Raw genomic sequence first — 45,962 nt, forward strand, 5'->3', positions numbered from 1 at the left:
CCACCGCACTCAAGGCCTACGCCGCCTTCGCAACAAGCGCCGACAAGGGAGCAGTCCGCAAACTCCCCGAATGAAAACAGCACACGGCATCGGGCGGAAACGGGGCTTCCAATAGACAAACGCAGTCGTGCGCAGTTGCGGGATTGTCGGCGGTTCACGCTCCGGCTGTGATCCGGCATCTTGCCACAACTGAGTGATGGTGTAGGAATCACGCTCGGGCAGGGATCATCCGAGGATCTTCACATGTTTCTCAGAACGACAGCCGTCATCGTCTTTGGCCTCCTGCTTTCCGGCTGCATGACGGCCGAGCAACAGCGCACCGCCGACGAGGAGAAATGCCGCTCCTACGGCTTCACACGCAAGAACGACGCCTTTGCCGAATGCCTGCAGCGCCTGGAACTCGACCGCCGCGCCGCCGCCCGCGAAAACCGCTATGTCGATCCGTTTCCGCCGGTGATCTATCGGCCCGTCTATGTACCGGTAAGAGCGAGATAGCCGCAGCGACACTGCCCCAATCGAATTTGCTCGCAAAATATCCGTGGCGCGGATAACAGCGCATTATCGGCCGGAACGGCCCTTTTCAGGGAATGCGCCATGTCTCGCCTGTCCGGACTCGTGAACCGCAACATGATTGTGGCCGGCATCCTCCTGATGCTGGCCGGCGACTTCATGTTCGCCCTCAACGACGCCATGGGCAAATGGCTGGTGGCAAGCTTCTCGGTCGGACAGGTGGTGCTCGTCCGCTCTGTCGGCGCGTTCATCATCCTCGGCCCGATGATCATGCGTCAGGGAGCGGCCAGGCTGTTCCATCTGGACCGCATCGGACTGCAGACAGCGCGCGTGATCGCCACCGCGCTCGACACGCTGCTGTTCTACGCCGCCGTCGTCCATCTGCCGCTGGCCGACGTGATGAGCTTCTACATGGCCGGTCCGATCTATGTTGCGGCGCTGTCGCACATGTTCCTCGGCGAGAAGGTGGGCTGGCGGCGGTGGCTCGCCATCGCCACCGGTTTCTGCGGCGTTCTGGTGATGTTGAAACCGTCATCGGCGGCGCTGTCGATCGAGTCGCTCTATGCGTTGATCGGCTCCATCTCCTTTGCGGCGGCCATCGTGCTCAGCCGCCTCCTGCGCGGCACCAGCGACACCGCGCTGGTGACCTGGCAGACGATCGGGCTGGGCCTGTGCGCCGCCATCATGACGATCGGCGACTGGCGTCATGCCCCCGCCATCGACTACGGAGCCATGCTCCTGCTGGGCGTCGTCTCCGCCCTCGCCCATCTGATGATCACCCGCGCCCTGAAGATGGCGCCCGCCTCGACGCTGGCGCCTCTGCATTACACGCTGCTTCTGTGGGCGGTGGTGTTCGGCGTCATCTTCTTCAACGACATCCCCGGCCCCCGCATTCTGATCGGCGGCGGCATCGTGGTGCTGGCCGGCCTGTTCATCTTCCATCGCCAGAGCGTCAAGGATACGGTGCCGCCTGAAAACGTGCCCAAAGGGGTCAACTGAATGTTTGAAGCAAACCGCATCGACAGCACCGACAAGCCCGCCTTCTACCGCGAACTGGCCACGCAGATGGAGGCGCTGCTTTCGGGCGAAAGCGATGTGATAGCCAACGCCGCCAATGCCTCGGCGCTGATCTTCCAGACCGTGCCGGACCTCAACTGGGCCGGCTTCTATTTCCTGCGTTCGCCGCAGGAGCTGGTCGTCGGTCCCTTCCAGGGCAAGCCGGCCTGCGTGCGCATTGCGGTCGGGCGCGGCGTGTGCGGCGCCTCCGTGGCCGAACGCCGCTCCATCCTCGTCGAGGACGTGACGAAGGTTGAAAACCACATCTTCTGCGACCCCGACTCGCGCTCGGAACTGGTGGCCCCGCTGATCCGCGGCGACGAGATTCTCGGCGTCATCGACCTCGACAGTCCTGTACCCGGCCGTTTCGACGAAGACGACCGCGTAGGCGTCGAACGCCTCGCCGCCATCTATGTCGCCGCCAGCGCGCCGGAAGGGTCCTGATGATAAAACTCAACGCGCCCGATCTGCGCCAGAGCTACCGGCTTCGCCTCAACACGCTGATCCGCCTGCGCTGGCTTGCCATATTCGGCCAGAGCATCGCGGTGCTGGTCGTCGCCTACTGGCTTGAATTCCCGCTTCCTGTCGGCCTGTGCTTCGCGCTGATCGCCGCCTCCGCGTGGATGAACCTGTGGCTCGCCTTCCGCTATCCGGCCGCGCACCGGCTGACGCCGCTGGCAGCCATGAGCCTGCTCACCTTCGACACGCTCCAGCTTGCGGGCCTGCTCTATTTCACCGGCGGACTGACCAATCCGTTCTCGCTGCTGCTCATCGTGCCGGTGGTCATTTCGGCCACCTCCCTGCCGATCAGGCTGACCGTTCTACAGGCGGTTCTGGTGATCGCCGCCGCTTCGCTGCTGGCCTTCTTCCACCGCCCCCTGCCGTGGATCGAAGGCACCACGCTGGTCATGCCCTTCATCTATGTCGCCGGCATGTGGATGGCGGTGCTGTCGGCCACCGCCTTCGCCGCCATCTACGCCTTTCGCGTCGCGGAAGAAGCCCGGCTCCTGTCGGACGCGCTGGCCGCCACCGAGCTTGTGCTGCAACGCGAGCAGCATCTTTCGGCGCTGGACGGGCTGGCGGCGGCGGCGGCGCATGAGCTCGGCACGCCGCTCGCCACCATCTCGCTGGTGGCGAGGGAAATGGAGAAGGCGCTCGGCAAGGATCCGAAATACAGCGACGACGTCACCCTGCTGCGCAGCCAGAGCGAGCGCTGTCGCGAGATCCTCAAGCGTCTGACCAGCCTGTCCTCCGAAGGGGAGCCGCAAATGGCCCGCCTGCCGCTGACATCGCTGGTGGAGGAAGTGACCGCGCCGCATCGCGATTTCGGCATCGTCATCCGCCTTCAGCCCGGCGAATGCATCGGACCGGAGCCGGTCGGACGGCGCAATCCGGGCGTGCTCTACGGCCTCGGCAATCTGGTCGAGAATGCGGTGGATTTCGCCCATACCCGCGTCAGCGTGCGCTGGAACTGGGACGACAATTCCGTGTCGCTGTCGATCGTCGACGACGGCTCGGGCTTTCCCGTGGAGGTGCTCGACCGCATCGGCGAGCCCTACATGTCCACCCGGCAGGGCGCGGAACCCGGCGGCGGGCTCGGGCTCGGCCTGTTCATCGCCAAGACCCTGCTGGAGCGGTCCGGCGCGACCATCACCTTCGGCAACGCCAGCGGCCCCGGCGAGGGCGCTGTGGTGAAGGTGCGGTGGCCGCGCAGCGATTTCGTCTATGCAGAGGAGAGCGCGGCCCTGCCGCTTCGCAACGCCTGAAGTGGAAGCTCAGGACCGGCCGCATTTGCATGGAGCGGGGCAAAAGATGGTGGAACATGCGCCGGAGCGGGAAAGACGGCCGGAATGGCTTTCAAAAATTGGACAGCGGCGCTCAACACCTATATTTCCGTACAAGGACGTTTTGTCGCGGTAAACTGAAGTGGGATTGAAGATCATGACTGGCGAAGACGGCAATGGCGGCGTGGTGACTGGCGACGACACCTCGCTGCTGATCGTGGACGACGACAAGCCCTTCCTCACCCGTCTGGCGCGGGCCATGGAGACACGTGGCTTCACGGTCGACACCGCCGAAAGCGTCGAGGAAGCCGTCGGCAAAGCACGCGCCAATCCGCCGGCCTATGCGGTGGTCGACATGCGGCTGGGCGACGGCAACGGCCTCGACGTGGTCGCCGTCATCCGCGAGAAGCGCGAGGACGCGCGCACCATCATTCTCACCGGTTACGGCAACATCGCCACGGCGGTGACGGCGGTGAAGCTTGGCGCGGTCGACTATCTTTCCAAGCCGGCCGACGCCGACGACGTGTTCGCCGCCTTGACGCGCCTGTCGGGCGAGCGCGCCGCGCCGCCGGAAAACCCGATGTCGGCCGACCGCGTGCGCTGGGAGCACATCCAGCGCGTCTACGAAATGTGCGAGCGCAATGTTTCCGAGACGGCCCGCCGTCTCAATATGCACCGACGCACCCTGCAGCGTATCCTCGCCAAGCGCGCGCCGCGCTGAGCAATTCGCGCAAAAACACGTCGCGGTTTTGCATCCGCCGTCAAGGCAACGGGCTGAGCGGCTTCGGGGTTCGGAGAAAACGAAATGCTCCGGGCCGCGGCCCGGACTACTCGCTTTCTCCATCCAGCGCCGGCACCGCCACGCCCGCGAGTTCGGCCGCCAGCAGCCGCGCTGCGCCGGCGCGGGCGATGCGCAGCATCAGGGCCTTGCGCGTGGCGGCGGCCAGCCGGTGTTCGGGCGCCTCGCGCATGATTTCCGCGCCGTAGCCGTCGGAGAGGATGAAGCCGCAATCCTGCGGGAAAATTCCGGCCGGGACTCCCGGATGCGTGGCGAAGAACAGCCGGTCCGAATGCAACCGGTAATCCGGCCATTTGCGGTCCACCCGAAAATCCTCGACTGAGGACTTGATCTCGATGATCCAGATATCGCCCTGTCTGGTCAGGGCCACGAGGTCGGCGCGGCGGCCGGTGGCAAGCGACAGCTCAGGCAGCACATGCGCGCCCATTTCCATCAGCAGGCGCTGCACGCCGCGCCGCACCAGCATGGCGCGCTCCGACTGGCGTCCGTCGGCGAGCGGGTTACGAAGAATCGGCGAAACGATGGGCATCCGCCATTATCACCGATTTTGTTCACGGTTTGAACCGGTTTTTTGCTGAACGCAGCTCAGCCGGCGGCAGGGCCCGCCATCTCTTCCAGAATGGGGCATTCGGGGCGGTCGTCGCCATGGCAGGCATGGATGAGCTTCTGCAACGTGGCGCGCATCGATTCCAGCTCGCCGATCTTGTCCTCGATCGCCGCGACGTGGCTGGAGGCGATGCGGCGCACATCGGCGCTGGCGCGCGAGCGGTCGCGATAGAGCGCCATCAACTGACGGCATTCGTCAATGGAAAAGCCAAGGTTGCGGGCGCGCTTCAGGAAGGCGAGCCGATGCACATCGTCGCCCGTATAATCGCGATAGCCATTGGCCGACCGCTGCGGCGCGATCAGGCCGATCTCCTCATAGTAGCGGATGGTCTTGGCGGGAAGTCCGGTGCGGCGGGCCGCATCTCCGACATTCATGGTGCTGACCTTTCGGAGCGTTGATTTTCTTCACGTTCCTGTGAGCGACTGTTGCACAATTGCAATAGTATGCAACTTACGCGCGGGTCGCGACTGTCATATAGGCAGCGTCTGCTTGGCAAGCAAAGAAAAGCCGTCATCAATACAGCGCGAAGCCAAATCGGCTTCCACCAGGGTTTTCAGCGGGGGCAGTCTTTTCGATGCGGATCAGAACGGTACTTGCCGCCCTCGCACTCAGTGCATCTCTTGCCGGTTGCAGCACCATTGGCACCACGCCGATGTTCTCCAACAGCTATGGCGCGACGACCGACTCGGGCTACAACCTGCCGCGGATTCCGATCGACAAGGTGGACAAGAAATACCACCGCCAGATTGTCCGCTACGACACCGGGGAAAAGCCGGGCACCATTGTCGTCGATACTTCCGGCAAGTTCCTCTATCTGGTCATGGAAGATGGCAAGGCCATGCGCTACGGCATCGGCGTCGGCCGCGAGGGCTTCGAATGGCGCGGCACCGCGCGTGTCGCCATGAAGCGCGAATGGCCGACCTGGACGCCGCCGGCCGCAATGATCAAGCGCCAGCCGGAACTGGCCAAACACGCCGGCGGAATGAAGCCGGGCCTCGGCAACCCGCTTGGCGCGCGGGCGCTCTATCTCTTCAACAAGGGCGGCGACACAGGCTATCGCCTGCACGGCACGCCGGAATGGAACTCTATCGGCAAGGCGATGTCGTCGGGCTGCATCCGTCTCATGAACCAGGATATCATCGACCTCTACAATCGCACGGAAAACGGCGCCAAGGTGGTGGTGCTTTAAATCGACTTGCGTCCCGCCGGACGCACAAGGGATGCTCTGACGCTGCAATTGAGCAGCGGAACAATGCAAAGACCGCCTGCAGTTTTCGGTCCGATGCTCAAAGCCGTGCAGGGCTCATGAGTGGCCCGCCAACAGTTGATGCGAACCGTCTCGGCAACACGGACGTCGCAACGAAAAACCGGGCCCTGGAGCCCGGTTTTTTGTTTTCACGGTTCATGGACTTGTGCGGTCAGGCGATCTGTTCGACCTGCTGCACTTCTGGCACGAAATGGCGCAGCAGGTTCTGGATGCCGTGCTTGAGCGTCGCCGTGGACGAGGGACAGCCGGCGCAGGCGCCCTTCATGTGCAGGAACACGACGCCATTCTCATAGCCGCGGAAGGTGATGTCGCCGCCATCCTGGGCCACCGCCGGACGCACGCGTGTGTCGAGCAGTTCCTTGATGGTGAGAACGATCTCCTCGTCCTCCTTGTCGTAGAACTCCTCCGCCTCATCGATTTCGAGCGAAGAAGGGCCCGCGCCCGCCATAACCGGCTGGCCCGACATGAAATGCTCCATGATCGTGCCGAGGATCGCGGGCTTCAGATGCTGCCAGTCAGCGCCGTCCTTGGATACGGTGATGAAATCATAGCCGAAGAACACACCGGTGACGCCGGGAATGTCGAAGAGGCGGCCGGCCAGCGGGGAGGAGGCGCGCGCCGTTTCAGCGTCGCGAAAATCAGCCGTGCCGTCGAGCAGCACCTCTTTGCCGGGCAGGAATTTCAGCGTGGCGGGATTGGGGGTCGCCTCGGTCTGGATGAACATGGCCGTCTCCGTGGCCGTACCGGCCTCTGGATTTATCTCACCCTCAAAGTAAGCCTGCGGCCCCTGTCATTCAAGTCACAGTCCGAAGGGGAGACGATTGGCCTCAGCCGAGATTCTCGATGTCCTCGTCCGACAGCGTCTGCGGAATGATGGTCACCGGAATGGGGAAGGCCGCGCCCTTGCCGACCACGGAAGCGACCAGCGGTCCCGGCCCTTCCTTGCCGGAGCCGGCGGCCAGGACCAGAATGGCGATATCCTGATCTTCCTCGATCAGCTTGTGGATCTCCTCGATCCGGCTGCCCTCGCGCGCCACAAGCTCCGGCTCGATGCCGAATTTCTGCCGCACGCGGGTGGCCTGCGCATCAAGCGCCGCATGGGCGGCGGCCGTCGCCTCCTCGCGCATGATTTTCTCGACGCCGAGGAAATGCTGGAAATCCTCCGTGTCGATCACATAGAGCAGCACCAGCACGCCGTTGGTGCTTTGCATGCGCTGCGAGGCATAGCTGACGGCACGCTCGGATTCGGGTGTTTCATCGACAATGGCGAGGAACTTGCGGCGGTGGCCGGCTTCGCGGCTGAGACGTTTGGATACCATATGCGTGATCCGCCTCGCTGGCTTCGAACCGGCGCAATCTGCCACCGGCGGACGCCGGCGGCAAGATGCGTCGGAACTGACGTGGCGTCAGTCCTGGAGAAGCCCGATGATGTCGCGCACCGAACGCATGGTCTGTTCGGCGATAGCGCTGGCGCGTTCGCCGCCATCCTTCAGAACCGCGTCGATGTGGCCGGGATCGGCTATCAGGCGGCGCATTTCGCCGGCGATGGGGGCGAGCTTGTGGACCGCCAGATCAGCCAGCGCCGGCTTGAACACCGAAAACTGCTGGCCGCCGAATTCGTTCAGAACGGCTTCGCGGGTTGTGTCGGCAAGCCCGGCATAGATGCCGACGAGATTGTCGGCTTCGGGCCGCCCTTCGAGTCCCTCGACCTCGCCCGGCAGAGCCTCGGGATCGGTCTTGGCCTTCTTGATCTTCTTCGAAATGGTGTCGGCATCGTCGGTCAGGTTGATGCGCGAGAGATCGGACGGATCCGACTTCGACATCTTCTTCGAACCGTCGCGCAGGCTCATGACGCGCGTGGCCGGCCCGCCGATCAGCGGCTCGGTGAGCGGGAAGAAGCCGTTGACGGTCTCGTCGCCCATCTGCATCTCGACGCCGAGCCCGAGTTCCGCGATACGCGCGGAGAAGTCGTTGTTGAATTTCTGGGCGATGTCGCGGGTCAGCTCCAGATGCTGCTTCTGGTCTTCGCCCACCGGCACATGGGTGGCGCGGTAGACCAGAATGTCGGCCGCCATCAGGCTCGGATAGGCAAGCAGGCCGAGCGATGCGTTCTCGCGGTCCTTGCCGGCCTTGTCCTTGAACTGCGTCATGCGGTTCATCCAGCCGATGCGCGCCACGCAATTGAAGATCCAGGCGAGTTCGGCGTGCTGAAGCACCCGCGCCTGATTGAAAACGATGTGCTTCTTCGGGTCGATTCCGGCTGCAAGGAAGGCGGCCGTGATCGAGCGCGTCTGCGAAGCGAGGTCGTCATGGACGAGTTGCGCGGTGATCGAGTGCAGGTCGACCACGCAATAGATGCAATCATTGCTGTCCTGCAGGGCGACGAATTTGCGGATGGCCCCGAGATAGTTTCCGAGATGCAGGTTGCCGGTTGGCTGGACCCCGGAAAAGACGAGCTGCTTGAAAGTGGTCATGATGTCTCCCTGGCTTGTGGAGGGCCGTTCGGGCATGACCCGGAAGCGCCCGGCTTCTGGCGGAATCATGCGGCTGCAAACCCCGCCCGACGAGGTTTACGAGGCGGGCTTATGAACGATGCCCCCTTTACAATCAAGGGGGTGAGGAGGAGCGTGTTCACTCTTCCGTGCCGATGGGGGCGGCGCTGCCGCGCCTGACATTGCGGCGGACCATGCCGAGATCGGCCCCACCGGTTGCGAAGGCGAGAGCGAAATAGACGAACGCCCCCGCGCCGCACAGCAGCGCCAAGGCTCCCGTCTGCGCAAGAAACGAAGCGGACGGGGCCAGCCATGGCGCCAGCCACACCGCTCCGCCATAAAGCGCCGCGCCCATCAGCGCCGAGGACAGGACGAGGCGGGGGATGCGCTTCATCAGCGGCGCGTCATGCCCCCAATGGCCACGCCGGATGAGCACGACAAGCAGCATCAGCGCATTGGTCCAGCCGGCGACGACCGAGGCCACGGCGATGCCCGGCGCGCCCATGCGCGGGAACAGGGTCAGAGCGATGGTGATGTTGATCGCCACGGAGATTGCGGCGAACACCATCGGCGTCTTCGTATCCTCGCGGGCGAAATAGCCGGGCGTGAACGCCTTGATGAGCACGAAAGCGGGCAGGCCGAGGCCGAACACGGCGAGGATCGAGGACACGAGCAGGGTGTCGTCGGAGGTGAATGCGCCGCGCTCGTAGAGAACCCTCACGATCGGCTCGGAGATGACCAGCAGCGCGGCGGTCGCCGGCAGGGTCAGGAACAGCACGAATTCGACGGAGCGGTTCTGGAGGCTGGCCGCTTCGACATGATTGTCGGCCTTGAGCGCCCGCGCCAGTTCGGGCAGCAGCACGATGGCGACGGCTATCCCCACAACCCCCAGCGGAAGCTGATAGAAGCGGTCCGCCTGTGCAAGCGCGGGCACGGCCTTGTCCTGCCCCGACGCGATGGCGGTGCCGATCAGCGTGTTGATCTGGGTGATGCCGCCGGTGATCGCCGCAGGCAGCGCCAGCCACAGCAGGCGCTTCACATTGGACGTCATGCGCGGCCATCTGAAGCCGATGGAGATGCCGGCGCGCCGCGCCGCGATCCAGACGATGGCGAGCTGCACGACGCCTGCCGCCATCACGCCCCAGGCCATGGCGTAGCCGACATCAAGACTGTCAGCGCCCGTGTACCAGGCACGACCCAGCACCGCGATGAGAATGATGTTGAGGAACACAGGAGCGATCGCCGCCGCGAAATAGCGGCGCAGCGAGTTCAGCATGCCCGCCATCATCGCCGCCAGAGACATGCACATCAGATAGGGGAACATGATGGTGGCGAGCGCGACGGTCAGCTCGTATTTCTGCGGATCGCTGGCGAAGCCCGGCGCGATGATGGTGCGCACCAGGAGCGGCATGGCCAGTTCCATGAGGATGGTCAGCGCCGTAAGCGCCGAGAACAGCACACCGAACACTTCCTCGGAGAAGCGGCGCGCGCCATCGACGCCATTGGCCTCGATTTCCTTGGCGAACAGCGGCACGAAGGCGCTGTTGAAGGCGCCTTCGGCGAACAGCCGCCGGAAGGTGTTGGGGAACTGGAAAGCGGCATAGAAGGCGCCGGCCACCGGGCCGGTGCCCAGTGCGGCGGCCATCAGCATTTCGCGGGCAAAGCCCAGAATGCGGCTCATCAACGTGCCGGAAGCGACCGTCGCGAATTTCCTGACGAGGCTCAACTGATGTTCGCTTCCCTGTAACGCATATCGATAGATCCCCCGCTCCGGCCAGAGAGGGGTGGATAACACGGTCGGACGCGTTGCGCCTTCGGCAAAGGAATCTTCAACGCACCGCCTCGCCTATTCCGCCGCAGAGCGGGACTTGTAAAGCTGTTCCAGTCCCACCCCTTCCAGAACCTCCACCAGCCGCCTGGAGATGGCGGCGATGCGCGCCGGATTCTCCACCTTCTGCCCTGTCAGGTCGGTGACATAGAAGGTGTCGATCACCTTTTCGCCGAAGGTGGTGATATGGGCCGAGGCGATGTCGAGCGACAGGTCGGACAGCGCCCCGGTGATTTCCGACAGCAGGCCGGGACGATCCAGACCCTTCACTTCGATCACCGAAAACCGGTGGGACAGCGTGTTGCGTATTTCGGCCCGGGGTGTGATGGTGAACGCCTTCGAGCCGCGCCTTGCCTTGCTGCGCCTTGCGATCACCTCCGGCAGCCAGCTCCGTCCCGACAGCACGTCCTCAATCAGCCGGCCGACGCGCTCGGCGCGCCGCCGCTCGTCCTCGTCGAGGTCGAATTCGCGGCTGATCAATATGGTGTCGAGCGCGCGCCCGTCGGCGGTCGTGAAGATCTGCGCATCGACGATGTTCGCGCCGGCCGCCGCGCAAGCGCCCGCGATCACCGACAACAGCCGGGGATGGTCCTGCGCCAGCACCGTGATCTCGGTCACCGCCTCGAATTCGTGGGTGCGCACCATAGTGTCAAGCTTGCGGCCGGAAGCGTCCGCTTCCCGCACGAATTGCGCATGGCGAAGCTGGTCGCCAAGATCGACGGTAAGCAGATAGTTTGGATAGAGCAGGGCGACATAAGCGGCGCGGGCCTTTTCCGGCCAATCGGCCAGCGCCGTCATCAGGTCCGCGCGCGCTTCGGCCGTACGCTGCGAGCGCGACATTTCCGAGAAGCCGCCGGTCAGGAGCAACTCGGTCTCGTAGTAAAGCGTGCGCAGGAGCTGCCCCTTCCAGCCGTTCCAGACACCGGGGCCGACGCCGCGAATGTCGCAGACGGTGAGGATGAGCAGCAGCTTCAGCCGCTCCGCCGACTGCACCGCCGCGGCGAAATCCTCGATGGTCTTGCGGTCGTTGAGGTCCCGCGTCTGCGCCGTCATCGACATCAGGAGATGGTTCTCGATCAGCCAGGCGACGGTCTCGGTTTCGGCCGCCGACAGGCCCAGTTGCGGGCAGATGCGCCGTGCGATGCGCGCGCCGGCCGTGGAATGATCCTCCGGGCGGCCCTTGGCGACGTCATGCAGCAGCACCGCCACATAGAGCGCGTCACGGCTCTTTTTCAGACCCGGCATCAGCGAATGCGACAAGGGGTGGGCTCTTTCCCCATCTCCCCCCTCGATCTCCGCCAGCACGCCGACGCAGCGGATCAGATGCTCGTCCACCGTATAGTGGTGATACATGTTGAACTGCATCATGGCGACGATCTTGCCGAAATCGGGGATCAGCTTGCCCAGCAGCCCGGCCTCGTTCATGCGCCTGAGGTTGAGTGCGGCGTAGCGGTCCGAAGTCAGGATATCGAGGAACAGCCGGTTGACCTCGACATTGCGTCGCAGCGCCTTGTCGACGAGCCGCAGCGAACGCGTCACCAGTTTCAGCGCATCCGGGTGGAACTCCAGCCCGTGCCGGTCGGCGAACCAGAACAGGCGCAGGAGGTTGACCGGATCGCGCTCGAACACCTTGTCGTCGGCCACGTTGAGGCGATGGTTGTCGACGACGAACTCGCTGGTTCCGGCAAGCTTGCGACGCCGGCGGGTGAAGCCGGCGAGCATGCCGGCCCTGCCTGGAACCTGCTTGGCCTGCTCCTCCTCAAGCCCCGCGCAGAAGATACGGGTGAGATCGCCTACATCCTTGGCGATGAGGAAATAGTGCTTCATGAAACGTTCCACCGCCGACAGGCCGGGATGGCTCGTATAACCGAGGCGCTCAGCGATATCGCGCTGGATGTCGAAGTACAGCCGCTCCTCCGCCTTGCCGGTGAGGAAATGCATGTGGCAGCGCACCGCCCACAGGAAATCCTCGGATTTCAGGAACAGCTTGTATTCGCCCTGCGTGAACACGCCCTTGTCGACCAGATCCGCGCCGCTGCGCACGCGATAAAAATATTTACCGATCCAGAACAGCGTGTGTAGGTCGCGCAGGCCGCCCTTGCCGTCCTTGACGTTGGGCTCGACCAGATAGCGGCTTTCGCCGGCCTTCGCATGGCGCACGTCGCGTTCTGCAAGCTTGGCCTGCGCGAATTCGGCGCCGGTGGCCGCAACAACCTCTCGGTCGAACCGATCCATCAGTTCGCGGCTGAGCGCCTCGTCGCCACAAAGGAACCGGCTTTCCAGAAGCGTCGTGCGGATCGTCATGTCGGCGAATGACAGGCGGATGCATTCGTCGATGTTGCGGGTGGCGTGACCGACTTTCAGCCCCATGTCCCACAGCATGTAGAGCATGTATTCGGCGATCTGCTCGCTCCACGGCGTCTGCTTGTAGGGCAGCAGGAACAAGAGGTCGATGTCGGAGCCGGGCGCCAGCGTGCCGCGGCCATAGCCGCCCACCGCCACCACCGCCACGCGCTCCGCGGTGGAAGGATTGTCGGCCGGATAGACGCGGGTCGCCGTAAATTCGTGGAGCGCCCGCACGATCTCGTCCATGACATGCGACAGCCGCCGCGCGCAGGCTGCTCCGCCGCCGTCCTGGCGCAGCATCTCCTCGGCGATGCGCAGGCCTTCCCTGCGCTGGCGCTTGAGAAGAGCGAGCACCGCGCCGCGGGTTTCGGAAGCGCCGGCGGAACATTGGCCGGCCAGGGCCGACAACTCGCCGCGCAGCGCCGCACCGTCTATGAGTTCGTCCAGCCTGAGCGCGATCCTGGCCATGCGTGCCGGCTATCCTTCAGCTTAGGGAGAAGCGTCCTATATCCTGTTTTGCGCTGCAACGGTATGGTTTTGGCGGCGCCGGCCCGGCAACGGCATATATGGCCTTGACCTTCCAGTGACTGGAAGCCCTATCTCGGGTCAAAGCAGTTGAAAGGGGCTGTCATGGCAGATTCCGACCACACGCATGATCACGGCAGGCATCATCACGGAGACGGCGGCTCCTGCTGTTCGTCACCGTCTCTGGCGAAAGCCGAAACCTTCGTGCGCGATCCCGTCTGCGGCATGTCGGTGGACCAGCAGGCGGGCAAGCCGAACCTCGTCCATGAGGGTCACACCTATCATTTCTGCTGCGAAGGCTGCCGCACAAAGTTCGCCGCCGACCCGCAAAGCTATATCACCGCCAGGGACCCGGTGTGCGGCATGAATGTGGATCGCGCCAGCGCCCGCCATTTTCTCCGCCATCAGGGCGAAAAATTCTATTTCTGCTCGGCCCGCTGTCTCGAAAAATTCGAGGCCGAGCCCGGGAAATATCTCGGCGACCGCCCGGCTCCGGAGCCGATGCCGGAAGGCACCAGATACACCTGCCCGATGGACCCCGAAATCATTCAGGACGGCCCCGGCGACTGCCCCATCTGCGGCATGGCGCTGGAGCCCATGGGAGTGCCGACCGGCAATGAGGGCCCCAACCCCGAACTGGTCGACTTCACCCGCCGGCTCCGGGTAAGCCTGTCGCTGGCGCTGCCGCTGATGGTCATTTCCATGGGGCCGATGGTCGGCCTGCCGGTGCGCGACTGGCTGGGCGAACAGGTCGCCATATGGGCGGAATTCCTGCTCGCCACGCCGGTGGTGTTGTGGGCGGCGTATCCCTTCTTCAAGCGCGGCTGGGCTTCGATCCGCAACCGCAGCCCGAACATGTGGACGCTGATCTCGCTCGGCGTGTCGGCCGCCTATCTCTACAGCGTGGTGGCCATGCTGTTTCCCGACCTGTTCCCGCATGAAGTGCGCGGCCATGGCGATTCGGCGCCGGTCTATTTCGAGGCGTCCGCCGTCATCATCGCGCTGGTCTTCCTCGGTCAGGTGCTGGAGCTGAAGGCGCGCGAGAAGACCGGCTCCGCCATTCGCGCCCTGCTCGACCTCGCTCCCAAGACCGCGCGGCTGATCGGCGCGGACGGCTCCGAGCGCGACGTGCCCCTGGCAGATGTCAGGGCGGGGGAACGCCTGCGCATCCGTCCCGGCGAATCGGTGCCGGTCGACGGCGCGGTCGAACACGGCCGCTCGACCATCGACGAATCGATGATCACCGGCGAACCCATCCCTGTCGAGAAGGGCGAAGGCGACAGCCTGATCGGCGGCACGCTGAACCGCAACGGCACGCTGGTCATGCGCGCCGAGAAAGTGGGCTCCGAGACCACCCTGTCGCGCATCGTGGAGCTTGTCGCCAAGGCGCAGCGCAGCCGCGCGCCGATCCAGAGCCTCGCCGACCGCGTGTCCGGCTGGTTCGTCCCCACGGTGGTTGTGATCGCCATCCTCGCCTTCATCGGGTGGATGACGTTCGGGCCTGAGCCTCGGCTCGTCTACGCCATCGTTTCGGCCGTCTCGGTGCTCATCATCGCCTGTCCCTGCGCGCTTGGGCTGGCGACGCCGATGTCGATCATGACCGCCACCGGACGCGGCGCGCAGGCCGGCGTGCTGATCCGCGAGGCAGCCGCACTCGAGCGGCTGGCCGCCGTCGATACGCTGATCGTCGACAAGACAGGCACGCTGACCGAAGGCCGTCCCGAATTGACCGATGTCCGCGCCGAGGACGGCTTCGGCGAGAACGAGGTGCTGGCGCTCGCCGCCGCCATCGAGCAGGGCTCCGAGCATCCGCTGGCCGAGGCCATCGTCGCCGGCGCGAAGGCGCGCGGGCTCTCCCTCCCGGCCGCCGGCGATTTCGAGGCGGTCAACGGCAAGGGCGTTTTTGGCATGGCCGAAGGCCGCAAGGTAGTGCTCGGCAATGCGCTGTTCATGCAGGAGCATGGCGTCGACGCAACGCTCATCTCGCAGCATGCCGACGCGCTGCGCGAGGATGGCCGTTCGGCCATTCTCGTGGCCGTAGACGGCAAGCCTGCCGGCGTGGTGGCGGTTTCCGATCCGATCAAGCCGACAGCGGAAGAGGCGCTGCGCGAACTGATGCGCTCGGGCATGCGCGTCGTCATGGCGACCGGCGACAATGAGCGCACGGCCAGGGCCATTGCCGCCAGTCTCGGCATTGCCGACATACGCGCCGGCATGCTGCCCGAAGCCAAGGCCGATCTTGTCGCGGAACTGAAAAGCGGGGGCGCGGTGGTGGCCATGGCCGGCGACGGCGTCAACGATGCTCCTGCTCTCGCTGCAGCCGATGTCGGCATCGCCATGGGAACGGGCGCCGACGTGGCGCTGGAAAGCGCCGGCATCACGCTGGTCAAGGGCGACCTCACCGGCATCGTGCGGGCGCGCCATCTGGCGGAGAAGACGCTGTCCAACATAAGGCAGAACCTGTTCTTCGCCTTCCTCTACAACGCGCTCGGCGTGCCCGTGGCCGCCGGCGTGCTCTATCCCTTCACCGGCACGCTGCTGTCGCCGATGCTGGCGGCGGCCGCCATGAGCCTGTCGTCGGTGTCGGTGATCGTTAACGCGCTCAGGTTGCGGACGGTGAAACTCTGACAACGGGCAGGAAACAAGGGGCAAGGGGCGAAGGAGAACCACGATGACATGCAGGAAAATGAAGATCGCCGCCGTGACTGCCGCTCTGGCGGTCGGCCTCGGCTTCTGTCAGATCGCGTCGGCGCAGGATCACAGCGGCCATGGCGCTCCGGCTGCCGACGCCGAAAGCGCGTCCGGCGCCGGCTACAAGGCCGCCATGGACAAGATGCACGCCGACATGACGGCGATGGACTACAGCGGCGATGCCGATGTCGATTTCGCGCGCGGCATGATCCCTCACCATCAGGCGGCGATCGACATGGCCAGGGTTCTGCTGGAGCACGGCAAGGATCCGGAAATGCGCAAGCTGGCCGAGGAGGTGATTTCTGCGCAGGAGGCCGAGATCGGACAGATGCAGGAGTGGCTGAAAGCGCATCCGGCAGAATGACCGGCACGAATTGCCTCCTTTCCTGATCCGCGTCATCATGGCGCGACATCCATAAGCCGGAGAGCGCCGATGCCGATCCGAACTACCTCCCTGCCAGGCGGCGAAGCCGTGCCGGTCCTCGGGCTGGGCACCTGGATGATGGGAGAGCGCAAGGACCACTTTGCCGACGAGGTGACGGCGCTGCGGCTGGGCCTCGATCTCGGCGTGACGCTGATCGACACGGCCGAGATGTACGCCGATGCCGAACTGGTGGTCGGCGAGGCGGTGAGGCGACGCCGCGATGGGCTGTTCATCGTGTCCAAGGTGCTGCCGTCCAACGCCTCGCGCGACGGCACGGTCGCGGCGTGCGAGCGCAGCCTGAAACGGCTCGGCACCGACCGCATCGACCTTTATCTGCTGCATTGGCGCGGCGGCTCTAGGCTCGACGAGACAGTCGAAGCCTTCGAGGCGCTGAAGGCGGCCGGCAAGATTCGCCATTGGGGCGTTTCCAATTTCGACACCGGCGACATGGAAGAACTGACCGCGCTGCCCGCTGGCGGGAACTGCCAGAGCAATCAGGTGCTCTACAATCTTTCGCGGCGCGGCGTCGAGTTTGACCTGTTGCCATGGAGCCGCGAACGTTCCATGCCGGTCATGGCCTATTCGCCGATCGAGCAGGGCGCGCTGGCGAACAACCGCGCCATCGAGGCGGTCGCCGTCCGCCACGGCGCGTCAGCCGCGCAGATCGCCCTGGCCTGGGTAATGCGCAACGATGGCGTCATCGCCATTCCCAAGGCGGTGCGGCCGGAACATGTGCGCCAGAACATCGCCGCTGCGGATATATCGCTGACGCAGGATGATCTCGCCGCCCTCGATCGCGCCTTCGCGCCGCCGTCACGCAAGCGGCCTCTGGAGATGATCTGACGGTTGCGTTTCAGCCCTGCATCGCCTCAGCCGGTGGTGCCGGACGCACCTTGGGGGCCGCTTCGAGGACAAGGACGTCGAAGCCGGCATGGCCCGCCTCGATCATCTCGAAGAACTGCCGGCGCATGCGCGGCTCCCAGAATTTGTTGATATGCTCGGCCACACCGGCCACGCCCTCGTCGTGCGGCTTGGAGTGGAAGAACCTGGCGATCTGGTTGGCCTGGTAGACGAGCTTGTCAGGCGACATGCCTGGCACCTCCGGGTACGACGCGATCGGGATGGGTGAAGATGTCGAAATCATCGCCGCGCACCAGCGCCACCAGCGTCATTCCGGCGGCGTCGGCGGTACGAATGGCGAGCGCCGTCGGAGCGGATACGGCGATGATGACAGACGCGCCGATGGCGGCGGTTTTCTGCACCATCTCCACCGAAACGCGCGAGGTGACGACCACGGCGCCGTCAGTTCCGGAAACCTGCCGCTGCGACAGGGCCCCGGCCAGCTTGTCCAGCGCATTGTGGCGACCGACATCCTCGCGGGCGGCGACGACGCCCTTGCCCGGCACATAGAAACCGGCCGCATGCACCGCGCCGGTCTGCCGGTGCAGGGGCTGAAGCCCGGACAGAAGCCGCACCGAGCTGGTGACGTCGTCGGGCGTCAGGATCAGCTTCGATGCGCCCACGGCGTCGACGCTGCGCATCGCTTCCTCGATCGATTCGATGCCGCACAGACCACATCCCACCGGCCCGGCCAGCCTGCGCCGCCGCGCCTCGAAGCGGGTGTTGGCGACATCGCGCAGACGAATTTGGATGTCGACGCCGGCGCCGAGGTCCTGCACCTCGACCGAATCGATCTCCCCCGCCGAGGCGACGATGCCTTCGGTGATGGAGAAGCCGAGGGCGAAATCCTCGAAATCGGCGGGTGAGGCCATCATCACCGCATGGGTGGTGCCGCCATAGGAGAGCGCGATGGGCGTTTCCTCCGGCACCATGCGGTCGGCCGCGGCAATCGCCCCGGCACGATGCGTGATGCGTGGTGTCGCCGTCACCACGGGGGGCGGCGCATCCCCGGCAGATTCGCGGGAAAAGGCCGCTGAGGGCGTGGCGTCAGAACGGATCATGGCGTCCATCATAGCATCGGCCGCCGCCATGCGCACTCACTCGGCCGCCGCCAGCGGCGCGATGCGCCGGCTGCGCCGCGCCTGCTCCTCATATTCGATCTGCCAGTCGCTCGGTCCGTTGGAGGGCGCGACCTGCACGGCGGTGACCTTGTATTCGGGGCAGTTGGTCGCCCAGTCCGAATAGTCGGTGGTCACCACATTCGCCTGCGTCAGCGGGTGGTGGAATGTGGTGTAGACCACGCCCGGCGACACGCGATCGGTGATCAGCGCCCGCAGCGTCGTCTCACCGGCGCGGCTGGCCACGCGCACCCAGTCGCCATTGCGGATGCCACGCTGCTCGGCGTCATGCGGATGGACTTCCAGCCTGTCCTCGTCGTGCCACACCACATTGTCGGTGCGCCTTGTCTGTGCGCCGACATTGTATTGGGAGAGGATGCGGCCGGTGGTGAGCAGAAGCGGGAAGCGCGGGCCGGTCTTCTCGTCCGTCGCCACATATTCGGTGCGGATGAACCTGCCCTTGCCGCGCACGAAGCCGTCCATATGCATGATGGGCGTGCCCTGCGGGGCCGTGTCGTTGCAGGGCCACTGCACCGAGCCCATCTCGTCAAGCAGGTCGAAGGTCACCCCCGCGAAGCTCGGCGTCGTCGCCGCGATCTCGTCCATGATCTCGGATGGATGATTGTAGCTCCAGTCGAGGTCAAGCGCGCGGGCCAGTTCCTGCGTGGCCTCCCAGTCGGCGTAGCGGGCCTTCGGCTCCATGAGCTTGCGCACGCGGTTGATCCGCCGCTCCGCGTTGGTGAACGTGCCGTCCTTCTCCATGAAGGTCGAGCCCGGCAGGAAGACATGGGCGTAATTGGCCGTTTCGTTCAGGAACAGGTCCTGCACCACCACGCATTCCATGGCGGCGAGGCCGGCGGCGACGTGATGGGTGTCGGGGTCGGACTGGAGAATGTCCTCGCCCTGCACATAGAGCCCCTTGAAGGTGCCGTCGACGGCGGCGTCCAGCATGTTGGGGATGCGCAGGCCCGGCTCGCTGTCGAGCTTCACGCCCCACAGCTCCTCGAATATGGCGCGGGTGGCGTCGCCGGAAATGTGGCGGTAGCCCGGCAATTCGTGGGGGAAGGAGCCCATGTCGCAGGAGCCCTGCACGTTGTTCTGCCCGCGCAACGGGTTCACCCCGACGCCGCGGCGGCCGATATTGCCGGTGGCCATGGCCAGATTGGCGATGGCCATGACGGCGGTCGAGCCCTGGCTGTGCTCGGTGACGCCGAGGCCGTAGTAGATCGCGCCATTGCCGCCGGTGGCGTAGAGGCGCGCGGCCCCGCGGATGTCCTCGGCCGGCACGCCGATATAGGCGGAGACGGCCTCTGGGCTGTTGGCCTCATCGGCGACGAAGCCGGCCCAGTCCTGGAAGGCGTCCCATTCGCAACGCTCGCGCACGAACTGCTCGTTCACCAGCCCTTCGGTGACGATGACATGAGCGAGCGCGGTGAGCATGGCGACATTGGTGCCGGGCCTGAGCGGCAGGTGATAATCCGCCTTCACATGCGGGCTGCGCACCAGATCGGTGCGGCGCGGATCGATGACGATCAGCCGCGCGCCCTCGCGGATGCGCTTCTTCATACGCGAGCCGAACACCGGATGCGCGTCGGTCGGATTGGCGCCGATGACGACGATGACGTCGCTTTCCTCGATGGAATCGAAGTCCTGCGTGCCGGCGGAAGTGCCGTAGGCCTGACCGAGGCCGTAGCCGGTAGGCGAATGGCAGACGCGGGCGCAGGTGTCGACATTGTTGTTGCCGAAGCCCTGTCGCACCAGCTTCTGCACGAGGTAGGTCTCCTCATTGGTGCAGCGCGACGAGGTGATGCCGCCGACGGCCCCGCGCCCGTACTGATGCTGGATGCGGCGGAACTCGCTTGCGGTATGGGCCAGCGCCTCTTCCCAGCTCACTTCCCGCCACGGATCGGAAACCTTCTCGCGGATCATGGGCTTCAGGATGCGGTCCCTGTGCGTCGCGTAGCCATAGGCGAAGCGGCCCTTGACGCAGCTGTGGCCGTGGTTCGCGTCGCCGCCCTTGTAGGGCATCATGCGCAGGACCTCGTCGCCCTTCATCTCCGCCTTGAACGAACAGCCGACGCCGCAATAGGCGCAGGTGGTGACCACCGAGCGCTCCGGCATGCCGTGCTCCAGCACCGACTTCTCGCGCAGCGCATCGGTCGGGCAGGCCTGCACGCAGGCGCCGCAGGACACACATTCGGACTCGACGAAATTTTCGCTCATGCCGGCCACGATACGGGATTCGAAGCCCCTGCCCTCGACGGTCAGCGCAAAGGTGCCCTGCACGTCCTCGCAGGCGCGCACACAGCGCGAGCAGACGATGCATTGCGAAGGATCGTAGGTGAAATAGGGGTTCGACTGGTCGCGGACCAGATAGTCGATATTGAGCGAGCCGTTGCCCGGCGCGACGTGGTTGCGCCCGTCATGGCCGTAGCGGTTCTCTTCCAGCCCGACCTCGGCGGCGACCTTGTCGAATTCGCTCCGGCCGGTGCCGCGTTCTTCGTTCCAGCCGCTTGGGTGATCGGAAACGTAAAGCTCCATCACCCCCTTGCGAATGGCGTCGAGCCGCTCGGAGCGGGTATGCACGACCATGCCTTCGCCGACCGGCGTGGTGCAGGAAGCCGGTGTCCCGTTGCGGCCTTCGATCTCCACCAGACAGATGCGGCATGAGCCGAAGGATTCTAGCATGTCCGTGGCGCAAAGCTTCGGTATCTCCACGCCCGCCTCCATTGAGGCGCGCATGATCGAGGTGCCTTCGGGAACCGTGACCGGCTTGCCGTCGACGACCAGCGTGATCTGCTTTTGCGCCTGCGATTCAGGCGTTCCGTAGTCGATTTCGTGAACGAGACCCATGGCTCAGGCTCCCAAGCAGACAATATAGCACCTAAAGGCGGCGCGATCATGGAAACGCATATGCATGCTATTCGGCCGCCTCCCGCATCGGCGCCGGCCTGAAGTCCTCCGGAAAGTGCGTCAGCGCGCTCATCACCGGATAGGGCGTGAAGCCGCCCAGCGCACAGAGCGAGCCGAATTTCATGGTGTTGCACAGGTCGGTGACCAGCTCGACCTGCCGGTCCGGCGCGATGCCGGCGGCCAGCCTGTCCAGCACCTCGACGCCGCGCGTCGAGCCGATGCGACACGGTGTGCACTTGCCGCAACTCTCGATGGCGCAGAACTCCATGGCGAAGCGGGCCTGCTTGAGCATGTCGGCGCTGTCGTCGAAGACGACGATGCCGGCATGGCCGATCAGCCCGTCCCTTGCGGCGAAAGCCTCGTAGTCGAAGGGCGTATCGAACAGGGCGCGCGGAAAATAGGCGCCCAGCGGGCCGCCCACCTGCACCGCCTTGACCGGACGGCCCGTCGCCGTGCCGCCGCCGATATCGTCGACGATCTCGCCGAGCGTGAGGCCGAAGGCGATCTCGAAGAGGCCGCCATGGCGGACATTGCCGGCGATCTGGATGGGGATGGTGCCACGCGAGCGGCCCATGCCGAAATCCTTGTAGAAGACGGCGCCCTTGTCGAGAATGACCGGCACGGAGGCGAGGCTGATGACGTTGTTGATCACCGTCGGCCTGCCGAACAGGCCCTTGTGCGCCGGCAGCGGAGGCTTGGCGCGCACCATGCCGCGCTTGCCCTCCAGGCTGTCGAGCAGCGCCGTTTCCTCGCCGCAGACATAGGCGCCCGCGCCTTCGCGCACCTCCATGTCGAAGGCGCGACCGGAACCCAGCACGTCCGGCCCCAGAATCCTCGCACGGCGCGCGATCTCCACCGCCCGGCGCATCGCGGCGATGGCGTGCGGATATTCGGAACGGGTGTAGATGAAGCCCTTTGTAGCCCCGGTGGCGAGACCGGCGATCGCCATGCCCTCGACCAGGACGAAGGGGTCGCCTTCCATGATCATGCGGTCGGCGAAAGTGCCCGAGTCACCCTCGTCGGCGTTGCAGACGATGTATTTCTGCACATCGCCCGTATCGAGAACGGTCTTCCACTTGATCCCGGTCGGGAAACCGGCGCCGCCACGCCCGCGCAGGCCGGATTCGGTGACTTCGGCGACAATCTCCGCCGGCGCCATGCCCGCCGCCCTGCGCAGCCCGGCAAGGCCGCCATGGCGCTCGTAGTCCTCCAGCGAGAACGGATCGGTAACGCCGCAGCGGGCGAAGGTCAGCCGCGTCTGACGGGAAATGAAGGGGATTTTTTCCGGATCGCCCAGAAAAAGCTCATGCGCGCCGCCGGAAAGGAAGCCGGCGTCGAACAGGCCCTTGACCTGCGAGGCCCGCACCGGACCATAGGCGACGCGCCCTTCAGCGGTCTCGATTTCGACCATCGGCTCCAGAAAATAAGCCCCGCGCGAGCCGTTCCGAACGATCTTCGCCTCTCCGCCGCGCGCCTTCAATTCCTCGGCGACGGCCTGCGCCACCTTGTCCGCGCCGAGCGCCAGCGCGCCGGAATCGCCGGGTATGTAGATCACGGGGGTCATGCGCGCACCTGCGTGACGATCTCGTCGATGCGGTCGGCGTCGATGCGGCCGATGACCTCGCCGTCGAGCATGGCGGCGGGCGAGCAGGCGCACAGCCCAAGGCAATAGACCGGCTCCAGCGTCACCCGCCCGTCCGGCGTGGTCTGATGGAAATCGATGCCCAGAACCCGCCTGAGCTTGGCTGCGACTGCGTCGGAACCCATCGACTGGCAGGATTCGGCCTGACAGACCTTCAGCACGTGCCGGCCCGCCGGCTCTTTGCGGAAGTCGTGATAGAAGGAGACGACGCCGTAGACCTCGGCGCGCGACAGGTTGAGGCCGTGGGCGATGACCGGCAAGGCCTCCTGCGGCACATAGCCGAACTCCTCCTGCACCTCGTGCAGGATGGGCAGAAGCGGCCCTTCCATGTCTTTCATGCCATCAACGATCGACGCAATCTGCGCCTCGATCCCGGTACCTGCGCCCTGCATGACCATGCAGCGCCCTCCCTGAGTAAACGCGATCTCTCGCCAGACCGTTATGCAACCAGAGAATAACGCTTTGATCAATAAAGCGTTTCCGTGGATCGATAGAAAACCTCTATCGATCTGGCGAGGCTCTATTGTTACCGCTGTTTCATGTCCTGAAAGCTCTCGCCAGCGTCATCGCCTCGTCCACAAGCGCCGCGACCAGCGGCGTGTGGGGCATGTGGGGGCCGGCGACCAGCCCCACCGCGTGGCTGGCGTCGGGCTCGACGATGGGAATGGCCCGGATCGGCTCGGCGAAGCCGAAGGTCTCGGTCAGGGTCAGCGGCATGATCGACGACCATTTGCCGGTGCGGATATGCGAGAACAGCACGATCATGGAGTTGCTCTCCAGCGTCGGCCGCATCTGCACGCCCGCCTCGGTCAGATGCTGGTCGATGATGCGCCGGTTCTGCATGTCGGGCGTCAGCAGGCACAATGGCAGCCGGCTCACTTCCTCCCACGTCACCTTGTCGCGGTCGGCAAGCGGATTGCCGCTGGAGGTGATGAGCTGGTAGCGTTCGTGATAGAGCGGCACGCTGGTCACCCGCCCGAGCGGTTCGTTGTCGAGATAGGTGATGCCGGCGTCGATCTCGAAATTGCCGAGCAGCGACAGGATTTCGATCGAGGTCCGGGACAGGATCGAGAAGGTCACGCCGGGGTGCTTTTCACGAAACGGCGTGGTCAGCCGCGGCATCATCGCCAGAGCGGTGGGGATGGCGGCGATGCGGATGCGGCCGGAGAGGCCGTGGCGGGCGGCGCGCATCTCCTCGCGCATCGCATGGGCGTCGCCGACGATGCGCCGCGCCCAGCCCAGCACCTGCTCCCCCTCGGGCGTCAACCCCTGAAAGCGCGAGCCGCGCTTGACCAGCATCACGCCGAGCTGGTCCTCCAGCTGCTTGATCGCGGCCGAAAGCGTCGGCTGCGTGACGCCGCACACCTCGGCCGCGCGGCCGAAGTGCTCCTCGCGGGCAAGGGCGATGAAGAATTCCAGCTTGTCGATCATCCGGTCCGAAACCTGTGAGGGCAATTCCTCCCTAAGGTCGGGGAAATCGCCGCAGCGCGCAAGCCGGGCCGCCAAACAGCCAAAAATGCCGCCGCTTCCACATTTTTCAGCCGACTACAGGTTTGCAGCGGCCGAATCCGACGCTAAGGGAGGCGATCAACAACCACGAAAGATCAGACATGCTTGGCTGGTTCAGGAAGATGCTGCCGCGCGAAGACAAGTTCTTCGATCTCTTCGAGAAGCATTCCCGCGCCGTGGTGAGCGCGGCCGAGGCGCTGCAACACCTGCTGGCCGGACAGGATGTCGAAAAGAATGGCGACGAGATCGTGCGGCTGGAGAAGGAGGCCGACCTCATCACCGCCGAGGTGATGCTGGCGGTGCGCCGCTCCTTTATCACACCCTTCGACCGCAGCGACATTCAGGATCTGATCCAGTCGATGGACGACGCCATCGACATGATGCACAAGACCGTCAAGACGGTGCGCCGCTTCGAGCAGACGCAATTCGACCCGCTGATGCAGGAAATGGGCGTCGCCATCGTCGAGGCGGCCAGGCTTGTCGCCGAGGCTGTCCCGCTGCTCAACAAGGTCGGGCAGAACGTGCACCGGCTCACCACCATCGCCGAGGACGTGGTGCGGGTGGAGGAGCGCTCCGACGATCTGTACGAGCGCGGTCTCAGGGACCTCTACCACCGCCACGCCAAGGGTGACGCGCTGGCCTATTTCGTCGGGTCGGAACTCTACAACCAGCTCGAAAAGGTCGTGGATCGCTTCGAGGACGTGGCGAGCGAGATTTCCGGCATCGTCGTCGAAAACGTCTGATCAGAGATGGACGCCACAATCGCTCTTCCGCTGCTGATCGCCCTGATCGGCGTCGCGCTGTTCTTCGACTTCCTCAACGGGTTGCACGATGCAGCGAACTCCATCGCCACCATCGTCTCCACCCGGGTGCTGCGCCCGCAATATGCCGTGTTCTGGGCGGCGTTCTTCAACTTCATCGCCTTTCTGTTCTTCGGCCTGCATGTGGCCGAGACGCTGGGCACCGGCATTGTGGACGCCAACATCGTCACGCCGGGCGTCATCTTCGCGGCCCTTGCCGGCGCGATCGCCTGGAACATCATCACCTGGCTGGCCGGCATCCCGTCGAGCAGCTCGCACGCGCTGATCGGCGGCCTGCTCGGCGCCGGCATCGCCAAGGCCGGGACCGACGCCATCGTCTGGACCGGCGTTCTCAAGACCACCTCGGCCATCGTGCTGTCGCCGCTGACCGGCTTCGTGCTCGCCCTCATTCTGGTGTTGATGGTGTCATGGCTGTTCGTGCGCCAGACCCCGTTCGCCGTCGACCGGTCGTTCCGCGTGCTGCAATTCATTTCGGCCTCGCTCTATTCGCTTGGCCATGGCGGCAACGACGCCCAGAAGACCATGGGCATAATCGCCGTTCTGCTCTATTCGCAGGGCATGCTGGGCGACACCTTCTATGTGCCGCTGTGGGTGGTTCTGACCTGTCAGGCCGTGCTGGCGCTGGGCACCCTGTTCGGAGGCTGGCGCATCGTCCACACCATGGGTTCGAAGATCACGCGGCTTAACCCGATGCAGGGCTTTTGCGCGGAAACCGGCGGCGCGCTCACCCTTTTCGGCGCGACATGGCTGGGTATCCCGGTTTCCACCACCCACACCATCACCGGCGCGATCATCGGCGTGGGCGCCGCCCGCCGCGTCTCGGCGGTGCGCTGGGGCATTGCCGGCAACATCGTCATCGCCTGGGTCGTCACGCTGCCGGCGACCGCCGTCATTTCCGCCATCACCTATTATCTGACTCAACTGGCCACCTGACCCCACCGGCACGATGACGCAGTCTCCGGCGCTTGGAGCAGGCAGGCTTATGCAGTATCTCAGGGGAACGCCACCGGCAGCAGACCCAGGTATGAGGTACAAGCAATGTCCGTCACCAAGGAAGTTGTCACCGAGCGACTGAGAAGCGTTAGCGGGCCGGATTTCTCCGGCAACATCGTCGATCTCGGCATGCTCTCCGAAATTTTCATCGCCGATGGCAAAGTGTTCTTTTCCATCACCGTGCCGGCCGATCGCGCCGACCACATGGAGCCGCTGCGGTCCGCCGCCGAACGGGTGGTGAAAGCCATTCCCGGCGTCACCGGCGCGGTGGTGACGCTGACTGCGGAAAAGAAAGGCGGCGGTATGGAAGCGGCCGCGCCCCCCCGCCCGGCCCCCGCCCGACCCGCGCCCGCCCGCCCGGCGGCCCCTCCCCCGCGCCAGGCGCAACCCGCGCCGCCGTCGCAAAGCGCGGGCAAACGCGGCGTTCCGGGCATCGACGCCATCGTCGCCGTCGCTTCCGGCAAGGGCGGCGTCGGCAAATCGACGACAGCCGTAAACCTCGCGCTGGGTCTGGCCGCCAACGGGCTGAAGGTCGGCGTGCTCGACGCCGATATCTACGGCCCCTCCATGCCGAGACTGCTCGGCCTTCACGCCCGGCCGGAAAGCACGGACGGCAAGACGCTGAGGCCCTTGGAGAACTACGGCCTGAAGGTCATGTCGATGGGCTTCCTCGTCGACGAGGAGACGCCGATGATCTGGCGCGGGCCGATGGTCGTTTCGGCCCTCACCCAGATGCTGCGCGAGGTGGACTGGGGTCACCTCGACGTGCTGGTGGTGGACATGCCCCCCGGCACCGGCGACGCCCAGCTCACCATGGCCCAGCAGGTGCCGCTGGCCGGGGCCGTCATCGTCTCGACGCCGCAGGACCTCGCCCTCATCGACGCCCGAAAGGGGCTCAACATGTTCAAGAAGGTCGATGTGCCGCTGCTCGGCATCGTCGAGAACATGAGCTATTTCATCGCGCCCGACACCGGCAAGCGCTACGATATCTTCGGCCATGGCGGCGCAAGGCGCGAGGCGGAGCGGCTGGGCGTTCCCTTCCTCGGCGAGGTGCCGCTGGAAATGGGCATCCGCGAAAGCTCCGACGGCGGGCGGCCGGTCACCGTCAGCCAGCCGGAAGGGCCGGAAGCACGTATCTACCGCGACATCGCCGCAAAAGTCTGGCAGCGCCTGCAGGAGGAAAAGGGCGGCAGCGGCCCATCCATCGTATTCGAGTAACGGCCCAAGGCGTTAGCCGCCGCTTACATTCCCGCCTAGTAGAAGCCGATCGGGAAATAACGCAGGTAAAGCTCGGCGAAGACGCCCTTCGCCGATATTTCCTGCAAGGCGTAGTCGAAGGCGGCGGGCAGCAGCGCATCGTCGGCGCGGGTGGCGATGGACAATCCCGCGCCCAGATATTCGGGCGCGATATAGGGACCGCCGGCCAAGCGGCAGCATTTGTCCGACGCCGTATCCGCCAGCCAGAACGAAAGACGCATGCCGTCGCCGAAGGCCGCATCGATCCTGCCGGCCTTCAGTTCGGCATGCAGCGCATCCTCGTCCGGCACGGGAACGATCTTCGCCGCGCCAAAATAATCCTGCAACATGCGCTCATGCGCCGACCCGGCGACGACGCCCACCGGCCTGCCCTGCAACCTGACATAAAGCGGCTCGGACAACGGGTGCGCCTTCTGCACGGCGAACCGCGCCGGGAATTGCAGATAGGGGCGTGAAAAAGCGTATGCGGCGCGCGTTTCGGCGGTCGCGGCCAGCCCCGCGATGATCGCCTCGCCCTCTCCCTTTTCCAGCGCTTCCTGCAACTCGCCCCATGGCAAGGCCTGAATCTGGCATTTTTCAGCGAGATCGAGCCGGTCGCAGATGGCGCGGGCCAGATCCACGTGAAAGCCGGACAAGCGGCCCTGATCGTCAAGGAAATTGAAGGGCGGAAAATCGGTGGTGGTGAGAAAGCGCAACCGGGGCAACGCGGAAAGGTCGGGCTTGGCCAGGCGTTCCTTCGCATCCCACAGCAGCGGAATGACGGGCTCTTCGGCAAAAGCATCCTGCCCGGGCGGCGGCAGCCCGGCAAGGACGAAGCTCAAAGCGGCAACAATTCGTAAACGCACGATTCGCATTCCGACCGATCAGGACCTGCGTGCTTTTCCTATGAAACCGGATCGACCACAAGTTTTGCTATGATATTTCCGGCATTTGCCGCGCCAGATGCGCAGTGATGCCACAATTTGCCTTTAGATGACGGTCGCGAATGGCCTGTTGCGGCAAAAGCTGTAAAATCGGTTCATACGCATCCAAGACCGCTGCGGACGGGGACGGGCTCTTATGCAGACGGCCGGCTCTTTGGAGATGGCGAAGTGAAAGGTCTACCGGGTTTCGGCAAACCGAGACGGCAGCGTTCGGTTCAGTACGGCTATAGTGCGCCGGCTTCGCACTGGCACAGGATCAAGGAACATTCCCATCTCGTCATCGCCGCGCTCGGCAGTTTCGCCTTCGTCGCCATCGCGATCGCCGCTTTCTGGTTCACGCTTCCAAGAAACGACAGGCCGGTCGCCGCCAAGGCTGCCCCGCAGGAAATGACGGAAGCGCTCGCGGCCGAGGTGCTGCCCGTCGTTGCGGAAGCGCCTGTCGCTCCGGAAGCCGTAGCAGCCGCCTCGCCGCCGGAGGCAGAACCGGAAATCCAGCCGCTGGCCCTGATGCCCGAGCCGAGGGTCCCCGAGATCGATACGCAGGCGGCGGCGGCAATCATCGTACCCGATGCGGAAATCGGCGACGCCGCTCCAGCCACGAGCGAGACCAGCGGAACCCGGACCGCCGCCATTCCCGCACCCAAACCGAGCCAGCCGGCGGCCAAGGCCACACCCGTCGCGTCCGGAAATGGGCGCATCATCCGGGGCGTCACCTTCCGCTCGGGGCCGGGCGGCTCAGCTATCGGCACCATTCCCGGCGGCACCGAGGTGAAAGTGATCTCCTGCGACAGCTGGTGCGAAATCGTCCACAAGGACCAGCGGGGCTACGTCTACAAAAGTTTCGTGAACCGCGACTGACGGCAACGACGCCCGCAGCAGCCACGTTCAAATGCAGCGGCCGCCATCCACCTCCAGCGCCACACCCGTGATGAACGCCGCCTCGTCGGAAACCAGCCAGAGCGCCGCATTGGCGATGTCGAGGGGCGTCGACAGCCGCCCCATCGGCACGGAAGCGCGGAATTTCTCGCGCAATTCGGGCGTGTCCGAACCCATGAAGCGCTCCAGCATGGCCGTATCGCCGGCAACCGGGCACAGACAGTTCACCCTTATGTTGTGCGCAGCCAGTTCGACCGCCATCGACTTGGTGGCGGTGATCGCCCAGCCTTTCGACGCATTGTACCAGGTCAGCCCCGGTCGCGGCCTCAACCCCGCTGTCGAGGCTGTGGTGAGGATGACGCCGCCGCCCTGGCCCTGCATGATCGGAACCACCGCCAGCGTGCTGTAGTAGATCGCCTTCATATTGACGGCGGTGACGAGATCGAAGGTCGCTTCGTCCACGCTCAGGAGATCACCGTTGCGGTGCGTGAAGCCGGCGTTGTTGACGACGATGTCGACCCGGTCGAAAGCGCTTTTTGCGGCATGGACCATCTGCTCGACATCGGCGCGCTGGGAAACATCCGTGGTCACGGCGATCGCGTCGTTGCCGATCTCCTCGGCCAATTCGGCTGCGCCGCGCGCATTGAGGTCGGCCACCACCACCTTCGCCCCTTCTTCCGCGAAGCGCCTGGCGATGCCCTCGCCGAACCCCGCCGCCGCCCCGGTGACGATGGCGACCTTGTCCTTCAGTCTCATATCCTGCTCTCTCGCTGTCCTGTTGCCTGTTCTTACCTGTTCTTGCGCAATTCCGGACGGAAAACCGGCTTCCACTTTCCCTGGAATTGCGCCGTTACCGATGGTCGAAGACGACCGTCTTGGTCGCCGACATGTCGTAGAGCGCCTCGAATCCCTTCTCGCGACCATGGCCCGAGCGGCCGAAACCGCCGAAGGGCAATTCCACGCCACCGCCCGCGCCATAGCTGTTGACGAAGACCTGCCCCGCCCGCACCCGCTTGGCCAGCCGGTGCTGGCGCGCGCCGTCACGCGTCCAGACGCCGGCGACGAGACCGTAGTCGGTGCCGTTTGCGAGCCGCACCGCCTCGTCCTCGCCCTCGAAGGAAAACAGCGACAGAACCGGTCCGAAGACTTCTTCGCGGGCTATCCTCGCCGCCGGATCGACGGCGCCGAACAGCACCGGCGCGGCATAGAAGCCACCCTGCGGCGCATGCTCGTCCACGGCGCCGCGCGCCAGCATGGCAATGCCGGAAGCCTCGGCCTCATCCACCATGGCGGCAACGCGGGCGCGCTGGCGGGCGCTGACCAGCGGTCCGAGATCGCGTTCGGGGTCGGCGTCGTGCGGACCGGCGACCAGCTTCGCGAAACGGCCGGCCAGCGCTTCGGCAACCGCGTCATAGGCCGGGCGCTCGATCAGCACGCGACTGCCGGCCGAGCAGGTCTGCCCGGCGTTCTGGATAATGGCGTTGACCAGCACCGGCAGCGCCTTGTCGAGATCGGCGTCGGCGAAGACGATCTGCGGCGACTTTCCGCCAAGCTCCATGGTCACACCACGATTGTTGAGGGCCGCCGCCTGCTGGATGGCGGTGCCTGTTCCCGGCGAGCCGGTGAAGGTGACGTAATCCACCCCGGGATGGCCGGAAAGGGCCGCGCCCGCCTCGCTTCCGGTGCCGGTCACCACATTGAACACGCCTTCGGGAAAGCCGGCCTCCAGCGCCAGTTCCGCGATGCGGATCGTGGTGAGCGAGGCGTCCTCCGCCGGCTTCACCACCAGCACATTGCCCATGGCGAGCGCGGCCCCGGCGACCCGCGCCAGAATCTGCAAGGGATAGTTCCACGGGATGACGCCCGCCACCACGCCGTGCGGTTCGCGCAGGGTCAGCGCCGTGTAGCCCTCGAGGAAGGGGATGGTGTCGCCATGAAGCTTATCGGCCGCGCCGCCGTAGAATTCGTAATAGCGCATGGTGGCCGCCACGTCCGCGCGACCCTGCCGCAAAGGCTTGCCGGTGTCGCGCGATTCGAGCGCCGCCAGTTCCTCCGCATCGCGCTCGACCAGTTGGCCAAGCCGCGTCAGCAGCCGCCCGCGCTCCACGGCCGGCATGGCGCGCCAGGGACCCTCGTCGAAAGACTTTCGCGCGGCGCGCACCGCAAGGTCAACGTCCTCGGCGCGAGAGGCTGGAATGGTGGCGAACACCTTGCCGTCAGAGGGGCAGACCACCTCGATATGCGCGCCCGACACGGCCTCGACCCGCCTGCCGCCGATCACCTGACGCCATGCGGCCTGCCCTGGAGTTTCAGCGTCCATGTCGAGCTTTCTCCCTTGCATCGCCTTGGTTCGGGCCCGCCCCGCCCTAGAATGATACGGAGGCCGGGTGACGTGAGCGTCGTAACCCGCTGCGGCCACGATTTGGAATTCGTAACAATGCCAGCGCTGCGACGCCATGGCGCTGGTCAAATTAAATCGATTAGATTATATCCGCTACATCGTCCCGACGATGCCGAACAACATGGATATGCTCACGGACACCCCATGACCAGCCAGATCATTCCCGTTGATCCTTTCGACTTCATCATCTTCGGCGGCACCGGCGACCTGTCGGAACGCAAGTTGCTCCCTTCTCTCTATCACCGGCAGCGCGATCACCAGTTTTCCGAGCCGACGCGCATCATCGGCGCCTCACGTTCGAAGATGAGCGATGACGAATTCCGCGCCTTCGCCCGCAAGGCCATCGAGGAGCATGTCGCGCCCGACTATATCGACAAGGCCGAACTGGACGAATTCCTTGCCCGCATCACCTATGTCGCTGCCGATGCGGTGAGCGGCGACGGCTTCGAGGACCTGAAGGCGGCGATCGGCGACAGCGCCAGCATCCGCGCCTTCTATCTGGCGGTGGCGCCCGCCCTGTTCGGCGACATTTCGCGCAATCTGAAAGCGCACGAGCTCATCACGCCCACCTCCCGCATCGTGCTCGAAAAGCCGCTCGGGCGCGATCTCGCCTCGGCGCGCGCGCTGAACGATCTGGTCGGCGAGAATTTCCCCGAGAGCCAGATTTTCCGCATCGACCACTATCTCGGCAAGGAGACGGTGCAGAACCTGATGGCGCTGCGCTTCGCCAATGCGCTCTACGAGCCGCTGTGGAACTCCGCCCATATCGACCATGTCCAGATCACCGTGGCCGAAACCGTGGGACTGGAAGACCGCGTCACCTATTACGACAAGGCCGGCGCGCTGCGCGACATGGTGCAGAACCACCTTCTCCAGCTCCTGTGCCTTGTGGCGATGGAAGCCCCGTCCTCCATGGACGCCGACGCCGTGCGCGACGAGAAGCTGAAGGTTCTGCGCGCGCTCAGGCGCATCAACGGCAACGAGGCCCCCAGACACACGGTGCGCGGCCAGTATCGCGCCGGCGCATCGGCCGGCGGGCCCGTCAAGGGCTATATCGAGGAACTGGGCAAGGAGAGCGGCACCGAAACCTTCGTCGCCATCCGCGCCGAAATCGAGAACTGGCGCTGGGCCAATGTGCCCTTCTATCTCAGGACCGGCAAGCGGCTGGCCACCCGCGTCTCGGAGATCGTCATCGAGTTCAAGCCGATCCCGCATTCGATCTTCGGCGACGGGGCCGGCCCGATCTTCGCCAATCAGCTCGTCATCCGCCTTCAGCCCGACGAAGGCGTCAAGCAGTTCATCATGATCAAGGACCCAGGTCCCGGCGGCATGCGGCTGCGCCAGATTCCGCTCGACATGAGCTTCGCCCAGTCCTTCAAGGGCCGCGCGCCGGATGCCTATGAGCGGCTGATCATGGACGTAGTGCGCGGCAACCAGACCCTGTTCATGCGCCGCGACGAGGTCGAGTCGGCATGGAGCTGGATCGACCCGATCCAGCAGGCATGGGAAAGCGCCAGGCAGGAAGTGCAGGGCTATACGGCCGGCACATGGGGCCCGTCCGCCTCCATCGCGCTGATCGAACGCGACGGACGCACATGGCACGAAAGCACATGAGCTTGGCGGCGAATGATTTCGACTGGACCGGGTTCCCGACCCGGGAAGCGCTGGCCGACGCGCTGGCCGACGCGGTGGCGCAAAAGCTCGCCACCTCGATCGAACGCCGGGGAACGGCGCTGCTCGCGGTTTCGGGCGGCACGACGCCTGGCCGCTTCTTCGAAGCGCTTTCGACGCGCGGCATCGCGTGGGACAGGGTGACGGTGACGCTGGTGGACGAGCGTTTCGTGCCGCCCTCTTCGCCGCGCTCCAATGCGGCGCTGGTGGCCGACAAACTCTTGCGCAACGCGGCTGCCGCCGCGCGCTTCATGCCGCTCTACCATCCGGCGGAGAACGCCGCCGCCGCCGCCGCCATGGCGGAGCAGGACCTCGCCGCCCTGAAATGGCCGCTCGACGCCGCCATACTCGGCATGGGCGCGGACGGGCACACCGCCTCCTTCTTTCCCGACGCCGATACGCTTTCCACGCTGCTCGACCCGGCCAGCGCACGCAGGGTTCTGCCGGTCGATGCGCCAGGCGCCGGCGAGCCGCGCCTGACGCTTTCAACGCCGCGCCTGATCGAGGCAGGCTTCCTCGCCCTGCACATCGAAGGGGCGGAGAAACGCGCCGTGTTCGAGGCGGCGATGAAAGATGACGAAGACAGGAAGCCGATCCGGGCGGTGATCGACGCCTCGCCGCGTCCGGTGAAGGTGTTCTGGGCTCCCTGAAGGGTACAGGAACAAGCCGCCTAAAAACGATGGCGGCAACAGGGAAGGACCATCCGATGACAGCCAGAAGCGATATCCAAGCCATCACGGACCGGATCAGGGAGCGCTCGCGCCCAAGCCGCGAAGCCTATCTCGCCCGCATTGCAGACGCCGCCGGAAAATCCGCGAACCGCGCGGTGCTGGGCTGCGGCAACCTCGCCCACGGCTTCGCCGTGTGCAGTCCGCAGGAAAAGACGGCGCTGTCGGGCGACACTGTGCCGAATCTCGGCGTCATCACGGCCTATAACGACATGCTCTCGGCCCATCAGCCGTTCGAGACCTTCCCCGCCCTCATCAAGCAGGCGGCGCATGAAGCAGGCGGCATCGCGCAGGTGGCCGGCGGGGTGCCGGCCATGTGCGACGGCGTCACGCAAGGCATGCCCGGCATGGAGCTGTCGCTGTTCTCGCGCGACGTCATCGCCATGGCCGCCGCCATCGGCCTTTCGCACAACATGTTCGACGCAGCGGTCTTCCTCGGCGTCTGCGACAAGATCGTGCCCGGTCTTTTGATCGCGGCGCTGACTTTCGGCCATCTGCCGGCGGTGTTCATCCCCGCGGGACCCATGACCAGCGGTCTGCCCAACGACGAGAAGGCGCGCGTGCGCCAGCTCTATGCCGAAGGCAAGGTCGGCCGCGCCGAATTGCTGGAAGCCGAATCGAAATCCTATCACGGCCCCGGCACCTGCACCTTCTACGGCACCGCCAATTCCAACCAGATGCTGATGGAGATCATGGGTCTGCACACGCCGGGCGCGTCCTTCGTCAATCCCGGCACGCCGCTGCGCGACGCGCTGACTAGGGAAGCCGCCAAACGAGCGCTCGCCATCACAGGGCTCGGCAACGCCTACACGCCGGTGGGGCGCATGATCGACGAGCGCGCCATCGTCAACGGCGTCGTCGGGCTGCACGCCACGGGCGGCTCCACCAATCACACCATCCACCTCATCGCCATGGCGGCGGCGGCCGGCATCAGGCTGACTTGGCAGGACATTTCCGAACTTTCGGAAGCGGTGCCTCTGCTGGCGCGCGTCTATCCGAACGGGCTTGCCGACGTGAACCATTTCGCAGCTGCGGGCGGCATGGGCTTTCTGATTCGCGAGTTACTCGACGCCGGCCTGCTGCATGAGGACGTGCAGACGGTGTGGGGCGATGGCCTGCGCGCCTATGCGGTGGAAGCGAAGCTTGGGGCCGACGGCTCCGTGGTCCGTGAAGCCGCGCCCGTGACAAGCGGCGACGAAAAGGTGCTTGCGCCCTTCTCCAAGGCGTTCCAGCCGACGGGCGGCCTCAAGGTGCTCGCCGGCAATATCGGCCAGGCCATCATCAAGACCTCCGCCGTCAAGCCGGACCGGCATGTGATCGAAGCGCCGGCGCGCGTGTTCGACAGCCAGCAGGGTCTGAGCGACGCTTTCCGGGCAGGCGAGCTGACCGGCGATTTCGTCGCCGTCATCCGCTTCCAGGGGCCGAGGGCCAACGGCATGCCGGAGTTGCACAAACTCACCACCGTGCTCGGCGTTCTTCAGGATCGCGGCCAGCGCGTCGCGCTGGTGACGGACGGGCGCATGTCCGGCGCTTCCGGCAAGGTGCCGGCGGCGATCCACGTCACACCCGAAGCGCTGGAAGGCGGCGCGATCGGCAAGATCAGGGATGGCGACATGGTGCGGCTCGACGCAACGTCCGGAACGCTCGAACTGCTGGTTCCGGCCGCTGAAATGGCGCTGCGCGCGCAGCCGACCCCCGATCTGTCCGGTAACGAATATGGTTTCGGACGCGAGTTGTTCGCCGGCTTCCGGCATCTTGCCGGCCGCGCCGATCATGGAGCCAGCGCCTTCGCCAGCGCCGCCTGATCAGAAGCGGGGGCGGGAAAGTCCGGCTGCGAGCCAGGCGGACGTGACGGTGTTGGCCATCAGCATGGCGATGGTCATCGGCCCGACGCCGCCCGGAACCGGGGTTATCGCACCCGCCACATCCGCTGCGCCGGCATAGGCGACGTCACCGACCAGCCGCGTCTTGCCCTCGCCCTTCTCCGGCGCGGGAATGCGGTTGATGCCCACATCGATGACGGTGGCGCCGGGCTTCACCCAGTCGCCCTTCACCATTTCCGGCCGGCCGACCGCCGCCACCAGAATATCGGCGGTGCGGGCGAGCGCCGCCAGATCCTTCGTGCGCGAATGGGCGACAGTCACCGTGCAGTTGGCCGCCAGCAGCAGATTGGCCATCGGCTTGCCGACGATGTTGGAGCGGCCGATGACCACGGCGTTGAGGCCGGACAGGTCCTTGCCGCGCACGCGCTCGATCAGCAGCATGGACCCGGCCGGCGTGCAGGGCACGAAGGCGGTTTCCGCCTCGCCGGCCCCGAGCTTGCCGACATTGACGAAGGTGAAGCCGTCGACGTCCTTTTCCGGCGCGATGGCCTGAATGACCTTGCCGCTGTCGATATGATCGGGAAGCGGAAGCTGGACCAGAATGCCGTGAATGGCCGGGTCGGCGTTCATCCCGCCGATCAGCTTCAGCAAATCCGCCTCATCCGTGTCGGCGGCCAGCGTGTGCTGCACCGAATGGAAGCCGCAGTCCTTCGCCGTGCGCGACTTGTTGGCGACATAGACCTGACTGGCCGGGTCTTCGCCGACGATCACCACGGCGAGCCCGGGCTTGCCACCGCCCTTCGCGGCAAGATCGGCGGTGAGCGCCTTCACCTTTTCGACCACCTCGGCCGCCGTTTTCCTGCCGTCGATGACTTTGCTCATACTGCTCTCCATCTGCGCTGCCCGCCCGCATATGATGCGAAGATTTCACGCCAGGCCCACGTCTATGCGTCGCCGGATGCCCTAAACCCGAAAAGGCTGCTTCGGAAGACCGGAATTCAGCGCCGGGAGCGCTGGCGGGCGAGATCCTGGGTCGCTGCGCGGAACTGGCGCAGGCTGGCGCGGATTTCCTCCACGGAGGGCGGGTGACCGAGCGGTGGAACGCCGCCGCCGCCAGCCGGGCCCACGCCAGGCGAATCAGCCTGCCCGCCAGCAGGCGGAACATCCTGCGGCGAAGTTGCAGCGCGAGCGGGCGACGTGGAGCCATTGGCATCCGCCTCGGCGTTTACGGCGACCTTCGGACGTCGCAATGCCGCGACAAGTCCGGCCGCAAGTCCAACCAGCAGGCCTGCGAGCGGCATGAAGGCGGCGACAGCGCCATAGGAATTCCACAGAAGCAGGGCGGCCGCGATACCGATCAGCGCCCCGAGCAAAGTAAGCCGCAGGATCAGGGGACGCGAGGCCGCGATAGCGGGCCTGACGAGGACGACAGTTTCCTCTTCCGTCGTTTCACCGTGTTCGGCGGAATCAGGGGCGAAAGGCGATTCGATGATTTCCGCCCCGGCCTGCTCCCCGTGGCCGGGTCGCTCCTGCTGTTCGGACGGCTGTTCTTCGACAATGGCAGGCGGCTCCGGTGTCGGCGACACCTCTTCCTGCACAGGAAAATCGGCGATCTGCGCGCTCTCGGCGGGCGCCGCCTCTGAAACCGGCGGGGCCGATTCCTCGGCCTGCGTTACAATCTCCAACGGCGTCGGCGGCACGACATACGGCGTTTCCGGCGGCGCGGCGGGATGGATTTCAGCTTCCCGCTCCTGGCGTGCGGCGGAGTCGCGCTGGAAACGGGCAAGCCGGTGGCGCTCGGCAGCCGTGCGACGCCAGTCGGGCGTCTCATCGCCGGCCTCTGCCGGGCTTTTGGGCAAATCCTCATCCTCCCCGCGCATGGCGCGGGCCAGCGCCGCAAGTGCGCGTTCGCGTCTCCAGTCCTCCGGGCTCTGTCTGTTGCTCATTGCGCGCCGCCAGCTCACGATCGGCCGTAGGGTCGGCCAAAAGTTAATTCAGGTTAAACGAACAGCGCAAATAAAAGGTTAATTTTTGTCGCCGCCGACGCCTTCATCCCCTGCCCGGCGCTTTGCCCGCGGTTAAATCCGGCGCGGGCCGAAAAAGCGCGTTGACAGGACAGTCCCGCCCGCTTACATGAGCGCCACCAGCCCAGATGGCGGAATTGGTAGACGCGCACGGTTCAGGTCCGTGTGCCGCGAGGCGTGGAGGTTCGAGTCCTCTTCTGGGCACCATTTCCCTTTTGATCTCTGCCAGATCAAACACTTAAGCCTTTTCAAAAAGTTGCGCGCGCCTTACCGTGCGACGAAGACGTGCGGCATGAGGCTTCGGCCTGCGCCTCCAAAGGAAACGAAAAGACTTTTCGAATCCCTGATCCGAACAGCGCGTTCAGGGCTGGTTGAACGTCGTTTCAAGCAGACGGCAGAAATTGCGCCTGCATCGCAGTCCTACAACAACTCGCTGCTGATATCTTCCGCGATCAGACCGTACAGATGTTTCGCTGCGGGAGGCAATGCGATTCCCTTGCGGATGATCATGGTGAAGCGCCTGTGGAGTTCGGGCTCGACGATTCGCCGGATTCGGCATTTCGTGGCGTAGGAGAGGTTGGCGATCGAGGCCGTCAGGACAGCGATGGCAAGACCGGCGTTTGCAAAGGCAAGCAGCGTCTCTCCCTGAATACAGGAATACTCTACCGTAAAGGACAATCCCCGTTCCTCGGCAGCCTTGGAAATAATCTGATGCACAACGGTGTTCGGATAAAACATCACCAGTGGATGTTTCAGGACAGCATCCAGCGTAACCGTTTCAGCATCGTCATCCGGACCGATCCAGGCGTGGGGAATCACAGCCAGAAGCGGCTCGGCGCGGCCATTTTCGAACACCATTTCCGGGTCCGAAAGCACAGGGCCCACGCCGAAATCCGCCTTGTCCTGCTTCAGCGCGTTGAGGATTTCGGCTGATTTGTATTCGCCGATGGAGACTTTCACATCGGGAAAGACATCCTTGAAAGATTTAATGACGTAAGGGAGGCGCGCCGCGGCATAGGTCGGCGAACAGGCGATGCGGACATGACCCCGCCTGAAGTCGATATCTTCGTGAATGTGGCGAAACGTCGTTGAAAGCGCCGCGATCGAAACCCGCGCCTGGTCCAGCAACATCCTGCCCGCCGACGTCAGCTCCAGATGCCGTGTGGTGCGCAGAAAGAGCATGACGCCCAGTTGCGATTCGAGATCCCTCACCTGCATCGATATTGCGGACTGGGAGCGGCCAAGCGCCTTGGCCGCGGCGTGAAACGACCCGAAATCCGCAACGCAGACGAAGGTGTTGATCAGCTTGAGATTGACATGGGTGATGTCCTGAACGGTCCGGGGTCTGATCATGGTAGCTCCGGGTGCCGATGGGCGGCGCGGCCGCCGCCAGACGTGCCGCGACTGGCAGGTCAAGGATAGACAAGGCGCGCCCCACCATCAAGCGGGACGCGCGTTTCATGCAAAAGCCTTTCGTTCAGACAATGCTCCGGCGCAGCCTGCCTTTGGCCCGTTTGAACAGCGGCAGGAGCAGAAGTCCGGCCGAAAGCAGCAGGAATACGACCGAGATCGCGCTGCTGGCGAAAATCCCGACATCACCGTCCGACATGATGAGAGAACGGCGCACATTCTGCTCAAGGATCGGCCCAAGGACCAATCCGAGAAGAACAGGCACCGAGGGATAGCTGAACTTGCGGAAACAATATCCGAGCACGCCAAAGCCCATCGCCATGCCGAGGTCGAAGAACGAATAATTGACGCTGAACACGCCGTAGACGACGATCCCCATGACGATCGGGAAGAGATAGGCAGCGGGGATGAATACAAGCGAGGCAAGCACAGGCGTGAGCACAATCGTGAGCACGACCAGCATCAGGTTGCCCGTATAGAAGGTCCCGATCACCGGCCAGACGAAATCGGGATGCTGCTCGAACAGCAGCGGTCCCGGCTGAAGGCCAAGCATCAGCAACCCGCCGAGCATGATCGCCGTGGTTCCCGAGCCCGGAATCCCGAGCGTGAATAGGGGAATCATCGCCGCGTAGGAGGCCGAATTGTTGGCCGCCTCGGGGGAGGCGATGCCTTCCGGCGCGCCGTGCCCGAATTTTTCAGGATGGCGGGAAATCTTCTTTGAGAATGAGTAAGAGAATATCGTGGCCGCCGTGGCCCCGGCGCCGGGCAGAACCCCGACGACGAAACCAATGATCGAGCCGACGCCCAGATCCTTCCATGTCTTCGCCACGTCACTGAGACGCGGGAGCAGCGCCCTCAGGGAATAGCGTGTGCGAGCGACCTTGGGCGCGGTGTCGTTCACGCTCGCCAGGATTTCACCCACCCCGTACATCCCGATTGCGATGACCGTGAACTCGATGCCCTCCAGCAACTCGAATGTTCCGAAGTTGAAGCGCGGCGATCCGCTGACGATGTCGAGCCCGATCGTGCCCAGCCAAAGCCCAAGGCCGAGAGCGGCGAAGCCCTTCGCCTTGTCCTCCCCGCCAAGCGAAGTGGAGAAGATGAGCGTCATGACCATCAGGGCGGTCATTTCGATCGGCCCGAAGCGCAGGGCGAACTCCGCAAAGGGGGCGGCAATCGCGGTGAACAGGAAGATGGCGATGAAACCGCCGACGAAGGAGGCAAACGTCGCAATGCCCAGGGCGCGCCCGGCCTCACCGGCCTTCGCCATCGGATAGCCATCGAGCGTGGTCATCATCGCAGCGCTCTCGCCGGGAATGCCGAGCAGGATCGAGGTGACCGCCCCGCCATACATCGCGCCGTAATAGACACCTGCAAGACCGGCGACGGCGACCGCGGGCTCGAATGTCACGACGATGGGAAGCAGGATTGCAAGGGCGGCCGGCGGCCCCATCGCCGGCAACACGCCGATCGCCAGGCCGAGCAAGACGCCCAGCAACGTCGCCAGCAGCATCGGCCCGCTTGTGGCGGCTGACAGGCCATAGAAGAGGTCAGAAAAGATTTCCATTTTCGTATCCCTCAGAACAGCCCGCGGGGCATTGGAACACCAAGGGCCCAGTCAAAGACGGCCCACGCCAGCACCGTGAAAAAGATCGCAGTGAACACGCCGATCCCAAGACGCGCCGGCCTGAAGTCCGGGACGAGCGCCAGGAAGCAGGCAAAGACATAGAATGGGGTGAGGGCAATCATCCCAACATATGGGGCGAACACGATGAACAGCGCGGTGAAGCCGACAAGAAGGCCGGCACGAAACAGTTCGACGCGGCTTGCGGGCTCGACCGGGGTCCCGGCCTCCGGATCATCGGAAGCCTTGCCTTCGCTGGTCCGCTTTTTCGAGACAAGAGACGTTCCGACGCTGACGAGCATGATGGCGCCCGCAATCGCGGGGAAGAAACCCGGCCCGGTGATCGTGCTGGAAAAGATGCCGTAGCGATAGGATTGCCAGATGACGAAAACGGCAAAAGCCGCAAATAGCGATGTGAAGAATTTTTCGGCCGTGAGCACCCGCATTCACATCCTCCCCGATGGGTTACGTAACAGCAGGCTCCGGACAGCGGCCACCGGCTGCGCCAGCCGCATCGTCTCTCCGGAGCCTGCCGGGCGTGTTATTTCTCGATGGTTTTCAGATAATCCGCGTAGAGCTTGGTGATTTCAGGAATTCGCGCTGCAAATTCCTCTGCGTCCCAGAACAGCGGCACGGAGTTGTTGCGCTCCACATACTGCGTCTTCCAGGCCTCGCTTTCCGCAACTTTCTTCATCGTGTCCTCCCAGAAGGCGACCGCCTCTTCGGGCGCATCCTTGGGCATCACGACGCCGCGGTAGAGCATCAACTCAATCCTGGAGCCGAGCTCCTTGAAAGTCGGCACATCCGGCAAGGAGGCGAGCCGTTCCGGCGAAGTCACCGCAACCGCCTTCACACGGCCGGCTTCGATCTGCGCCATCACTTCGGAAGCGTTGCCGAATTGCAGATCGATATGGCCGCCGAGCAGCGCAGTGGTCACCTCGCCGTCGCCATTGAAGGGAACGGGACGAACCTCCACGCCGAGTTCGTCACCGAGCGAAACCGCCAGAAGGGCGGGATCGGTCACCGGGCCGGTATTGCCGATGCGAAGGACTTTCTTCGCCCGAATGTCATCCAGCGTCGCAATGCCGGATTGGGCTTCCGTAACGAGAATGAAAGGATCGCCGGCAATGACGGCGACGGGCTGGAAATCTTCCACTTTCGCAGGCGATTGGCCCATCAATGGCGCAACGAAGAAGCTCGTGGCGATGGTCCCAAGGATATAGGGGTCACCCTTGCGCTGCGCCACGTAGTTGTAGGCGATCGCGCCGCCGCCACCGGGCTTGTTCTCCACGAGCATTTGCGTGGGGCTCAACTTCTGGTCGTTGACGATCCCCGCAATGGTTCGGGCAATGATGTCCGAACCGCCGCCGGGCGAGGATTGCACGATCAGCGTCGTGTCCCGCTCGGGGTAATCGGCCGCCATGCCGGATGTTGCGATCATGCTGCAGGCCGCCGTCGCCACGGCGAAAATGAGTTTGCGCGTTGACATGTGTTTCCTCCCAAAAGCTGTGCGGGCCGGTGAGGCGCGCGCCACCACCGGCGGGTTCATGCACTACCTGTTGCGTTTGTATTCCTTGATGATTCCGTCCTTCGGCTCGAGACCGAAGCCGGGCTCCTGAGAGACGTTCAACCAGCCTTTCTCCGGCTGGGGAACGTCTTCAAAAAGCGCGTTGTACGTCATCCACTTGTGGAAATGGTATTCCACAAGGCCGCCATTCAAAACGCCAGCATGAAGCGCGATGTTGTGCGGGCCGTTTCCGTTGCCGTGACCAAGGGGCACATTGTAGGCGCGGGCTTGGGCGGCGATTCTCAAACTGGCGGTAAGGCCTCCATCATTGTTGATGTTGGGCTGAAGATAGTCGACAGCGCCCGCTTCCAGATAATCCCGCGCCTTGAAATGCTCATTCTCGGCGGCGGCGACGCGAATGCTCGTCTGGCTCCTGAGATGGGCCAGATTGCGCGGCTCGTTATAATGCACGGGCTCTTCGATGAAAGTGATGTCGAGCTCTTCGCACAGCTTGCACAGGCGCACCGCATCGGGCAGCGACATGCGTAGATTGCCGTCCATGGAGAGCTTTACGTCCGGGCCGACGGCCTCGCGCATCGCCGCCATGCGGTGATAATCGTCGTCAGGATCGGGGATAGCCTGACGGCCAACGGTATTCTTCAGATGATCGTAGCCCAGCGAGACGAGATGAGCAGCCTCGGCGGCCAGCTCTTCCCGGCTGTAGACCGGCGCGCCGTCATAGGCGGCGCCATGCGTGATGTAGACCGGCACGCGGTCGCGCGCGCCGCCGATGAGGTGGTGCACCGGGCGGCCGGTCGCCTTTCCCTTGATGTCCCAGCAGGCGATGTCGATCATCGCCATGGCCGAAACGAGAACGCGGCCCAGCGGGCGCTCCCACGTATGGCGGTCGAAAAGCTGAGGTATCCGGTCCGTGCGGAAGGGGTCGACACCTTCCTCGATGATGCGGGGCGCAAGGTATTTTTCGATCAGGTCGATCGCCAGCGGATGGGTGTAGCCGCTTGTCGACCAGCCGACGACGCCGTCATCGGTCTCCATTTCCAGAAGAAGCGCGCCCTCCTTGTTGGGACGGTCACGGAAAGGCGGGGGCGTGATGGGAATCCCCTGGAGATCGTGGATCGAGATTCTCGCAATCTTCTGGCGCGGCGCAGCGACAGAAGACCTGTAAAGCATGGTTTCATTCAGCATCGGATACCTCCTGCGCCGATAATAGCGATTCCGACACGTCAGAAAATCGAGTTAATCTCGTGTATTATTCAGATTTCCTGATGAATTGGCGTGCGAAGGAATACGTTGCGTGAAAGCAGCCAAACCTGCTGCCGACGCGCGATTTCCGTGTGATCGCGCGATACCCACGTTGGAACATTGCGCCTTAGGCTTGCGCACCCGATAGGGGGAGGCGAAAGTCGGAAGGCCTTGGCCTCAAGACCATCGGTCAGCGATCCGGGTGGTTTGTATGTCGTCTTCAAGCGGGCGGCAGAAAACAGGAAGGTCCCTTCAATTCTGTCGAAGCGCCGAGGTCGCCACAGACAAGTCCACACGGTGCGTGAAACATCGTCCACGCTGGAAGGACGTCGCGCCGGCGCAAGACCGTAGCATCTAGGCTCAGCACCTGTTGATTTGATGCGTCTGATGTGATTCCGGCTCCACAAGGAGACTGAATCACGAGCGACCTTTACTGGCTAACGGAAGAGCAAATGGCGCAGCTTGCGCCATATTTTCCCAGGAGCCGCGGCAAGCCGCGTGTGGATGACCGTCGTGCTTTGAGCGGAATGCTTCAGGCCCATCCGAGCTTTCTCCAGGCCAGTTCCGCCAACAGCGTAATGTAGCGTGCCGTTGCGTTCCAGCTCACAATCGATGCGGTGACGGTCGATGAGCGAGATCGCCAGCGCCGGTTTTTTGCCAGTGCTGCCGAAACATCGCCGGTCACCAGCCACAGACCGGCATTGACGAGTCCGACATTGTGCTGGCGCGGCTAAAGCCGGATTTGCTGGCCTGGGCGAGGTGCAGCGTCATCGGCGCGGACGGGACCGCTGCTTCTCACTGGCCATGGGAGCGTGAATCGTTGAGCATCCCGCCTGCATCTCTGGTCCCTCAGACGGCGAGCGCGGCGCAGGCAGCGGCGATGCGCGTCAGAGCCTCACGCAGTTCTTCCTGCGAAGTCGCATAAGAGATGCGGAAGAAGGGCGAAGCGCCAAAGGCCGAGCCCGGCACCACCGCGACTCTGGCCTCGGTCAGCAGATAGGCGCAGAAATCGCGGTCGCTTTCGATCTTCCGGCCCTGTGGGGTGGTGCGCCCGAGCATCCCCGCACAGCTTGCAAACGTGTAGAACGCGCCTTGCGGGCATGGGCAATCGATGCCGTCGATGGCGTTGAGGCCGTCCACGATCAGATCACGGCGGATGCGGAAACTGTCACGGCGTTCGACGAGATAGTCCTGCGAGCCGGTCAGCGCCTCGATCGCCGCCGCCTGGGAAATGGAGGAGGGGTTGGAGGTGGACTGACTCTGGACCACGGACATGGCCTTGATCAAGGTCGCTGGCCCGGCCCCATAACCGATGCGCCAGCCTGTCATGGCGTAGGCCTTGGAGACGCCGTTGACAGTCAGGATGCGATCACGGATAGCCGGCTCCAGCGCCGCCGGCGTGACGAAGCGGAAACCGTCATAGACGATGTGCTCATAGATATCGTCGGCCAGCAGCCATACGTGCGGATGGTTCAGAAGCATGTCGAGCAACGGGCGGTAGTCGGCTTCCGAATAGGCCGCGCCGGTCGGGTTGGAAGGCGAGTTCAGCATCAGCCAGCGCGTGGCAGGCGTAATGGCGCGCTCAAGCGAGGCGGCCGTCAACCGGAATCCGTTGGCTGCGTCGCAGGCGACCAGCACCGGCACACCGCCGGCGATGCGGATCATGTCGGCATAGGAGGTCCAGTAAGGTGTCGGCACGATCACTTCGTCGCCGGGGTCGAGCGTGGCCATGAAGGCGTTGAAGATGACCTGCTTGGCTCCGGCGGAGACGCTGATTTCGCCGGTCGAAAAATCGAGCCCGTTGTCGCGCCGGAATTTTTCCCGCACAGCCTCCTTCATGGCCGCCGAGCCGTCGAGGGCGGTGTATTTGGTTTCGCCGCGCCGCATTGCCCTGAAAGCCGCTTCCTTCACCGGGTCCGGCGTATCGAAGTCGGGCTCGCCCGCCCCGAGAATGATGACGTTGTGGCCTTCCCGGCGCATGGCTGCGGCGCGCGCCCCGATCTGGAGGATTTCGGAAACGCCGATGTCGGCGATGCGGGCCGCCGCCCTGAAAGGCGCGGCAGCTACATCCGGTCTGGTGAGCATTGTCAGATCCTCATTCGATATCGAATGACACGCCCTGTGCGAGGGGGAGTTCTTTGGAGTAGTTGATGGTGTTGGTGGCGCGGCGCATATAGGCCTTCCAGGCGTCGGAGCCGCTCTCGCGCCCGCCGCCGGTCTCCTTCTCGCC

General features: G+C 64.5%; 40 protein-coding genes, 1 tRNA gene and 1 pseudogene. 18 read left to right on the plus strand and 24 right to left on the minus strand.

Annotated features, from left to right (window positions below; all coding sequences use genetic code 11):
- Positions 1 to 243: 243 nt before the first annotated feature.
- The 5 genes from ABID44_RS17875 to ABID44_RS17895 all read left to right on the plus strand — a co-directional run bounded on the left by ABID44_RS17875 (position 244) and on the right by ABID44_RS17895 (position 4,071).
- Positions 244 to 495 (plus strand): hypothetical protein, encoded by a 252-nt coding sequence (locus ABID44_RS17875; protein WP_354153046.1) that lies wholly within the window; start codon positions 244 to 246, stop codon positions 493 to 495.
- Between the two features lie 99 nt (positions 496 to 594).
- A complete protein-coding gene (locus ABID44_RS17880; protein WP_354153047.1) occupies positions 595 to 1,509 on the plus strand; it encodes a DMT family transporter in 915 nt (304 codons plus the stop codon).
- Complete coding sequence (locus ABID44_RS17885; RefSeq protein ID WP_354153048.1) at positions 1,510 to 2,010, plus strand: GAF domain-containing protein; 501 nt, start codon at positions 1,510 to 1,512, stop codon at positions 2,008 to 2,010.
- Positions 2,010 to 3,332, plus strand: coding sequence for an ActS/PrrB/RegB family redox-sensitive histidine kinase (locus ABID44_RS17890; RefSeq protein ID WP_354153049.1), 1,323 nt, complete (start codon positions 2,010 to 2,012; stop codon positions 3,330 to 3,332). The genes ABID44_RS17885 and ABID44_RS17890 overlap by 1 nt, the downstream gene beginning before the upstream one ends.
- 175 nt (positions 3,333 to 3,507) lie before the next feature.
- On the plus strand, positions 3,508 to 4,071 hold the full coding sequence (locus ABID44_RS17895; RefSeq protein ID WP_354153050.1) for an ActR/PrrA/RegA family redox response regulator transcription factor: 564 nt from the start codon (positions 3,508 to 3,510) through the stop codon (positions 4,069 to 4,071).
- Positions 4,072 to 4,177: 106 nt separating this feature from the next.
- On the opposite strand, the gene ABID44_RS17900 is transcribed toward ABID44_RS17895, so the two are convergent.
- Positions 4,178 to 4,678 (minus strand): MmcB family DNA repair protein, encoded by a 501-nt coding sequence (locus ABID44_RS17900; protein WP_354153051.1) that lies wholly within the window; start codon positions 4,676 to 4,678, stop codon positions 4,178 to 4,180.
- A 56-nt stretch (positions 4,679 to 4,734) separates the two neighbouring features.
- Positions 4,735 to 5,130, minus strand: a complete 396-nt coding sequence (gene cueR / locus ABID44_RS17905; protein WP_354153052.1) for a Cu(I)-responsive transcriptional regulator — start codon at positions 5,128 to 5,130, stop codon at positions 4,735 to 4,737.
- 200 nt (positions 5,131 to 5,330) lie between these two features.
- On the opposite strand from cueR, the gene ABID44_RS17910 reads away from it, so the two are divergent.
- Positions 5,331 to 5,945, plus strand: coding sequence for a L,D-transpeptidase (locus ABID44_RS17910; RefSeq protein ID WP_354153053.1), 615 nt, complete (start codon positions 5,331 to 5,333; stop codon positions 5,943 to 5,945).
- 229 nt (positions 5,946 to 6,174) lie between these two features.
- Here ABID44_RS17910 and ABID44_RS17915 read toward each other — a convergent pair whose 3' ends face one another.
- From ABID44_RS17915 to ABID44_RS17935, 5 genes are all read right to left on the minus strand, one after another.
- Complete coding sequence (locus ABID44_RS17915) at positions 6,175 to 6,747, minus strand: NifU family protein (protein ID WP_354153054.1); 573 nt, start codon at positions 6,745 to 6,747, stop codon at positions 6,175 to 6,177.
- A gap of 103 nt (positions 6,748 to 6,850) precedes the next feature.
- Complete coding sequence (locus ABID44_RS17920) at positions 6,851 to 7,342, minus strand: universal stress protein (RefSeq protein ID WP_354153055.1); 492 nt, start codon at positions 7,340 to 7,342, stop codon at positions 6,851 to 6,853.
- Positions 7,343 to 7,429: 87 nt separating this feature from the next.
- Complete coding sequence (gene trpS, locus ABID44_RS17925) at positions 7,430 to 8,497, minus strand: tryptophan--tRNA ligase (RefSeq protein WP_354153056.1); 1,068 nt, start codon at positions 8,495 to 8,497, stop codon at positions 7,430 to 7,432.
- Between the two features lie 157 nt (positions 8,498 to 8,654).
- Positions 8,655 to 10,241 carry a murein biosynthesis integral membrane protein MurJ gene (gene murJ, locus ABID44_RS17930; RefSeq protein WP_354153057.1) on the minus strand — a complete coding sequence of 529 codons (1,587 nt, stop codon included), beginning with the start codon at positions 10,239 to 10,241 and terminating at the stop codon, positions 8,655 to 8,657.
- 120 nt (positions 10,242 to 10,361) lie between these two features.
- On the minus strand, positions 10,362 to 13,157 hold the full coding sequence (locus tag ABID44_RS17935; protein ID WP_354153058.1) for a [protein-PII] uridylyltransferase: 2,796 nt from the start codon (positions 13,155 to 13,157) through the stop codon (positions 10,362 to 10,364).
- A 162-nt stretch (positions 13,158 to 13,319) separates the two neighbouring features.
- On the opposite strand from ABID44_RS17935, the gene ABID44_RS17940 reads away from it, so the two are divergent.
- The 3 genes from ABID44_RS17940 to ABID44_RS17950 all read left to right on the plus strand — a co-directional run bounded on the left by ABID44_RS17940 (position 13,320) and on the right by ABID44_RS17950 (position 17,172).
- A complete protein-coding gene (locus ABID44_RS17940; protein ID WP_354153059.1) occupies positions 13,320 to 15,842 on the plus strand; it encodes a heavy metal translocating P-type ATPase in 2,523 nt (840 codons plus the stop codon).
- Between the two features lie 43 nt (positions 15,843 to 15,885).
- Complete coding sequence (gene copM, locus ABID44_RS17945; protein ID WP_354153060.1) at positions 15,886 to 16,269, plus strand: CopM family metallochaperone; 384 nt, start codon at positions 15,886 to 15,888, stop codon at positions 16,267 to 16,269.
- 69 nt (positions 16,270 to 16,338) lie between these two features.
- On the plus strand, positions 16,339 to 17,172 hold the full coding sequence (locus tag ABID44_RS17950; RefSeq protein WP_354153061.1) for an aldo/keto reductase: 834 nt from the start codon (positions 16,339 to 16,341) through the stop codon (positions 17,170 to 17,172).
- A 10-nt stretch (positions 17,173 to 17,182) separates the two neighbouring features.
- Here ABID44_RS17950 and ABID44_RS17955 read toward each other — a convergent pair whose 3' ends face one another.
- The 6 genes from ABID44_RS17955 to ABID44_RS17980 all read right to left on the minus strand — a co-directional run bounded on the left by ABID44_RS17955 (position 17,183) and on the right by ABID44_RS17980 (position 24,333).
- The gene (locus ABID44_RS17955) at positions 17,183 to 17,419 is read right to left on the minus strand and encodes a formate dehydrogenase subunit delta (RefSeq protein WP_354153062.1); all 237 of its coding nucleotides are present in this window, start codon (positions 17,417 to 17,419) and stop codon (positions 17,183 to 17,185) included.
- A complete protein-coding gene (gene fdhD, locus ABID44_RS17960) occupies positions 17,409 to 18,290 on the minus strand; it encodes a formate dehydrogenase accessory sulfurtransferase FdhD (protein ID WP_354153063.1) in 882 nt (293 codons plus the stop codon). Before fdhD ends, ABID44_RS17955 begins: the two co-directional genes overlap by 11 nt.
- A gap of 36 nt (positions 18,291 to 18,326) precedes the next feature.
- Positions 18,327 to 21,200 carry a formate dehydrogenase subunit alpha gene (gene fdhF / locus ABID44_RS17965; RefSeq protein WP_354153064.1) on the minus strand — a complete coding sequence of 958 codons (2,874 nt, stop codon included), beginning with the start codon at positions 21,198 to 21,200 and terminating at the stop codon, positions 18,327 to 18,329.
- A 67-nt stretch (positions 21,201 to 21,267) separates the two neighbouring features.
- Positions 21,268 to 22,824: a formate dehydrogenase beta subunit gene (locus tag ABID44_RS17970; RefSeq protein WP_354153065.1), complete on the minus strand. Its 1,557-nt coding sequence runs from the start codon at positions 22,822 to 22,824 to the stop codon at positions 21,268 to 21,270.
- Positions 22,821 to 23,300: a formate dehydrogenase subunit gamma gene (locus tag ABID44_RS17975; protein WP_354153066.1), complete on the minus strand. Its 480-nt coding sequence runs from the start codon at positions 23,298 to 23,300 to the stop codon at positions 22,821 to 22,823. Before ABID44_RS17975 ends, ABID44_RS17970 begins: the two co-directional genes overlap by 4 nt.
- A gap of 139 nt (positions 23,301 to 23,439) precedes the next feature.
- The gene (locus ABID44_RS17980; RefSeq protein WP_354153067.1) at positions 23,440 to 24,333 is read right to left on the minus strand and encodes a LysR family transcriptional regulator; all 894 of its coding nucleotides are present in this window, start codon (positions 24,331 to 24,333) and stop codon (positions 23,440 to 23,442) included.
- 179 nt (positions 24,334 to 24,512) lie between these two features.
- Between ABID44_RS17980 and ABID44_RS17985 the strand changes: the two genes are divergently transcribed.
- The 3 genes from ABID44_RS17985 to ABID44_RS17995 all read left to right on the plus strand — a co-directional run bounded on the left by ABID44_RS17985 (position 24,513) and on the right by ABID44_RS17995 (position 27,443).
- A complete protein-coding gene (locus ABID44_RS17985) occupies positions 24,513 to 25,154 on the plus strand; it encodes a DUF47 domain-containing protein (protein WP_354153068.1) in 642 nt (213 codons plus the stop codon).
- Between the two features lie 6 nt (positions 25,155 to 25,160).
- Positions 25,161 to 26,165 (plus strand): inorganic phosphate transporter, encoded by a 1,005-nt coding sequence (locus ABID44_RS17990; RefSeq protein ID WP_354153069.1) that lies wholly within the window; start codon positions 25,161 to 25,163, stop codon positions 26,163 to 26,165.
- 105 nt (positions 26,166 to 26,270) lie between these two features.
- Complete coding sequence (locus ABID44_RS17995; protein WP_354153070.1) at positions 26,271 to 27,443, plus strand: Mrp/NBP35 family ATP-binding protein; 1,173 nt, start codon at positions 26,271 to 26,273, stop codon at positions 27,441 to 27,443.
- A 35-nt stretch (positions 27,444 to 27,478) separates the two neighbouring features.
- On the opposite strand, the gene ABID44_RS18000 is transcribed toward ABID44_RS17995, so the two are convergent.
- Positions 27,479 to 28,336 carry a transporter substrate-binding domain-containing protein gene (locus ABID44_RS18000; RefSeq protein ID WP_378226469.1) on the minus strand — a complete coding sequence of 286 codons (858 nt, stop codon included), beginning with the start codon at positions 28,334 to 28,336 and terminating at the stop codon, positions 27,479 to 27,481.
- 237 nt (positions 28,337 to 28,573) lie between these two features.
- On the opposite strand from ABID44_RS18000, the gene ABID44_RS18005 reads away from it, so the two are divergent.
- Positions 28,574 to 29,263 (plus strand): SH3 domain-containing protein, encoded by a 690-nt coding sequence (locus ABID44_RS18005; RefSeq protein WP_354153071.1) that lies wholly within the window; start codon positions 28,574 to 28,576, stop codon positions 29,261 to 29,263.
- A gap of 27 nt (positions 29,264 to 29,290) precedes the next feature.
- Here ABID44_RS18005 and ABID44_RS18010 read toward each other — a convergent pair whose 3' ends face one another.
- Positions 29,291 to 30,037 carry an SDR family oxidoreductase gene (locus ABID44_RS18010; RefSeq protein ID WP_354153072.1) on the minus strand — a complete coding sequence of 249 codons (747 nt, stop codon included), beginning with the start codon at positions 30,035 to 30,037 and terminating at the stop codon, positions 29,291 to 29,293.
- A gap of 94 nt (positions 30,038 to 30,131) precedes the next feature.
- Entirely contained in the window at positions 30,132 to 31,601 is a 1,470-nt protein-coding gene (locus ABID44_RS18015; protein ID WP_354153073.1) for an aldehyde dehydrogenase family protein, read from the minus strand.
- A gap of 225 nt (positions 31,602 to 31,826) precedes the next feature.
- Between ABID44_RS18015 and zwf the strand changes: the two genes are divergently transcribed.
- Genes zwf through edd form a run of 3 tightly spaced genes read left to right on the plus strand, consistent with a single transcriptional unit; the run spans position 31,827 to position 35,886 of the window.
- Positions 31,827 to 33,296 carry a glucose-6-phosphate dehydrogenase gene (gene zwf, locus ABID44_RS18020; protein ID WP_354153074.1) on the plus strand — a complete coding sequence of 490 codons (1,470 nt, stop codon included), beginning with the start codon at positions 31,827 to 31,829 and terminating at the stop codon, positions 33,294 to 33,296.
- Positions 33,278 to 34,003 (plus strand): 6-phosphogluconolactonase, encoded by a 726-nt coding sequence (pgl, locus tag ABID44_RS18025; RefSeq protein ID WP_378226467.1) that lies wholly within the window; start codon positions 33,278 to 33,280, stop codon positions 34,001 to 34,003. Before zwf ends, pgl begins: the two co-directional genes overlap by 19 nt.
- Positions 34,004 to 34,059: 56 nt before the next feature.
- Complete coding sequence (edd, locus tag ABID44_RS18030) at positions 34,060 to 35,886, plus strand: phosphogluconate dehydratase (RefSeq protein WP_354153076.1); 1,827 nt, start codon at positions 34,060 to 34,062, stop codon at positions 35,884 to 35,886.
- On the opposite strand, the gene ABID44_RS18035 is transcribed toward edd, so the two are convergent.
- Together ABID44_RS18035 and ABID44_RS18040 are read right to left on the minus strand one after the other, a co-directional pair.
- A complete protein-coding gene (locus tag ABID44_RS18035; RefSeq protein ID WP_354153077.1) occupies positions 35,887 to 36,786 on the minus strand; it encodes a bifunctional methylenetetrahydrofolate dehydrogenase/methenyltetrahydrofolate cyclohydrolase in 900 nt (299 codons plus the stop codon).
- 116 nt (positions 36,787 to 36,902) lie between these two features.
- A complete protein-coding gene (locus ABID44_RS18040) occupies positions 36,903 to 37,850 on the minus strand; it encodes a hypothetical protein (protein ID WP_354153078.1) in 948 nt (315 codons plus the stop codon).
- A 200-nt stretch (positions 37,851 to 38,050) separates the two neighbouring features.
- On the opposite strand from ABID44_RS18040, the gene ABID44_RS18045 reads away from it, so the two are divergent.
- Positions 38,051 to 38,135: transfer RNA gene (locus ABID44_RS18045), tRNA-Leu, on the plus strand.
- A gap of 213 nt (positions 38,136 to 38,348) precedes the next feature.
- Here the strand turns inward: ABID44_RS18045 and ABID44_RS18050 are convergent.
- From ABID44_RS18050 to ABID44_RS18070, 5 genes are all read right to left on the minus strand, one after another.
- A complete protein-coding gene (locus tag ABID44_RS18050; protein ID WP_354153079.1) occupies positions 38,349 to 39,281 on the minus strand; it encodes a LysR family transcriptional regulator in 933 nt (310 codons plus the stop codon).
- Positions 39,282 to 39,405: 124 nt separating this feature from the next.
- The gene (locus ABID44_RS18055; protein ID WP_354153080.1) at positions 39,406 to 40,905 is read right to left on the minus strand and encodes a tripartite tricarboxylate transporter permease; all 1,500 of its coding nucleotides are present in this window, start codon (positions 40,903 to 40,905) and stop codon (positions 39,406 to 39,408) included.
- An 11-nt stretch (positions 40,906 to 40,916) separates the two neighbouring features.
- Positions 40,917 to 41,408, minus strand: coding sequence for a tripartite tricarboxylate transporter TctB family protein (locus ABID44_RS18060; RefSeq protein ID WP_354153081.1), 492 nt, complete (start codon positions 41,406 to 41,408; stop codon positions 40,917 to 40,919).
- Between the two features lie 95 nt (positions 41,409 to 41,503).
- Entirely contained in the window at positions 41,504 to 42,451 is a 948-nt protein-coding gene (locus ABID44_RS18065) for a Bug family tripartite tricarboxylate transporter substrate binding protein (protein WP_354153082.1), read from the minus strand.
- A 63-nt stretch (positions 42,452 to 42,514) separates the two neighbouring features.
- A complete protein-coding gene (locus ABID44_RS18070) occupies positions 42,515 to 43,675 on the minus strand; it encodes a mandelate racemase/muconate lactonizing enzyme family protein (protein WP_354153083.1) in 1,161 nt (386 codons plus the stop codon).
- 509 nt (positions 43,676 to 44,184) lie between these two features.
- Between ABID44_RS18070 and ABID44_RS18075 the strand changes: the two are divergent.
- A pseudogene (locus tag ABID44_RS18075) lies at positions 44,185 to 44,265 on the plus strand (IS5/IS1182 family transposase); the annotation flags it as partial.
- A gap of 316 nt (positions 44,266 to 44,581) precedes the next feature.
- Here ABID44_RS18075 and ABID44_RS18080 read toward each other — a convergent pair.
- On the minus strand, positions 44,582 to 45,817 hold the full coding sequence (locus tag ABID44_RS18080; protein ID WP_354153084.1) for a pyridoxal phosphate-dependent aminotransferase: 1,236 nt from the start codon (positions 45,815 to 45,817) through the stop codon (positions 44,582 to 44,584).
- Positions 45,818 to 45,962: the final 145 nt, after the last annotated feature.

Source organism: Aquamicrobium ahrensii (assembly GCF_040545755.1).
Lineage (GTDB): Bacteria > Pseudomonadota > Alphaproteobacteria > Rhizobiales > Rhizobiaceae > Mesorhizobium > Mesorhizobium ahrensii.

What these genes read in the sequence shown, in the direction of transcription:
- ABID44_RS17875 (WP_354153046.1), top strand. Translation starts at nt 244, where the DNA reads ATGTTTCTCAGAACGACAGCCGTCATCGTCTTTGGCCTCCTGCTTTCC.
- ABID44_RS17880 (WP_354153047.1), top strand. Translation starts at nt 595, where the DNA reads ATGTCTCGCCTGTCCGGACTCGTGAACCGCAACATGATTGTGGCCGGC.
- ABID44_RS17885 (WP_354153048.1), top strand. Translation starts at nt 1,510, where the DNA reads ATGTTTGAAGCAAACCGCATCGACAGCACCGACAAGCCCGCCTTCTAC.
- ABID44_RS17890 (WP_354153049.1), top strand. Translation starts at nt 2,010, where the DNA reads ATGATAAAACTCAACGCGCCCGATCTGCGCCAGAGCTACCGGCTTCGC.
- ABID44_RS17895 (WP_354153050.1), top strand. Translation starts at nt 3,508, where the DNA reads ATGACTGGCGAAGACGGCAATGGCGGCGTGGTGACTGGCGACGACACC.
- ABID44_RS17900 (WP_354153051.1), bottom strand. Translation starts at nt 4,678, where the DNA reads ATGCCCATCGTTTCGCCGATTCTTCGTAACCCGCTCGCCGACGGACGC.
- cueR (WP_354153052.1), bottom strand. Translation starts at nt 5,130, where the DNA reads ATGAATGTCGGAGATGCGGCCCGCCGCACCGGACTTCCCGCCAAGACC.
- ABID44_RS17910 (WP_354153053.1), top strand. Translation starts at nt 5,331, where the DNA reads ATGCGGATCAGAACGGTACTTGCCGCCCTCGCACTCAGTGCATCTCTT.
- ABID44_RS17915 (WP_354153054.1), bottom strand. Translation starts at nt 6,747, where the DNA reads ATGTTCATCCAGACCGAGGCGACCCCCAATCCCGCCACGCTGAAATTC.
- ABID44_RS17920 (WP_354153055.1), bottom strand. Translation starts at nt 7,342, where the DNA reads ATGGTATCCAAACGTCTCAGCCGCGAAGCCGGCCACCGCCGCAAGTTC.
- trpS (WP_354153056.1), bottom strand. Translation starts at nt 8,497, where the DNA reads ATGACCACTTTCAAGCAGCTCGTCTTTTCCGGGGTCCAGCCAACCGGC.
- ABID44_RS17935 (WP_354153058.1), bottom strand. Translation starts at nt 13,157, where the DNA reads ATGGCCAGGATCGCGCTCAGGCTGGACGAACTCATAGACGGTGCGGCG.
- ABID44_RS17940 (WP_354153059.1), top strand. Translation starts at nt 13,320, where the DNA reads ATGGCAGATTCCGACCACACGCATGATCACGGCAGGCATCATCACGGA.
- copM (WP_354153060.1), top strand. Translation starts at nt 15,886, where the DNA reads ATGACATGCAGGAAAATGAAGATCGCCGCCGTGACTGCCGCTCTGGCG.
- ABID44_RS17950 (WP_354153061.1), top strand. Translation starts at nt 16,339, where the DNA reads ATGCCGATCCGAACTACCTCCCTGCCAGGCGGCGAAGCCGTGCCGGTC.
- ABID44_RS17955 (WP_354153062.1), bottom strand. Translation starts at nt 17,419, where the DNA reads ATGTCGCCTGACAAGCTCGTCTACCAGGCCAACCAGATCGCCAGGTTC.
- fdhD (WP_354153063.1), bottom strand. Translation starts at nt 18,290, where the DNA reads ATGATCCGTTCTGACGCCACGCCCTCAGCGGCCTTTTCCCGCGAATCT.
- fdhF (WP_354153064.1), bottom strand. Translation starts at nt 21,200, where the DNA reads ATGGGTCTCGTTCACGAAATCGACTACGGAACGCCTGAATCGCAGGCG.
- ABID44_RS17970 (WP_354153065.1), bottom strand. Translation starts at nt 22,824, where the DNA reads ATGACCCCCGTGATCTACATACCCGGCGATTCCGGCGCGCTGGCGCTC.
- ABID44_RS17975 (WP_354153066.1), bottom strand. Translation starts at nt 23,300, where the DNA reads ATGGTCATGCAGGGCGCAGGTACCGGGATCGAGGCGCAGATTGCGTCG.
- ABID44_RS17980 (WP_354153067.1), bottom strand. Translation starts at nt 24,333, where the DNA reads ATGATCGACAAGCTGGAATTCTTCATCGCCCTTGCCCGCGAGGAGCAC.
- ABID44_RS17985 (WP_354153068.1), top strand. Translation starts at nt 24,513, where the DNA reads ATGCTTGGCTGGTTCAGGAAGATGCTGCCGCGCGAAGACAAGTTCTTC.
- ABID44_RS17990 (WP_354153069.1), top strand. Translation starts at nt 25,161, where the DNA reads ATGGACGCCACAATCGCTCTTCCGCTGCTGATCGCCCTGATCGGCGTC.
- ABID44_RS17995 (WP_354153070.1), top strand. Translation starts at nt 26,271, where the DNA reads ATGTCCGTCACCAAGGAAGTTGTCACCGAGCGACTGAGAAGCGTTAGC.
- ABID44_RS18000 (WP_378226469.1), bottom strand. Translation starts at nt 28,336, where the DNA reads ATGCGAATCGTGCGTTTACGAATTGTTGCCGCTTTGAGCTTCGTCCTT.
- ABID44_RS18010 (WP_354153072.1), bottom strand. Translation starts at nt 30,037, where the DNA reads ATGAGACTGAAGGACAAGGTCGCCATCGTCACCGGGGCGGCGGCGGGG.
- ABID44_RS18015 (WP_354153073.1), bottom strand. Translation starts at nt 31,601, where the DNA reads ATGGACGCTGAAACTCCAGGGCAGGCCGCATGGCGTCAGGTGATCGGC.
- zwf (WP_354153074.1), top strand. Translation starts at nt 31,827, where the DNA reads ATGACCAGCCAGATCATTCCCGTTGATCCTTTCGACTTCATCATCTTC.
- pgl (WP_378226467.1), top strand. Translation starts at nt 33,278, where the DNA reads ATGGCACGAAAGCACATGAGCTTGGCGGCGAATGATTTCGACTGGACC.
- edd (WP_354153076.1), top strand. Translation starts at nt 34,060, where the DNA reads ATGACAGCCAGAAGCGATATCCAAGCCATCACGGACCGGATCAGGGAG.
- ABID44_RS18035 (WP_354153077.1), bottom strand. Translation starts at nt 36,786, where the DNA reads ATGAGCAAAGTCATCGACGGCAGGAAAACGGCGGCCGAGGTGGTCGAA.
- ABID44_RS18040 (WP_354153078.1), bottom strand. Translation starts at nt 37,850, where the DNA reads ATGAGCAACAGACAGAGCCCGGAGGACTGGAGACGCGAACGCGCACTT.
- ABID44_RS18050 (WP_354153079.1), bottom strand. Translation starts at nt 39,281, where the DNA reads ATGATCAGACCCCGGACCGTTCAGGACATCACCCATGTCAATCTCAAG.
- ABID44_RS18055 (WP_354153080.1), bottom strand. Translation starts at nt 40,905, where the DNA reads ATGGAAATCTTTTCTGACCTCTTCTATGGCCTGTCAGCCGCCACAAGC.
- ABID44_RS18060 (WP_354153081.1), bottom strand. Translation starts at nt 41,408, where the DNA reads ATGCGGGTGCTCACGGCCGAAAAATTCTTCACATCGCTATTTGCGGCT.
- ABID44_RS18065 (WP_354153082.1), bottom strand. Translation starts at nt 42,451, where the DNA reads ATGTCAACGCGCAAACTCATTTTCGCCGTGGCGACGGCGGCCTGCAGC.
- ABID44_RS18070 (WP_354153083.1), bottom strand. Translation starts at nt 43,675, where the DNA reads ATGCTGAATGAAACCATGCTTTACAGGTCTTCTGTCGCTGCGCCGCGC.
- ABID44_RS18080 (WP_354153084.1), bottom strand. Translation starts at nt 45,817, where the DNA reads ATGCTCACCAGACCGGATGTAGCTGCCGCGCCTTTCAGGGCGGCGGCC.